Annotated in this window: 47 protein-coding genes and 2 pseudogenes; 32 read left to right on the top strand and 17 right to left on the bottom strand. The window is 66.4% G+C overall.

Translation table 11 applies throughout. From position 1 onward, the window contains the following. Positions 1–27 precede the first annotated feature (27 nt). From AC3IFE_RS11085 to AC3IFE_RS11070, 4 genes are all read right to left on the bottom strand, one after another. Positions 28–1056: a MerR family transcriptional regulator gene (locus AC3IFE_RS11085; RefSeq protein WP_489190541.1), complete on the bottom strand. Its 1029-nt coding sequence runs from the start codon at positions 1054–1056 to the stop codon at positions 28–30. A 123-nt stretch (positions 1057–1179) separates the two neighbouring features. Further along, positions 1180–2748 carry an efflux transporter outer membrane subunit gene (locus AC3IFE_RS11080; RefSeq protein ID WP_489190540.1) on the bottom strand — a complete coding sequence of 523 codons (1569 nt, stop codon included), beginning with the start codon at positions 2746–2748 and terminating at the stop codon, positions 1180–1182. Positions 2749–2750: 2 nt separating this feature from the next. Beyond that, positions 2751–5897, bottom strand: coding sequence for an efflux RND transporter permease subunit (locus AC3IFE_RS11075; RefSeq protein WP_489190539.1), 3147 nt, complete (start codon positions 5895–5897; stop codon positions 2751–2753). Continuing rightward, the gene (locus AC3IFE_RS11070; RefSeq protein WP_489190538.1) at positions 5894–7003 is read right to left on the bottom strand and encodes an efflux RND transporter periplasmic adaptor subunit; all 1110 of its coding nucleotides are present in this window, start codon (positions 7001–7003) and stop codon (positions 5894–5896) included. The genes AC3IFE_RS11075 and AC3IFE_RS11070 overlap by 4 nt, the downstream gene beginning before the upstream one ends. Before the next feature lie 188 nt (positions 7004–7191). On the opposite strand from AC3IFE_RS11070, the gene AC3IFE_RS11065 reads away from it, so the two are divergent. Next, the gene (locus AC3IFE_RS11065; RefSeq protein ID WP_489190536.1) at positions 7192–7812 is read left to right on the top strand and encodes a TetR/AcrR family transcriptional regulator; all 621 of its coding nucleotides are present in this window, start codon (positions 7192–7194) and stop codon (positions 7810–7812) included. A gap of 28 nt (positions 7813–7840) precedes the next feature. Here AC3IFE_RS11065 and AC3IFE_RS11060 read toward each other — a convergent pair whose 3' ends face one another. Together AC3IFE_RS11060 and AC3IFE_RS11055 are read right to left on the bottom strand one after the other, a co-directional pair. Continuing rightward, positions 7841–9574: a ClcB-like voltage-gated chloride channel protein gene (locus tag AC3IFE_RS11060; protein ID WP_489190571.1), complete on the bottom strand. Its 1734-nt coding sequence runs from the start codon at positions 9572–9574 to the stop codon at positions 7841–7843. Positions 9575–9689: 115 nt separating this feature from the next. Then, positions 9690–10766 carry a YeiH family protein gene (locus tag AC3IFE_RS11055; protein ID WP_489190535.1) on the bottom strand — a complete coding sequence of 359 codons (1077 nt, stop codon included), beginning with the start codon at positions 10764–10766 and terminating at the stop codon, positions 9690–9692. Positions 10767–10878: 112 nt separating this feature from the next. Here AC3IFE_RS11055 and AC3IFE_RS11050 point away from each other — a divergent pair, with 112 nt between their 5' ends. The 8 genes from AC3IFE_RS11050 to AC3IFE_RS11015 all read left to right on the top strand — a co-directional run bounded on the left by AC3IFE_RS11050 (position 10879) and on the right by AC3IFE_RS11015 (position 18679). Next, the gene (locus AC3IFE_RS11050) at positions 10879–11772 is read left to right on the top strand and encodes a LysR family transcriptional regulator (RefSeq protein ID WP_489190534.1); all 894 of its coding nucleotides are present in this window, start codon (positions 10879–10881) and stop codon (positions 11770–11772) included. Between the two features lie 162 nt (positions 11773–11934). After that, a complete protein-coding gene (locus tag AC3IFE_RS11045; protein WP_489190533.1) occupies positions 11935–12699 on the top strand; it encodes a sugar phosphate isomerase/epimerase in 765 nt (254 codons plus the stop codon). A gap of 28 nt (positions 12700–12727) precedes the next feature. After that, positions 12728–13720, top strand: coding sequence for a sugar kinase (locus AC3IFE_RS11040; RefSeq protein WP_489190532.1), 993 nt, complete (start codon positions 12728–12730; stop codon positions 13718–13720). Positions 13721–13832: 112 nt separating this feature from the next. Next, the gene (locus tag AC3IFE_RS11035; protein ID WP_011549755.1) at positions 13833–15113 is read left to right on the top strand and encodes an MFS transporter; all 1281 of its coding nucleotides are present in this window, start codon (positions 13833–13835) and stop codon (positions 15111–15113) included. 4 nt (positions 15114–15117) lie between these two features. Next, positions 15118–16083, top strand: coding sequence for an NAD(P)-dependent oxidoreductase (locus AC3IFE_RS11030; protein ID WP_489190531.1), 966 nt, complete (start codon positions 15118–15120; stop codon positions 16081–16083). A 332-nt stretch (positions 16084–16415) separates the two neighbouring features. Further along, positions 16416–17459 carry a LacI family DNA-binding transcriptional regulator gene (locus tag AC3IFE_RS11025; RefSeq protein WP_489190530.1) on the top strand — a complete coding sequence of 348 codons (1044 nt, stop codon included), beginning with the start codon at positions 16416–16418 and terminating at the stop codon, positions 17457–17459. A 55-nt stretch (positions 17460–17514) separates the two neighbouring features. Continuing rightward, a complete protein-coding gene (locus AC3IFE_RS11020) occupies positions 17515–18303 on the top strand; it encodes a YhfC family intramembrane metalloprotease (protein WP_489190529.1) in 789 nt (262 codons plus the stop codon). 13 nt (positions 18304–18316) lie between these two features. After that, complete coding sequence (locus AC3IFE_RS11015) at positions 18317–18679, top strand: DUF3022 domain-containing protein (protein WP_089467512.1); 363 nt, start codon at positions 18317–18319, stop codon at positions 18677–18679. A 33-nt stretch (positions 18680–18712) separates the two neighbouring features. Here AC3IFE_RS11015 and AC3IFE_RS11010 read toward each other — a convergent pair whose 3' ends face one another. Together AC3IFE_RS11010 and AC3IFE_RS11005 are read right to left on the bottom strand one after the other, a co-directional pair. After that, entirely contained in the window at positions 18713–19144 is a 432-nt protein-coding gene (locus tag AC3IFE_RS11010) for a PGDYG domain-containing protein (protein ID WP_489190528.1), read from the bottom strand. A 130-nt stretch (positions 19145–19274) separates the two neighbouring features. Then, on the bottom strand, positions 19275–19826 hold the full coding sequence (locus AC3IFE_RS11005; RefSeq protein ID WP_489190527.1) for a Spy/CpxP family protein refolding chaperone: 552 nt from the start codon (positions 19824–19826) through the stop codon (positions 19275–19277). 247 nt (positions 19827–20073) lie between these two features. Between AC3IFE_RS11005 and AC3IFE_RS11000 the strand changes: the two genes are divergently transcribed. After that, on the top strand, positions 20074–20538 hold the full coding sequence (locus tag AC3IFE_RS11000) for an Lrp/AsnC family transcriptional regulator (RefSeq protein WP_006481526.1): 465 nt from the start codon (positions 20074–20076) through the stop codon (positions 20536–20538). A 501-nt stretch (positions 20539–21039) separates the two neighbouring features. After that, positions 21040–22140 (top strand): saccharopine dehydrogenase family protein, encoded by a 1101-nt coding sequence (locus AC3IFE_RS10995; RefSeq protein ID WP_089467509.1) that lies wholly within the window; start codon positions 21040–21042, stop codon positions 22138–22140. A 123-nt stretch (positions 22141–22263) separates the two neighbouring features. On the opposite strand, the gene AC3IFE_RS10990 is transcribed toward AC3IFE_RS10995, so the two are convergent. Together AC3IFE_RS10990 and cydX are read right to left on the bottom strand one after the other, a co-directional pair. Then, positions 22264–22881 (bottom strand): P-loop nucleotide/nucleoside kinase family protein, encoded by a 618-nt coding sequence (locus tag AC3IFE_RS10990; protein ID WP_089467508.1) that lies wholly within the window; start codon positions 22879–22881, stop codon positions 22264–22266. Next, positions 22878–23024: a cytochrome bd-I oxidase subunit CydX gene (gene cydX, locus AC3IFE_RS10985; RefSeq protein WP_089467507.1), complete on the bottom strand. Its 147-nt coding sequence runs from the start codon at positions 23022–23024 to the stop codon at positions 22878–22880. Before cydX ends, AC3IFE_RS10990 begins: the two co-directional genes overlap by 4 nt. A 200-nt stretch (positions 23025–23224) precedes the next feature. On the opposite strand from cydX, the gene corA reads away from it, so the two are divergent. Continuing rightward, complete coding sequence (corA, locus tag AC3IFE_RS10980; protein ID WP_089467506.1) at positions 23225–24202, top strand: magnesium/cobalt transporter CorA; 978 nt, start codon at positions 23225–23227, stop codon at positions 24200–24202. A gap of 7 nt (positions 24203–24209) precedes the next feature. Here the strand turns inward: corA and AC3IFE_RS10975 are convergent, their stop codons facing one another. Further along, positions 24210–24503, bottom strand: coding sequence for a YciI-like protein (locus AC3IFE_RS10975; protein WP_489190526.1), 294 nt, complete (start codon positions 24501–24503; stop codon positions 24210–24212). Positions 24504–24968: 465 nt separating this feature from the next. On the opposite strand from AC3IFE_RS10975, the gene AC3IFE_RS10970 reads away from it, so the two are divergent. Continuing rightward, positions 24969–25457 (top strand): aminoacyl-tRNA deacylase, encoded by a 489-nt coding sequence (locus AC3IFE_RS10970; RefSeq protein WP_027784485.1) that lies wholly within the window; start codon positions 24969–24971, stop codon positions 25455–25457. 248 nt (positions 25458–25705) lie between these two features. Next, positions 25706–25981 (top strand): annotated as a pseudogene (locus AC3IFE_RS10965) (transposase); the annotation flags it as partial. Between the two features lie 694 nt (positions 25982–26675). On the opposite strand, the gene AC3IFE_RS10960 reads toward AC3IFE_RS10965, so the two are convergent. After that, the gene (locus AC3IFE_RS10960) at positions 26676–27311 is read right to left on the bottom strand and encodes a glutathione S-transferase family protein (RefSeq protein ID WP_089467504.1); all 636 of its coding nucleotides are present in this window, start codon (positions 27309–27311) and stop codon (positions 26676–26678) included. Positions 27312–27480: 169 nt separating this feature from the next. Between AC3IFE_RS10960 and AC3IFE_RS10955 the strand changes: the two genes are divergently transcribed. The 11 genes from AC3IFE_RS10955 (at position 27481) to AC3IFE_RS10905 (ending at position 40353) form a co-directional block, all read left to right on the top strand. Further along, positions 27481–27786: an acyl carrier protein gene (locus tag AC3IFE_RS10955; RefSeq protein ID WP_089467503.1), complete on the top strand. Its 306-nt coding sequence runs from the start codon at positions 27481–27483 to the stop codon at positions 27784–27786. Continuing rightward, positions 27786–28301, top strand: a complete 516-nt coding sequence (locus AC3IFE_RS10950) for a gamma-glutamylcyclotransferase family protein (protein ID WP_489190570.1) — start codon at positions 27786–27788, stop codon at positions 28299–28301. The genes AC3IFE_RS10955 and AC3IFE_RS10950 overlap by 1 nt, the downstream gene beginning before the upstream one ends. 467 nt (positions 28302–28768) lie before the next feature. Beyond that, entirely contained in the window at positions 28769–30073 is a 1305-nt protein-coding gene (locus AC3IFE_RS10945) for an MFS transporter (RefSeq protein WP_489190525.1), read from the top strand. Positions 30074–30110: 37 nt separating this feature from the next. Next, positions 30111–30635 (top strand): flavin reductase, encoded by a 525-nt coding sequence (locus tag AC3IFE_RS10940; RefSeq protein ID WP_089467500.1) that lies wholly within the window; start codon positions 30111–30113, stop codon positions 30633–30635. A gap of 26 nt (positions 30636–30661) precedes the next feature. After that, on the top strand, positions 30662–31732 hold the full coding sequence (locus AC3IFE_RS10935; protein ID WP_226144601.1) for a DUF6421 family protein: 1071 nt from the start codon (positions 30662–30664) through the stop codon (positions 31730–31732). Positions 31733–31783: 51 nt separating this feature from the next. Then, positions 31784–33625 (top strand): dihydroxy-acid dehydratase, encoded by a 1842-nt coding sequence (ilvD, locus tag AC3IFE_RS10930; protein WP_089467499.1) that lies wholly within the window; start codon positions 31784–31786, stop codon positions 33623–33625. A 2-nt stretch (positions 33626–33627) separates the two neighbouring features. Beyond that, positions 33628–34818 carry a cystathionine beta-lyase gene (gene metC, locus AC3IFE_RS10925; protein WP_489190524.1) on the top strand — a complete coding sequence of 397 codons (1191 nt, stop codon included), beginning with the start codon at positions 33628–33630 and terminating at the stop codon, positions 34816–34818. 68 nt (positions 34819–34886) lie between these two features. Continuing rightward, complete coding sequence (locus tag AC3IFE_RS10920) at positions 34887–36203, top strand: LLM class flavin-dependent oxidoreductase (protein ID WP_021156686.1); 1317 nt, start codon at positions 34887–34889, stop codon at positions 36201–36203. Between the two features lie 66 nt (positions 36204–36269). Further along, complete coding sequence (gene gshA, locus AC3IFE_RS10915; protein WP_179233415.1) at positions 36270–37901, top strand: glutamate--cysteine ligase; 1632 nt, start codon at positions 36270–36272, stop codon at positions 37899–37901. 40 nt (positions 37902–37941) lie between these two features. Beyond that, a complete protein-coding gene (locus tag AC3IFE_RS10910) occupies positions 37942–39132 on the top strand; it encodes a benzoate/H(+) symporter BenE family transporter (RefSeq protein ID WP_124702771.1) in 1191 nt (396 codons plus the stop codon). A 60-nt stretch (positions 39133–39192) separates the two neighbouring features. Next, the gene (locus tag AC3IFE_RS10905) at positions 39193–40353 is read left to right on the top strand and encodes a mandelate racemase/muconate lactonizing enzyme family protein (protein ID WP_489190523.1); all 1161 of its coding nucleotides are present in this window, start codon (positions 39193–39195) and stop codon (positions 40351–40353) included. Between the two features lie 165 nt (positions 40354–40518). Here AC3IFE_RS10905 and AC3IFE_RS10900 read toward each other — a convergent pair whose 3' ends face one another. Beyond that, on the bottom strand, positions 40519–41430 hold the full coding sequence (locus tag AC3IFE_RS10900) for a LysR family transcriptional regulator (protein ID WP_489190569.1): 912 nt from the start codon (positions 41428–41430) through the stop codon (positions 40519–40521). A gap of 284 nt (positions 41431–41714) precedes the next feature. Next, positions 41715–42503 (bottom strand): AraC family transcriptional regulator, encoded by a 789-nt coding sequence (locus AC3IFE_RS10895; protein ID WP_089467494.1) that lies wholly within the window; start codon positions 42501–42503, stop codon positions 41715–41717. Between the two features lie 221 nt (positions 42504–42724). Between AC3IFE_RS10895 and AC3IFE_RS10890 the strand changes: the two genes are divergently transcribed. The 5 genes from AC3IFE_RS10890 (at position 42725) to AC3IFE_RS10870 (ending at position 50399) form a co-directional block, all read left to right on the top strand. Beyond that, positions 42725–44869, top strand: a complete 2145-nt coding sequence (locus AC3IFE_RS10890; protein ID WP_489190522.1) for a TonB-dependent siderophore receptor — start codon at positions 42725–42727, stop codon at positions 44867–44869. A 182-nt stretch (positions 44870–45051) separates the two neighbouring features. Beyond that, positions 45052–45834 (top strand): ABC transporter substrate-binding protein, encoded by a 783-nt coding sequence (locus AC3IFE_RS10885; protein ID WP_489190521.1) that lies wholly within the window; start codon positions 45052–45054, stop codon positions 45832–45834. Beyond that, positions 45831–47819 carry a Fe(3+)-hydroxamate ABC transporter permease FhuB gene (gene fhuB, locus AC3IFE_RS10880; RefSeq protein WP_489190520.1) on the top strand — a complete coding sequence of 663 codons (1989 nt, stop codon included), beginning with the start codon at positions 45831–45833 and terminating at the stop codon, positions 47817–47819. Before AC3IFE_RS10885 ends, fhuB begins: the two co-directional genes overlap by 4 nt. Positions 47820–47913: 94 nt before the next feature. Further along, entirely contained in the window at positions 47914–49545 is a 1632-nt protein-coding gene (locus AC3IFE_RS10875) for a cyclic peptide export ABC transporter (RefSeq protein ID WP_489190519.1), read from the top strand. Then, the gene (locus AC3IFE_RS10870) at positions 49542–50399 is read left to right on the top strand and encodes an ATP-binding cassette domain-containing protein (RefSeq protein WP_489190518.1); all 858 of its coding nucleotides are present in this window, start codon (positions 49542–49544) and stop codon (positions 50397–50399) included. The genes AC3IFE_RS10875 and AC3IFE_RS10870 overlap by 4 nt, the downstream gene beginning before the upstream one ends. Before the next feature lie 280 nt (positions 50400–50679). Here the strand turns inward: AC3IFE_RS10870 and AC3IFE_RS10865 are convergent, their stop codons facing one another. Then, a complete protein-coding gene (locus AC3IFE_RS10865; RefSeq protein WP_489190517.1) occupies positions 50680–52815 on the bottom strand; it encodes a putative bifunctional diguanylate cyclase/phosphodiesterase in 2136 nt (711 codons plus the stop codon). A gap of 321 nt (positions 52816–53136) precedes the next feature. After that, a complete protein-coding gene (locus tag AC3IFE_RS10860; RefSeq protein WP_489190567.1) occupies positions 53137–54834 on the bottom strand; it encodes a methyl-accepting chemotaxis protein in 1698 nt (565 codons plus the stop codon). A gap of 540 nt (positions 54835–55374) precedes the next feature. Between AC3IFE_RS10860 and AC3IFE_RS10855 the strand changes: the two genes are divergently transcribed. Then, complete coding sequence (locus AC3IFE_RS10855) at positions 55375–56499, top strand: excisionase family DNA-binding protein (RefSeq protein WP_489190516.1); 1125 nt, start codon at positions 55375–55377, stop codon at positions 56497–56499. 325 nt (positions 56500–56824) lie between these two features. On the opposite strand, the pseudogene AC3IFE_RS10850 reads toward AC3IFE_RS10855, so the two are convergent. Beyond that, positions 56825–57232: pseudogene (locus AC3IFE_RS10850) on the bottom strand (LysR substrate-binding domain-containing protein); the annotation flags it as partial. An 88-nt stretch (positions 57233–57320) separates the two neighbouring features. On the opposite strand from AC3IFE_RS10850, the gene AC3IFE_RS10845 reads away from it, so the two are divergent. Then, on the top strand, positions 57321–57629 hold the full coding sequence (locus AC3IFE_RS10845) for a transposase (RefSeq protein WP_489190515.1): 309 nt from the start codon (positions 57321–57323) through the stop codon (positions 57627–57629). Positions 57630–57671: the final 42 nt, after the last annotated feature.

The following is a 57671-nucleotide window of genomic DNA, read 5'->3' as shown; positions in this document are numbered from 1 at the left end:
CCCGCGTGCCGCCCGGGAATCATGCGGTCAGCGCGCCGGCGCCAGCTGCGCCATCGCCTCGCGCATGAAACCGAGCAGCGTCTCGTCGGTCCACGAATCCTTCGTCAGCGCCGGCTCGTTCATCAGCGCTTGGCGGAATTTCGCGTGCGTGGCCGGATCGTGGCCCGCGTAGCTGCGGAACAGCTCGAGCCAGCGTTGCGCGAGCGCGCGGCCTTGCGGCGAATCGGGCTGCGCGCCCGCATCGATCGCGTCGCGCACGTCGGCCATCAGTTGCGGCCATTCCATCGCCCGTTCACGGTAATGCGCGCGCATGAACCGGCTCTCGTCTGGTGTGAGGTACTTCTCGAAGAGCCGCATCTTCGTTTCCGACGAAGCGCGCAGTACGTAGTCGCGCAACGCGGTTGAAATACCGATCTTCGACTGCATCGACGGCTCTTGCGCGTGCATCAGGTTCAGCTTCGCGAGCAGCCGCGGATCGTTGTTCGTGTCGCGCACCAGCAGCGCCATCCAGCGCGCGGCGAGCGCCCGCACGCGTTCGTCCTCGGCGGGCACGCCCGCCTCGTGCAGCGTACGGACCTCGTCGACGAGCGCGATCCATTCCGCGTCGCCGGCCTGGCTCTTCCGGTACATCGGCAGGCGCGCGAGTTCTTCCTCGGAGAAATATTTGTCGTACACGGTCATCAACTCCAGTGTGGTGAGCCAATCGGCCAGTTCCGGCTCGGTGCCTGCCGCGAGCTGCGCATGCAGGCTCGCGAGCCGCTCGCGCAGCTGCGCGGTTTGCGCGAGCTGGCGATCGAGCGACGCGATCTGCTTCGCGACGAGATCGACGAGCGGGGTGCCGGGCCGGTTCAGGTAGTCGCCGATTTCGGCGAGCGACAGTCCGAAGCGACGCAGGGCCTGGATCTGGTGGAGCCGGGCGATGTCGTCGCGGTCGTACAGCCGGTAGCCGTTGTCGGCGCGCGCCGAAGGCGTCAGCAGACCGATTGCGTGATAGTGATGAAGCGTGCGGACGGTCAGCCCGCTGCGTTTCGCCAGGTCTCCCACTTTCAGCCGCATTCGTTCCTCCGTTCGGTGCGCACACTGGAGTCTCGAACGTTACGCTACGTGAGGGTCAAGCGGAAGATCGGCGATCGGACGCGCGTGGCGGGAGTTCGCACGCGCGTCCGATCGGAGGGGCGGTTACTGCGGTGATTGCGCCGAAGGGGCGGGCGCGGCGGCGCGGGCCTGCGTGCTGCCCGTGCCGTCGCCGGTGGCTTGGGCGTTTTTACCGGACGTGTCGCCGTTGCCGGCCGGCGGCGTGCCCATCGCCTGGTAAAGCCGCGCGGTATCCGCGAACCGTGCGCCGGTCGCGCGAATCTCGTCGAGCCGTGCATTGCGGTACTGCAACTCGCTCGCGCGCGCGGCCGACGGCGGCAGCGCACCGAGCCGCACGCGGGCGGCCGCGTCGTCGTATGCGCCACGGGCGGACAGCGCGGCGCGCGACGACGCATCGAGCGCCTCCGCGTCGTGCTCGAGCGCCGCGAGCGAATCGGCGACGTTCTGGAACGCGCCGAGCACCGCCTGCTTGTACTGGTCGACCGCGGCCTCGTAGGTCGCCTTCGCGGCGCGGCGCTGCGCGAGCAGCGCGCCGCCGTGGAAGATCGGCTGGCTCAACGACGCGCCGACGTTCCAGATCGCGCCCGCCCCCGACAGCATCGCCGGCCAGCTGAAGCCGCCTTTGCCCATCGCCGCCGACAGCGACAGTTGCGGAAACATCTGCGCGGTCGCGAGGCCGACCTCGGCGGCGGCGGCCTTCAGCCCCGCGTCGGCGGCCTGGATGTCCGGACGGCTTTGCAGCAGATCGGACGGCACGACGACGGGCACCTGCTCGGGCAGGTGCAGATCGGCGAGCGCGAGATCGGCCGGCGGCCGGTCGGGCGTGCGGCCGACCAGCACCGCGAGCGCGTGGCGCGCCGAGTCGCGCTGCTGGCGCAGTGCGGGCAAGCCAGCCGCGAACGTGTCGGCGCTTTGCCGGGCATTCAGCGCGTCGCTGCGCGAGGCCGAACCGAGCGCATGGCGGCGCTCGGCGTCGTGCGCCTGGTCGTTCGCGAGCGCGACGAGCCGCTCGGTCGTGTCGATCTGCGCATTGAGCACCGACACAGTGATCGACGCGGTCACGATGTTCGCGGCCAGCGCGCGCCGCGCGGATTCGAGCTGGAACGCGCTGACGTCGACGCGTTTCGCGAGCGCGCGGTTCGCGAAGCGCGACACGCCGAACAGGTCGACCGTATAGCTCGCCTGCAGTTGCCCGACGAACGTGTCGTACAGCAGCGTCGGCGCGCCGAGCGCGGGAATCGGCACGCCGAGCGCGCGCTGGCGCGTGGCCTGGCCGACCGCGTCGATCGACGGCAGCATCGAGCTGCCGATCTGCCCGCGCAACTGTTCGCGCGCGGCATCCAGCGAATGCGACGCCGCGCTCAGCGTCGGGCTGTTGCGCAGCCCTTCGTCGACGAGCGCGTTCAGCGCGTCGGAGCGGTACTGTTTCCACCAGTCCGGCACCGGCTGCGCGCCGACTTCGAACTGCTGCGCGACGCCTTGCGCGGATACGGTCTGCTGGACTTGCGGCGCGGCGCCGTAGTGCGCGGGCGACGGCATCGCGGGCGGCTCGCCGCTCGGCGCGAACCATGCGCAACCCGCGAGCGGGCCGGCGACGCTCGCCGCGGCGAGCGCCCGCACGGCTTTCTTTTTCAGGGTCATCGATCGATCCATGGTCAGACTCCCGACGGCGCGGCAGGCGTGGCGCCTGGCGGCGGCCCGTCCTGCGGGTCGCGTTCGTCGCGCTTCACGCGGAACCACGTCGCGTACAGCGCGGGCAGGTAGAACAGCGTCAGCACGGTCGCGCTCGTGATGCCGCCCATCAGCGCGGTCGCCATCGGCCCGAAGAAGTTCGAGCGCAAGAGCGGGATCAGCGCGAGCACGGCGGCCGCGGCCGTCAGCGTGATCGGGCGGAAGCGCCGCACGGTCGCGCCGATGATCGCGTCGACGCGGCCGTGGCCGGCCGCGATGTCCTGCTCGATCTGGTCGACCAGGATCACCGAGTTGCGCATGATGATCCCGAACATCGCGATCACGCCGAGCATCGCGACGAAGCCGAACGGCTGGCCGAACAGCAGCAGCGTCGCGACCACGCCGATCAGCCCGAGCGGCGCGGTCAGCACGACCATCAGCACGCGCGAGAAGCTCTGCAGCTGGATCATCAGCAGCGTGAACACGGCGATCGCCATCAGCGGCATCTGCGCGTTGATCGACGTCTGCGCCTTCGCGCTTTCCTCGACCGAGCCGCCGATGTTGATCTGATAGCCGACCGGCAGCTGCGCGCGCAGCGCGTTCAGCTTCGCGTCGACCGCATGCGTGACGTCGATGCCCTGGGCGCCGGCGCGCACGTCCGACTGCACGGTGATGGTCGGCTGGCGGTCGCGCTCCCACACGACGCCGTATTCGAGCGTCGGCGTGAAGCGGCCGAGCGAGCCGAGCGGCACGGGGCCGTTCGGCGTCGGCAGCGCGAGGCCCGCGAGCTTCGCCGGGTCGACGCGGTCGGCGCGCGGCGCGCGCAGGTCGACCGCGATCAGCTTGTCGCGCTCGCGATACTGCGTGACGGTCGTGCCCGACAGCGTCATCGCGAGGAAGCTCGACACGTCCTGCGACGTGACGTTCAGCTCGCGCGCCTTCTTCTGGTCGAGTTCGAAGCGCACCGAGCGCTCGGCCGGCTCGTCCCAGTCGAACTGCACGTTGACCGTGCGCGCATCGCCGCGCATCGTCGCCGCGACCTTCTCGGCGATCGAGCGGACCGTCGCGATGCTGTCGCCGCTCACGCGGAACTGCACCGGATAGCCGACCGGCGGCCCGTTCTCGAGCCGCGACAGGCGCCAGCGCACGGCCGGAAATCTGTCGCGCAGCGTGGTTTCGAGCCAGGTCGCGAGCTTCTCGCGATCCTCGACCGATTTCGCGGTGATCACGAACTGCGCGAAGTTCGGCAGTTGCAACTGCTGGTCGAGCGGCAGGTAGAAGCGCGGCGCGCCGCTGCCGACGAAGTTCACCGCGTGGTCGATCTCGGGACGCTTGTCGATCGCTTTCTCGAGCCGCTCGGTCTCGCGCAGCGTCGCCGCGAACGACGCGCCTTCGGGCAGCCGCAGATCGACCAGCAGCTCGGGCCGGTCGGAGCTCGGGAAGAACTGCTGCGGCACCAGCGAGAAGCCCATCATCGCGACGACGAACAGCGCGCCCGTGATCAGCAGCACGACGAAGCGCCGCTCGATGCACCAGTCGATCCAGCCGCGCAGCCGCCGGTAGAAGCGGGTGTCGTAGATGTCGTGCTCGTGATCGTCCGGCAGGTGCGCCTCGTGCGCGTGCCGCTTGCGCTCGGGCAGCATGTGATAGCCCAGCAGCGGGATCAGCACGACGGCCGCGAACCACGACGCGATCAGCGCGATCGCCGATACCTCGAAGATCGAGCGCGTGTATTCGCCGGTGCTCGATTTCGCGAGCGCGATCGGCAGGAAGCCCGACACCGTGACGAGCGTGCCCGTCAGCATCGGAAACGCGGTGCTGGTGTACGCGAACGCGGCGGCGCGCGCGCGGCTGTAGCCCTGCTCGAGCTTCACGGCCATCATCTCGACCGCGATGATCGCGTCGTCGACGAGCAGCCCGAGCGCGAGCACGAGCGTGCCGAGCGACACCTTGTGCAGCCCGATGTCGAACAGGTACATGAACAGCGCGGTGACCGCGAGCACGACCGGGATCGAGATCACGACGACCATCCCGGTGCGCAGCCCGAGCGACACGAGGCTCACGACCAGCACGATCGCGACCGCTTCGGCGACGGCTTCGAGGAAGTCGTCGACCGAATGCGACACCGCGTGCGGCATGCTCGACACCTCGGTCAGCTTCAGGCCGGCCGGCAATTGCGCCTGCAGCTCCTTCGATTCGGCGTCGAGCGCCTTGCCGAGCCGGATCACGTCGCCGCCCGGCTGCATCGTCACGCCGATGCCGAGCACGGCTTTGCCGTTCATGCGCATCTGCGTGACTTGAGGATCGTCGTAGCCGCGCTTCACGGTCGCGAGATCGCCGAGCCGGAACGTGCGGCCGTTGATGCGGATCAGCGTATTCGCGATCGCGTCGACGTTGTCGAACTGGCCGCTCGGCCGCACGAACACGCGATCGTCGGCGGTCGTCAGCACGCCGGCCGACGAGATGTCGTTCTGCGCGTTGATCGCCTGGCCGAGCTGCTGCGGCGAGATGCCGAGGCGCGTGAGCTGCGCGTTGTCGACCTCGATGAAGATCCGCTGGTCGGGGTCGCCGAAATAGTCGACCTTGCCGACGCCCGGCACGCGCAGCAGCACGGTGCGCAACTGGTCCGCGTAGTCGTGCAGTTGCGCGGGCGTGAAGCCGTCGCCCTCGAGCGTCCAGATGTTGGTATAGACGTCGCCGAATTCGTCGTTGAAGAACGGGCCCTGCACGCCGGGCGGCAGCGTATAGCCGATGTCGCCCACCTTCTTGCGGATCTGGTACCAGGTCTCGGGCACGTCCTTCACGGGCGCCGAATCCTTCATCGTGAAGAAGATCAGCGATTCGCCGGGGCGCGAATAGCTGCGCAGGAAGTCGATGGCCGGCGTTTCCTGCAGCTTGCGGCCGATCCGGTCGGTCACCTGTTCCTGCACCTGCCGCGCGCTCGCGCCGGGCCAGAAGGTGCGGATCACCATCACGCGGAACGTGAACGGCGGGTCTTCGGATTGGGCGAGCCGCGTGTAAGCGAGGATGCCCGCGAGCGTCGCGAGCGCGATCAGGTAGACGACCAGCGCCTGATGGCGCAGCGCCCATGCGGACAGGTTGAAGCGGCCTTCTTCGTGGGAGACGCTCACGATGCGAAGTCCTCCGGATGCAGCGGCGCGATCGCCCGCACCTTCTCGCCCGCACTGACCGTGTGCACGCCCTGCAGCACGACGCGCTCGCCCGGCTGCAGTCCATGCGACACGGTGACGGTGCGCTCGTTGAAGCGCGCGACGTCGACGCGGCGCAGCTCGAGCGTGTCGTCCTTCGTGCGTACGACCCACACGGCCGGTTGCGCGCCGTCGTGGAACAGCGCGGTCGCGGGCAGCGTGATCGGCTGCGTATTGCCGGCGGCCGGCGCGCCGTCGAACGCGACGTCCGCGGTCATCCCGAGCCGGATCGCCGGATCGGGCGCGCCGAGCGTGAGCTTCACGCGGTAGGTGCGGCTTTGCGGATCGGCGGCCGGCGCGATTTCGCGCACCTTCGCGGCGAACTGGCGGCCCGGCAGTGCCGGCAGCGTGATGGTGGCCGCATGACCGGGCGCGAGCGACGCGAGCGCCGCCTCGGGCACGTCGCTGACGACGTCGACGTCGCCCGACCACGCGAGCTGGTAGACCGGCTGGCCGGCCGACACGTTCTGGCCGGTATCGGCCTGTTCGGCGGTGATGGTGCCCGCATGGTCGGCGACGAGCGTCGCGTAGCGGAGCTGGTTCTTCGCGAGCGCGAGCTGCTGCTGCGCCTGGTCGCGCTGCGCGAGCGCCGACGTGTAGCTGTTCTGCGTCTGTTCGAGCTGCGCGGTGGCGATCAGGTTTTCGCGGGCCTGCGCGCGATCGCGGTCGAGCTGCTGCTTCGCGAACGCGAGGCTGTGCGACGCGGCATCGAATTGCGCCTGCGCGCTCGCGGCGTTCTTTTCGACGTCGGACGGATCGAGCAGCGCGACGACCTGGCCGACCTTCACCGTATCGCCGAGCCGCACCCGGCGCTCGATGATCTTGCCGGCGATGCGGAACGACAGCGGGGTGGCATAGCGCGGCTGGATGTCGCCGGGCAACGTGCGCGCGGCGGCGGCGGTGTCGGCCCGCGCGGGCAGCGCGACGACGGGGCGCGGGGCGGGCGGCGCGGATTCTTTCGGATGACAGGCGGCAAGGACGAGCGCGGCGCCGATCAGCAGCGCGGCGCGGGAACCGGAGCGATTCACGAAACCCCCAGGTGAAGTGGAGCGGAACGAGGCCGGCAAGCGCGGCGGGCGCTTGCCCCAAGTGGCGCCGGCAGCGGCGCACACGGACAGACGAACGACATCTTCGGAAACTGTGGCGGATTCTAATACACGCCTGTATTTGAATGCAAAGATGAATCCGAAAGGGAAGGGATGCTAGACTGCGCGGCATGAAACCACAGCGCTTAACCCGCGAGCAGAGCAGGGACCAGACGCGCGAACGTCTGCTGAAAGCCGCGCATCGCATTTTTCTGAAGAAAGGCTATGTGGCCGCGAGCGTCGAGGACATCGCGGCGGCGGCCGGCTATACGCGCGGCGCGTTCTACTCGAATTTCCGCAGCAAGTCCGATCTGTTGCTGGAATTGCTGGAGCGCAACCACGACGAGGTGCGGGCCGACTTCGAGGCGATTTTCGAAGGGGGCGGCACGCGCGAGCAGATGGAATCGATGGCGCTCGCGTATTACCGGACGCTGTTTCGCGACGACGAATACTCGCTGCTGTGGGGCGAGGCGAAGCTGCAGGCCGCGCGCGACGCGAAGTTCCGCGTGCGCTTCAACCAGTTCCTGCACGGCAAGCGCGTGCAGATGGCCGAATTCATCGAGCGCTTCGCCGAACGGGCGGGCACGCCGCTGCTGCTGCCGGCCGACACGCTCGCGTTCGGGCTGATGTGCCTGTGCGACGGCGTGCAGTCGTATTACACGGCCGATCCGCAGCACGTGTCGGCCGACGTGGCCGAAGCGGTGCTCGCGGGGTTCTTCGCGCGGGTCGTGCTGGGGCGCGCACCGGACTGAACACGGCAGGCGGCGCGGGCGATGCGCGTCAGCGCTCGCCGGTCATCCGCCGGTACGCGTCGAGCAACGACGTCTTGTAGACGACGCCCGCGAGCGTCGGCTCGGCTTCGCTTTCGATCACCGGCAGCCGTTCGCCCTGGAACGCCATGAAGCGCTCGAGCGCGGTCGCGAGCGGCATGTCGGGCGTGAGCAGCGGAAACGGCGTGTGCGCGTAGTGCGCGGCCGTCTTGTCGGTCGTGTCGCGCTTGTCGAGCAAATCGGACGTGATGTCCTTCAACGCGACCGCGCCGCGAAAGCGCCCGGCGTCGTCGGTCACGTACAGGTATTTCACCGGATATTCGAGAAACACGCGCGTCATGTCGGCGACGCTCGCGGTGAGCGGCACGACCGTCTGCGCGGGCTGGATCAGCTCGCGCATCTGCGTGGTGCGCAGCCGCTGCCGCTCCTGCGCGTCCTGGTGGTGGTGCTGCGTGATGTCGTACATCGACGTCGTGCCCGTCGCGCGCGCGACGAAATACGCGAACACGCACGACACCAGCAGCGGCAGCACGACCTGATAGCTCAGCGTCATCTCGAAGATCATCAGGATCGCCATCAGCGGCGCCTGCGTGGCGCCCGCCATGAACGCGCCCATCCCGACGATCGCGTACGCGAAATACGCGGACGTATGGCCCGGCCACAGCGCGCCCATCGCGAGCCCGAACAGCGAGCCGAACACCGCGCCGACGAACAGCGTCGGCGTGAACACGCCGCCGATCGCGCCCGAGCCGGCCGTCGCGGCGGTCGCGATCACCTTGAACACGAGCACCGCGACGAGCGCCTGCCAGGTCCACGGCGAATGGAGGATGTGGTTCACGACGCTGTAGCCGTTGCCCCACACGTCCGGAATCCACACCGAGATCACGCCGACGACGAGGCCGCCGAGCGCGAGCCGCACGGGCAACGGCACGGGCAGCCGCTTGAACTGCGTCTTCGACGCGTCGAGCAGGTGCAGGAACTGCGGCGCGAGCACGCCGCACAGCGCGCCGAGCACGACGAACGGCAGCACCTCGGCGCCCGTCACGGCCGGAAACACCGGCATCTCGTACGGCGGCCGGTAGCCGCCGAATTCGCGCATCACGATGTTCGCGACGACCGACGCGACGACCATCGGCCCGAAGCTCTCCATCGCGATCGTACCGAGCACGATCTCCGACACGAAGAATGCGCCGGCGATCGGCGCGTTGTACGCGGACGTGATGCCGGCGGCCGCCCCGCACGCGACCAGCAGGCGCAGGCGCGGCGGGTCGAAGTGCGCGAAGCGGCCGACGAGCGACGCGGCGAGCGCCGCGAGCTGCACCATCGGGCCTTCGCGGCCGATCGAGCCGCCGCTGCCGATCGTCAGCAGCGACGACACGCTGCGCCACAGGCTCTGCCGGACCGGCACGACGCCGTTGCCGAGCGCGACCGATTCCATGTAGTCGGTCGTGGCGGCCGCTTTGTCGCCGCGCGTCGCCAGCAGCAGCACGCACCCGGCGAGGAAGCCGCCCGCGGCGGGCATCCAGAATCGCAGGTACCACGGCAGGCTCTTCGCCATCTGCACGAAGCTGCCGCTGTGCCCCGAGATCAGGCGCTGCATCAGGTCGATGCCCTCGCGGAACGCCATCGTGGCAAAGGCGCCGCCGACGCCGACGATGGCCGACCAGATCAGCATCGTATGGGCGTCCGACAGGCGGAGCAGCGTTCGGGCGCGAGTGCGCAGCTTCAGCAGGAACGAGAGCACGGCTGAAAGGGGGCGATGGAAAACGACGCGAAGCATAGCACTGCGCCGCGCCCGCGGGGCTTCCCCGTCGGGCTTCCCGTAGGGCGCGGCGCGCGAACCGTCGCGGACGTGCGGCTCAGCCAAGCCAGTGCTGCACGGCCCAGGTGATCGCGTAGCCGCCGGCGATCAGCCACACGTACAGGATCAGGCCGGTCATCAGCGCGCGGGGGCCGGCCGCGCGGATCTGCGCGACGCGCGTCTCGATGCCGAGTGCGGTCATGGCCATCGTCAGCGCGAAGGTGTCGAGCACGTTCAGCGTATGCGTGACGTCCGCGGGCAGCACGTTTAGCGAATTGACGATCACGAAGCCGAGGAAGCCGAGCGCGAACCACGGCACCGCCACCTTGCGCTGGCGTTGCGTGCCGCCGGCCGCGTCGTGCGCCGAGCGTGCCGAACGGGCGAGCCACCAGCCGAGCGCGAGCAGCACCGGCACCAGCAGCATCACGCGCGTCATCTTCACGATCGTCGCGACGTGCACGACCTGCGGGCTGATGTCGCTCGCCGCGCCGACCACCTGCGCGACCTCGTGGATCGTGCCGCCGAAGAACAGGCCGAGGCCGGCCGGATCGAGGTTCAGCAGCCCGGCGTGATAGGCGAGCGGATACAGGAACATCGACAGCGTGCCGAACAGCACGACGCTGCCCACCGCCATCGCGCTCTGGTGCGGCTTCGACTGCAGCGTCGATTCGAACGCGAGCACGGCGGCCGCGCCGCAGATCGCGCTGCCGGCGGCGGTCAGCAGCGCGGCGTCGCGGTCGAGCTTCATCAGCTTCATGCCGACCCAGGTGCCGATCGCGAGCGTGCTGACGACGACCAGCACCGATACCGCGAGGCCCGGCAGCCCGACCTGCGCGATTTCCTGCAGGCTCACGCGCAAGCCGAAGAACGCGACCGCGATGCGCAGCAGCTTGCGGGCGGAGAAATTGACGCCGGCCGCCCAGCTGGCCGGCATGCCGTCGCGCAGCGCGTTGCCGTACAGCGCGCCGGCGACGATGCCGACGATCAGCGGCGACAGGCCGAGCCCCGCGATCGCGGGAAGCTCGGACAGGCTCGTGACGGCGGCGGCGAACAGCGCGACGAACAGCACGCCGTTCAACTGGCCGCGCATCGACGGCGCGGCGTGGCTGATAGGGGAAGTCGGAGCAGTAGACATGGAAGCACCGTGATGGACCGTGTGGCGATGGTGTAATCCTAATTTCGTTATATCGATATGAAAAATTGTGATTTGTGACGTAAAGTATCGGGAGCGCCGATAATTCCTGCCCATGACCCCGGATCAACTGATAACGTTCGCCGCCGTCGCCGAGCATCTGAACATCAGCCGCGCCGCCGTCGCGCTGCATCTGTCGCAGCCGGCCGTATCGGGCCAGTTGCGGCTGCTGCAGGACGAGTTCGGCGAGCCGCTGTACCAGCGCGACGGCCGCGGCATTCGCCTGACGCCGGTCGGCGAACAGCTCGCGCAGTACGCGAAGGCGCAGCGCGATACGTTCGCGCAGGCGCGTGCGTTTCGCGATGCGGTGCGCGGGCTGGAAGCCGGCACGCTGCGCATCGGCGCGAGCACGACGCCCGCGAGCTATCTGCTGCCGTACCTGATCGCGGCGTTCCAGCCGCGCGCGCCGCGCGTGGCGATCCAGACGATGAGCGGCAATACGGCCGACGTGGTCGCGGCGCTGCCGTCGCTCGACATCGCGCTGATCGAAGGGCCGCCCGGCGAGGCGCTGCCGCCCGGCACCGCCGTGCATGCGTGGCACGAGGACGAGATCGTCGCGATCGTGCCGGCTGGCCATCCGCTCGCGGCGCAGGGCTACGACACGGGCGTGACGCTCGCCGCGCTGGCCATGCATCCGCTCGTGCTGCGCGAGGCGGGCTCCGCCGTGCGGCAGCTCGTCGAGCGCGCGTTCGCGCATGGCGGCGCGCCGATGCGTGTCGCGTTCGAGATCGCCGGCGTCGAAGCCGTCAAGGAGGCCGTGCGCGCGGGGATGGGCGTGGGGTTCGTGTCCGCGATGTCGCTGCGGCACGAGGATGCGGCGCTCGTGCCGCGCTCGCTGGCGCCCGCGCCGCTCACGCGGCACTTTTCCATTCTCGTGCCGCATGGCGGCGCGCCGTCGCGGGTCGCCGTGCAATTCCTCGAAATGAGTCTTGCGCAGGATCTCGCGTAGGCGCTCGAAGCCGCGCCGGGAACATGCATTGCATACGGGCGGGGCGCGTATTCGCGTCACGACAGAGCCTTAGGGATTTCCTCTATGGCGTGTGTCCGAAGCGAAGCGCACCATCCGTCTCAAGCAAATGGAACCGGTTCCATTCCGGTGAAAAAGGGCAATATGGCAGACATCGTGATCGTGGCGAGCGCATTCGGAATGGACCGGGTGCGCCAGGAGGGCCACAGTGCATTCATCGCGACCGTGGCGGCATCCGGCGCGGCCGGTTTCGAAGTGCGGCGCGAACTGTTCGCGTCGGACGACGACACGGCGCCCGGCGCGCTGGCCGCGCTCGGCGCGCAGATCGCCGGCCACGGGCTGTGGTCGGTCTATTCGACGCCGGATTCGCTGTATACGGAAACGGGGGCGCTCGATGCCGACGCACTGCGCGACGCGCTCGCGCAAGCCGACGCGCTCGGCGCGCGCTTCGTGAAATTCCAGCTCGGCGGCTTCGCCGGCGATGCGCACGCGGCGGAGATCGACGCGCTGTCGCGCGGCGCGCGAGCCCGTGTGGTGGTCGAGAACGGCCAGCTCGAGGTCGGCGGCGCGTTCGCGCAGTTCCGCGGACTGTTCGACGCGCTCGCCGATGCCGGCCTGCCCGACGCGCTCGGCATGACGTTCGACATCGGCAACTGGCAGTGGCGCGGCGAAGCGCCGCTCGACTGCGCGCAGGTGCTCGCACCGCATGTGGAATACATTCATTGCAAGGCCACCGAAGGCGAGGGCGCGCGTCGTTTCGCCGCCGCGCCGGCGCCGAACGACCCGCTCGTGACCGGCGTGCTCGCGGCACTGCCGCAGCATGCGCCGCGCGGCATCGAGTTCCCGTTCGACGCGGCGGACCTGGCCGGCGATGCGTGCCGGCGCGTCGCGTGGCTCGCGACCGCGTAACGGCGGCAGGATCCTGAGGAGTTCAGTCATGAAAGCAGCACTCGATGTCGTGACCTACGGCGAAGCGATGGCGATGTTCGTCGCGACGGAGCCGGGCCATCTCGCGCACGCCGGGCAATTCGCGAAGCGGATCGCCGGCGCCGATCTCAACGTCGCGATCGGCCTGTCGCGGCTCGGCTTCCGGGTCGGCTGGATGAGCCGGGTCGGCCGCGATTCGTTCGGTCGCTACGTGCTCGACACGCTGGCGCGCGAGGGCATCGACGCGTCGTGCGTGACCGTCGACCCGCGCTACCCGACCGGTTTCCAGCTGAAGTCGCGCAACGACGACGGCAGCGACCCGACCGTCGAATATTTCCGCAAGGGCTCGGCGGCGAGCCACCTGTCGTGCGACGACTACGTGGCCGACTACGTGCTCGGCGCGCGTCACCTGCACCTGACGGGCGTCGCGCCGGCGATCTCGGCGACGTCGTGCGAACTCGCGTTCCGGCTCGCGCGCGAGATGCGTGCGGCCGGCAAGACGATCTCGTTCGACCCGAACCTGCGCCCGACGCTGTGGCCGTCCGCCGACGTGATGGCGAAGACGCTGAATGCGCTCGCGACGCTCGCCGACTGGGTGCTGCCGGGTCTGGCCGAAGGGCGGCAGCTCACCGGGCACGACACGCCGGCCGACATCGCGGGCTTCTATCTCGCGCAGGGCGCGCGCGGCGTCGTGATCAAGCTCGGCGAGCAAGGCGCGTATTTCCGCACGGCCGACGGCCGCGAAGGCACGATCGCAGGCGAGCGCGTCGACAAGGTCGTCGATACGGTCGGCGCCGGCGACGGCTTCGCGGTCGGCGTGGTCAGCGCGCTGCTCGAAGGGCGCAGCGTCGAGCAGGCGGTCGCGCGCGGCAACCGGATCGGTGCGCTCGCGATCCAGGTGATCGGCGATTCGGAAGGATTGCCGACGCGCGACGCGCTCGACCGGCTCGAAAAGGTCGGCAATCGCGCCGATCGCCTAGAGGAAACCGTCACCGCGCAATGAGAGGCCGGACACGGCACGATCCGCGGATCCATTTCGTGCTTCATGCACGGTTTTGCATGAGACCGGACGACGCAACGATGCGCCGATGCCGGTCTACTCAGGAGACACTCTGATGGCAGCCAATCTCGCAGCTCGACGCTGGTGGACGATCATGCCGATCGTCTTCATCACGTACAGTCTTGCCTACCTCGATCGCGCGAACTACGGGTTCGCGGCGGCGGCCGGCATCAACCAGGATCTCGGCATCAGCAAGGGCCTGTCGTCGCTGATCGGCGCGCTGTTCTTCCTCGGCTACTTTTTCTTCCAGATCCCTGGCGCGATCTATGCGGAACGCCGCAGCGTGAAGAAGCTCGTGTTCGTCAGCCTCGTGCTGTGGGGCGGTTGCGCGGCGCTGACCGGCGTGGTCAGCAACATCCCGTCGCTGATGGCGATCCGCTTCGTGCTCGGCATCGTCGAGGCGGCCGTGATGCCGGCGATGCTGATCTACATCAGCAACTGGTTCACGAAGAACGAGCGCTCGCGCGCGAACACGTTCCTGATTCTCGGCAACCCGGTCACCGTGCTGTGGATGTCGATCGTGTCCGGTTATCTCGTGCATGAATTCGGCTGGCGCCACATGTTCATCGCCGAAGGCGTGCCGGCCGTCATCTGGGCCGTGTGCTGGTGGGTCCTCGTGCAGGACAAGCCGGCCGATTCGCCGTGGCTCAGCGCGCAGGAAAAGCGCGATCTCGACGCCGCGCTCGCGGCCGAGCAGGCGGCGATCAAGCCGGTGCGCAACTATGGCGAGGCATTCCGCTCGCCGGCCGTGATCAAGCTGTGCGCGCAGTATTTCTGCTGGAGCATCGGCGTGTACGGCTTCGTGCTGTGGCTGCCGTCGATCGTGAAGAACGGCTCCGACCTCGGGATGGTCGCGACCGGCTGGCTGTCCGCGCTGCCGTACCTCGCGGCGACGATCGCGATGCTCGCGGCGTCGTGGGCGTCCGACAAGGTCGGTTCGCGTCGCGGTTTCGTGTGGCCGTTCCTGCTGGTCGGCGCGGCCGCGTTCGCCGCGTCGTACGCGCTCGGCTCGTCGCATTTCTGGATCTCGTATGCGTTGCTGGTCGTCGCGGGCGCCGCGATGTATGCGCCGTACGGCCCGTTCTTCGCGATCGTGCCGGAACTGCTGCCGAAGAACGTCGCCGGCGGCGCGATGGCGCTGATCAACAGCATGGGCGCGCTCGGCTCGTTCGTCGGCTCGTATTTCGTCGGCTATTTGAACGGCGCGACCGGGTCGCCCGTCGCGTCGTACGCGTTCATGAGCGCCGCGCTCGTCGCCGCGGTGATCCTCACGCTGTCCGTCAAACCCCAGGCGCGCGATGCGCATCCGCTCGCCGCGCCGCTGCAAGGAAAATGAAACGATGAAGCCCCGTATCGTCGCGTACAAGCCGCTGCCCGATGACGTTCTCGCGTACCTGCGCGAGCATGCGGACGTCGTGCAGGCCGACGGCGCCGACGCGCTCGCCGCCGCGCTCGGCGACGCCGACGGCGCGATCGGCGCGAGCCTGAAGGTCACGCCGCAGATGCTCGATCGCGCGCCGCGGTTGAAGGCGTGGTCGACGATCTCGGTCGGCTACGACAACTTCGACGTCGCCGATCTCACGCGGCGCGGCATCGTGCTCGCGCATACGCCGGACGTGCTGACCGAGTCGACGGCCGATACGGTGTTTTCGCTGATCCTGGCCTCCGCGCGGCGCGTGGTCGAACTGGCCGAGTGGGTGAAGGCCGGCCACTGGCATCGCAGCATCGGCCCGGACCTGTACGGCACCGACGTGCAGGGCAAGACGCTCGGCATCGTCGGGCTCGGGCGGATCGGCGGCGCGGTCGCGCGCCGCGCGGCGCTCGGCTTCCGGATGCAGGTGCTGTACGCGAACCGGTCCACGCATGCCGAGGCCGAGACGCAGTACGGCGCGCGGCGCGTGACGTTCGACGCGCTGCTCGCGCAATCGGATTTCGTGTGCCTGCAGGTGCCGCTGTCGCCCGACACGCGCCATCTGATCGGCGCGCCCGAATTCGCGAAGATGAAGCGCGGCGCGATCCTGATCAACGCATCGCGCGGGCCCGTCGTCGACGAAGCCGCGCTGGTCGATGCGCTGCGCGCGGGGACGATCCGCGGCGCGGGGCTCGACGTGTTCGAAAAGGAGCCGCTGCCGGCCGATTCGCCGCTGCTGCGGATGAAGAACGTCGTCGCACTGCCGCATATCGGCTCGGCGACGCATGAGACGCGCCATGCGATGGCGCGCTGCGCCGCGGAAAACCTGGTCGGCGCGCTGGCCGGCACGCTGCGCACGAATCTCGTCAATCCGGATGCGCTGGCGCACGCCTGAGTCGTCGCCGCAACCGGCGCGACGCGGCGCAGGCGCCGTTAGAATCGATGATCTTGGTGCCGGAGGGCTGGCTGCGTTATGATCGCCCGCGCTCGTCGTATCGACGGCCGGCCACGCGGCCGGCGGCGTCGCGCGACGGGCATCCGCGCCAGGTCCGGTGCGGCCGGCTGCCGTAGCGCGCGGCTGACGGGCGCGGCTCGACGGCGCAGCGCCGGGCCGGTACAGGCGCCCACGCGCCAGGACAGGGGAGGCCGCTGGTTGGCTTACGTTTCCAACAACAAAGGTCCGTCTGCTCGAGAAGCGGCGCGGATCGTACGTCGCGAGGCACGACAGTGACCGATTCGCAACCTTCCACGACGCGTCCGGCGACGATCAGCGACGTCGCGCGCGAGGCCGGCACGGGCAAGACCAGCGTTTCGCGCTATCTGAACGGCGAGACGCATGTGCTGTCCGTCGATCTGCGCCAGCGGATCGAGGCGGCCATCGCGCGGCTCAACTACCGGCCGAACCAGATGGCGCGCGGGCTCAAGCGCGGCCGCAACCGGCTGCTCGGCATGCTCGCGGCCGACCTGACCAATCCTTACACCGTCGAAGTGCTGCAGGGCGTCGAGGCCGCGTGCCATGCGCTCGGCTACATGCCGCTCATCTGTCACGCCGCGAACGAAGTCGAGATGGAGCGCCGCTTCCTGCAACTGCTCACGACCTACCGCGTCGAAGGGCTGATCGTCAACGCGCTCGGCGCCGAGGAAGACGTGCTGCGTCCGCTGCGCGGCGCCGGCATTCCGGCCGTGCTCGTCGACCGCACGGTCGAGGGCTTCGAGGCCGACCTGATCGGCCTCGACAACGCCGATGCGATCGAGACGGCGCTCGCGCACCTGATCGAACACGGTTTCGACGCGATCCATTTCGTCGTGCAGCCGTTCGAGCACGTCAGTTCGCGACGCGTGCGCGAGACCGCGTTCCGCGCGGCGCTGGCGGCGCGCGGGCTGCCGGCGCCGCCGACGGTCGTGCTCGATCTGAACGAAGCGGACGCGGCCGCGGCGGCGCTCGCCGACGTCGATGCCCGCATCGACGATGCGGCCCGGCGCGGCGTGCGCGCCGCGCTGTTCGCCGCGAATGCGCCGGTCGCGCTGGCGATCGCGCGCCATCTGCGCGCGCGCTTCGGCGCCGCATGGCAGCAGCAGGCGGCGCTGCTGTCGATCGACGATCCGGAATGGGCCGAGCTGATCGGCATCACCACGATCCGTCAGCCGACCTATGAAATCGGCTACAAGGCCGTCGAATTCGTGCACGAGCGGATCGACGGCGCGGCGGGCGACGTGCGCGTCGCGATGCTGCCCGGCGAGTTGATCGCGCGCGCATCGACCGCAAGCTGAGTATCATTCGGGGCACGCGGCGCGTCAGGTGCGCTGCCTCGAACCAAGGAAATACATGACTGTCGCTCCCGTCACGCTGGCGGCGCTGATCGCCGCCACGCTGATCATCGCGCTGCTGCCGCTCGTCCTCTACCGCTTCCTGCGCAAGCCGCTTGCGCTCAACCGCCGCGACACGATCGTCGGCGTCGCCGTCTTCACGCTGTTCGCGATGATTCTCGAGCGCGCATTCCACGGGCTCGTGCTGAGCCACACGCCCGAGGACGGCTGGCTGACGCAGCCGCTCGCGTTCGTCGCGTACGGCGCGCTCGCGTCCGCCGTATTCGAGGAAGTCGGCCGCTATCTCGGGATGCGTTTTCTGAACCGCCGGTACGGCGCATCGGCCGGCGACGGTCGCGGGATCGGCTACGGAATCGGCCACGGCGGCGCCGAAGCGTGGTTCGTCGGCGTGCTCGTGTGGGGCCAGTGGTCGTATCTCGCGTGGCTCGCGAGCCGCGGCCAGCTCGAGACGCAACTGGCCGACCTGCCGGTCGACACCGTGGTGCGGCTGCACATGATGCTCGCGACGCTGTCGGCCCAGTCGATCCTGCTGTTGCTGCTCGAACGCTGCGCGGCGTTCGCGGTGCAACTCGCGCTGTCGGTGCTGGTGTGGCGCGGCGTGCAGGCCGGCCGAATCGCCGTGTTGCCGCTCGCGATCGTGCTGCATGCGCTCGCGGCGACGCCGACGCTGCTGTACCAGGTGCGCGTGCTGCCGGCCGCGTGGGTCGAGGCCGTGTATTTCGTGCTGGCCGCGGTCCTGGTGGTCGTGCTGGTGAAGACGTGCCGGCCGTCGCGTGCGGCGGCCTGACGGGAGAGACGGAATGGACGACTATCTGATCGAATGCCAGAGCGCGGAATTCGACGCGCTCGCACGCGTGATCTGCGATCTCTTTCCGGAGCAGACGCGCTTCGCCGAAAGCAGCGACGCGCGCGGGCGCTTCCTGTCCGTGCACTGGCTCGCGATGCGGTTCGGTGCGGTGCCTAAGCGGATGACGCTCGACATCCGGATCGTGCCGGCCGCGCTCGCGCGCTACCTGGCGCTCAAGCCGATGCAGCGCGCGCGCAGCCATGCGGTGCTGCATGCGTATACGGAAGCGATGCTCGGGTCGCTCGAAGAACGGCACGCGGCCGGCGAGGCCGTCGAGCGCGACGCGGAACTCGAACTCGACGAAGATTTTGCGTGAGCGGCGGCGCCGGCATCGGGCCGGCGCGGTGCGTTACGCGTCGCGGTAAACCTGCGCGAAGCGCTGCGCCTGCACGACGCCGTAGTCGCCGGGCGCATACTGCATCACCCAGTCCCCGGCCACGCCGCGCAGCGTGTCGCCGTTTTCCGAGCGGGCAATCGTAAACGGTTCGTCCATCCGGCGCGCGAGCACGACGGCCGGCCGGTTGCGATAGGCGCCCGGCGTGCCGTGCGCGAGCGCCGGATCGGCGGGCAGGTATTTGGCGTCGAAGCGCGCGCGCGACACGACCCAGCGGTCGCCCGTCGAGCCGGTGATCAGCGCGTCGCCCGCGACATAACGGTTCGGGCCTTCGAGGCTCATCAGTTCGCCGTCGGCATCCGCGAACGACACGGCGACGGTTTCGTCCTTGACGACGCGACGGGCCTGCGGATCGGTACGCAGATCGAGTTGCTTGAGTTCGAACATGGCGGGGAAGGGCGGGAAAACGGGAAAAGCCGGGAGCTTATCCCGAATTCGGCGCGCCGTGTGACGCGCCGTCGCCGATCGCGGCGCCGTTCGGCCCGGGCGGGCCCGCACGGCGCCGGCAGGGAGGCCGTCAGGGCTGCGCGGGCGCGCTCGCGGCCGGCGCGGCGGCCGCCTTGCCTTCCTTGCCCTTCGTCTTGCCCTTGCCGCGGTGTTCGCCGCCGTGGTGCAGCCAGCTGCGGAAGGTCGTGTCGGCCAGCGCCTTCTGCTCGGCCGGGAAGCTCTCGTAGAGCGGCGCGAATGCGTCGGCGAGCTTCTTCGCGCCGTCGGCGTTCGCCTGCGACAGTTCCGCATACTGCTTGATGTCGTCGAGCGCGGACACGTCGCGCTTGGCCATCCGTTCGCTATAGAGGCGGCCCATCGTGGCGCCGTTGTCGCGCATCGTATCGGCGAACGTCTTCCATTGCGGCTCCTGCGCCGACGTGATCTTCAACTGGTCGTGCAGGTACTTGATGCGCTCCTCGATGCGCGCTTCGTGGCGTGCCGCGCGCTGCTCGGCGCTCGGTGCCGACGCCGCGGCCGTCGTGGCCGGCGCCTGGGCAGGTGCTTGCGGCTGCGCCGGGGTTTGCGCGAATGCGCTGGCGGCAACGACGAGCGTAGCGAGGGTGAGCGAGATTTTCTTCATGGTTGGCTCCCGGGGTGGTGTCTTGCGAGCGGGCGCGGCGGCCATCGCCGCCGGCGCGGATCTCGCGTCGCCCATTATTAGTAGCACGTTGCCTGCAGGGCGGCAGTGAATGCGACACTTGCTTACATCCGATACGAATCGAAATCGAAGCGTCGAAGCCGGGCCATGCCGGTTGGGCGTGCACGCGTTCGGCGCTATCATCGCGTCACTTTCCACTCCGTCGGCACGTGCGTGCCGGCCCAGCGTCATGCGTCCACCCCGCCTCGACCAACTCGACGATCTCGACCGGCAGCTCGTCGCACTGCTGCAAGCCGACGCGCGCGCGAGCGTCGCGGATCTCGCGCGCCAGCTCGACGTGGCGCGCACGACGGTCGTCGCGCGCATCGCGCGACTCGAACGCACCAACGTGATCGCCGGGTACAGCGTGCGGCTCGGGCAGGACGTGCTCGACGCGAGCATCTATGCGTACGTCGGCATCATCCTCACGCCGAAGTTCGGCAAGGACGTATTGCGCAAGCTCGACCGGATGCCGGAAGTCCAGTTGCTGTGCGCGGTGAGCGGCGAGTACGACTACGTCGCATGGCTGCGCGCCGATTCGCCCGAACGGCTCAACGATCTGCTCGACCAGATCGGCACGCTCGAAGGCGTCGAGCGCACGACGACGTCGATCATCCTGTCGCGCAAGATCGATCGCGGGACGATTGGCGGCTGAGTTGTTGTACGTCGCGCCGCGCATGACGAACGGCGCGAGCGCATGCGCGGCGCAGGCTTCGTTGCGTCACGGGCGCCGGGATCAACGTCGCGTAGGTGCCCGCACGTATTCGCATCGGCCTTCGCTGGACATCATGATCGACACGGGCGCCCGTCGCCATTCTTTCGCGTACTTCACGCGTCTCTCCCGAATCGCCTTCCGTATTCCGCTTCTACCGGCGTGTCGCACCTGACGCATGAGCAGTTCGTGCGTTCGGAACCACGCCGTACGTCGTCTTCGCGCATGCAACGCACAACCGTCCGCCAACGGGTGGTTTGCGACAGCCTTGCTACGCGATTTCTAGATGGATTGGTCGTTTCGACGAAATATATCGTCATAACGTCGAAACTATAGGTCGTTTCGCATCATTCTTCGTCTTGGAACTGATTTTGAGCGTCCCTACACTGTGTTCATGGCTCGACGCCGTACACCAACACCAACCCATCATCAGGAGATAAGCGCATGAAAATCGCCATCGTCGGCGCAGGTCTGATCGGCCACACCATTGCTCATATGCTGCGCGAAACGGGCGACTACGAAGTCGTCGCGTTCGATCGCGATGCGGATGCGCTCGCGAAGCTGTCGCGCGAAGGCATCGCGACGCAACGGGTCGACTCCGCCGACGCGAATGCGATTCGCGAAGCGGTGAAGGGCTTCGATGCGCTCGTCAACGCGCTGCCTTACTACCTCGCGGTCAACGTGGCCGCCGCCGCGAAGGCCGCGGGCGTTCATTACTTCGACCTGACCGAAGACGTGCGCGCCACCCATGCGATCCGCGAACTGGCCGACGGCTCCGACCGCGCGTTCATGCCGCAGTGCGGCCTCGCGCCGGGCTTCATCGGCATCGCCGCGCACGAGCTCGTGAACGGCTTCAGCGAAGTGCGCGACGTGAAGATGCGCGTCGGCGCGCTGCCCGAATATCCGACCAACGCGCTGAAGTACAACCTGACGTGGAGCGTCGACGGCCTGATCAACGAATACTGCCAGCCGTGCGAGGCGATCCGCGACGGCCGCAAGCAGTGGGTGCAGCCGCTCGAAGGCCTCGAGCACTTCTCGCTCGACGGCACCGAATACGAAGCGTTCAACACGTCGGGCGGCCTCGGCACGCTGTGCGAGACGCTGTCGGGCAAGGTCGAGACGCTCGACTACAAGTCGGTGCGCTACCCGGGCCACCGCGAGCTCGTCCAGTTCCTGCTGGAAGACCTGCGCCTGTCGACCGATCGCGACACGCTGAAGTCGATCATGCGCCGCGCGGTGCCGTCGACGAAGCAGGACGTCGTGCTCGTATTCGTCACGGTGACGGGCGTGAAGGACGGCCAACTGGTGCAGGACGTGTTCACGCGCAAGATCTTCGCGAAGGACGTGTGCGGGATGCACATGAGCGCGATCCAGATCACGACGGCCGGCGCGATGTGCGCGGTGCTCGATCTGTTCCGCGAAAAGAAGCTGCCGCAGAGCGGTTTCATCCCGCAGGAAAAGGTGTCGCTGAAGGCGTTCCTGGCGAACCGTTTCGGCAAGCTGTACGAAGGCGGCACGATGGAGCGCATGCACGCGGTTGCCTGACCGTCGTCGTTACCAGACGATTCGCCAGCCAGTCTCCGGCACGAGGGCCGTACGACGCCGGGAGCGCAGCAGCGCTTCCGGCGTCGTTTTTTGCGGGAAGGGAAAGCGCGCCGGGCGGCGCGATCAGGCCGGCAGCGGCGGGACGATCGTCGCCGGTTGCGGCGGCGGCACGATGCGGTACAGCAGCGCGTCGATGTCCGCGTCGGACGGCGCGGTGTTGTCGAACATCACGATACCGTCGCATTCGCGGCCGGTCGGCACGAAGCGGCGCTGCCGGTATTCGTCCCAGTGCGCGAGCTTGTACGCATCGTTCGGATTGGCGCGCGCGACGATCCGCCGATGCGCGACGTCTTCCGACGTGTGGACCCAGACGACCGTCAGCGTGACGTCGGGCGCGATGCCGAGCCATGCGCGATCGAGGATGCGCCGGTCGCGCACTTCACGCGACAGCGGGCCGACGACGAGCGCGCCGATGCCGAGCGAAAGATTTTCACGGGCCGTGTCGAGCAGGCCCTGGTATTCGGGATCGCGAAGATGTTTCAGGTAGAGCGGGCTGTCGCGGTCGTTCGGATCGTCCGTGAGCGCGGCCATCGCGGCCGCGCTGTAGCGGCCGTACAGCGTGTCCTTGTCGAGCAGGCAGAACGCCTCGCCGGTCGCGCGCATCAGCGGCCCGATGAGCCGCTTCGCGAGTGTGGTCTTGCCGGTGCCGGCGTGACCGCAGAAGAACACGAGATGCGTCACGAATACCGGCTCCCCGCGTCCCGGCGCGACGTGTCGCCGCGCTTGTCGTCGCGCGAGAACACTTCCGCTTCCAGCCACATCGCGTTGATGATGCCGAAGCCGAGCGCCACGCCGATGCCGAGTATCCACGAGAAATACCACATAGGTCTGTCTCCTTGACGGTGGGGCCGCACGGCCGTTGTGCATTGCGCAACGCAGGCCCGGCGGGCCTGTCGGCGTGCGCCGACGCGCGTGCCGCGGCGCACGCAGCACGATCATGACCAATATCGGCGGGCCGCGCAAGCCGGGCCGTTCGTGCGGCAACCCGGTAAACTGATGCGCAAACCGCAACATCGTGGACAACATGCTGATCAACTGCGCTGCTTACCAGGATGGCCGCAAGCTGGCCGATATCGACATCGACGCCATCAGCGATTACGTGTCGAAGCCCGAATGCTTCGTATGGGTCGCGCTGAAGGATCCGACGCCCGAGGAAATCGATCTGATGGGCGAGGAGTTCGGGTTGCACGAGCTTGCGCTCGAGGATGCCCGCAAGGGCCATCAGCGGCCGAAGATCGAGGAATACGGCGATTCGCTGTTCGCGGTGCTGCATACCGTCGAACTCGACGACGACGGGGAATTCAAGGTCGGCGAACTGAACGTGTTCGTCGGCCCGAATTACGTGCTGTCGATTCGCAACCATACGGAGCACGATTTCCGCGACGTGCGCAAGCGCTGCGAGCGGGAGCCGCATCTGCTGCGGGAGGGCTCGGCGTTCGTGTTCTACGCATTGATGGACCAGGTCGTCGACCGGTATTTCCCGATCCTCGAAACGCTCGGGGCCGAACTCGAGGAGCTTGAGGATCGCATCTTCGCGAAGGCGACGCCCGCGTCGTCGCGCGCGATCATCGAGGATCTCTATTCGCTGAAGCGCCGGCTCGTGCTGCTGTACCAGCACACGGCGCCGCTGATGGAGCCGCTCGCGAAGCTCACCGGCGGGCGCGTGCCGCAGGTCTGCAGCGGGATGGCGGCTTACTTCCGCGATGTGTACGACCATCTGCAGCGGATCGTGAAGACGATCGAAGGGCGCCGCGAGATGGTCGTCACCGCGATCCAGGTCAACCTCGGGATGATTTCGCTCGCGGAAAACGAGGTGACCAAGCGGCTCGGCTCGTTCGCCGCGCTGTTCGCGATACCGACGATGATCGCCGGCATCTACGGAATGAACTTCGCGAACATGCCCGAACTGCACCTGAAATACGGGTTCTACGGCTGCATCGCGGTGATGGCCATCGCCGACCTCGCGCTGTGGTGGCGCTTCAAGCGGGCAGGGTGGCTGTAGGGCCTGTTTACGCCAGCCGCGGCGCGTGCTTGCCGACCACGACGCGCCACGGCCGCACGCGCCACGATTTCACGAGGCCGTTCTGCACGTACGGATCGGCGCGCGCGAACGATTCGGCCGCTTCCGGCGAATCGCCTTCGAACACGAGCACGGCCTGATCGGCCGGCTCCGCCAGCGCGCCGGCGAGCACGAGTTCGCCGCGCTCGGTCGCGGCCTGCGCGAGCGCGAGATGCTCCGCACGGAATGCGTCGCGCCGCGACAGGTAATCGTCGACGAGTTCGTAGATCAACTGGTAATGCATGATCGCTCCGGGAGTCGGTTTCCGCCGCGGGACAGTGGGCGGCCGGCTCAGTATAGGGCACCGGGAAAGCCGTGGGCCACGGCGTTTGCCGGCGTGCCGGCGTGCATTCGCGGGCGCGCTTTTGAACGACGCATCCGGGCGGTATCTTGTTGTTTCCCTGGATAAATGCAACTAACGGTCGAACTTCTCGTCATCGGCCAATTGTCGAGCTCATCCGCCTTTACACAGGCACCGCCTAAATTCGTCTACAAAAATGAGGGGCTGCCCAAGCCTGTTCCGAGGCGGAATTTCGCCTGCCGGCGAGGGCGGCGAGCGATGAAAAGGGGCCGGTGGCCGGCTGTGGGCCATCTGCACGGGGCGCCGCGCAAGGGCGTTTCCATTGGGCCGAAATGCGACCTATGCTGAACGAATCCGGAGCGAACGCCGTTCGCCCGATTGGCCCGATTTGCCCAGACGAGGTGCGCCATGCCGGTCTCAGCCACCCTGCAGGATTGCCTGCGCCAGAAGTCATCGCGGTACGAAGTCGTGTACCACCCCTATAGCCATACGAGCATGGAGACGGCTGCCGCCGCGCACATTCCCGGCGATCGCCTCGCGAAAACCGTGCTCCTCGAGGACGCCGAGGGTTACGTCGCCGCCGTACTGCCGACGACGCACGCCGTGCGCCTGTCGGACCTCTGGGTGAAGACGGGACGCCATCTCGTGCTCGCCCGGGAGGTCGAATTACGCGAGCTGTTCAAGGATTGCGACATGGGCGCGCTGCCGCCGGTCTGCATGGCGTACGGGATGAAGACGTTCCTCGAGGAACGCCTCGCGCAGCAGCCGGAAGTCTATTTCGAGGCCGGCGATCATGAGGCGCTGATTCACATGACGCAGGACGAATTCCTGATGCTGATGGAGACGGCCGAGCGCGCGCATTTCTCGCACAGGATGCAGGGGATGATGCTGTCCTGAGCGATGTCGGTGGGGCGTCGAGAAAGCCTGCGCGCGGGCATTTTTCGCCGGGTTCGGTGAGGGGGATGCCGGTGCGCGCAGAGGGCGGGCAATGCATTCGTGCTGGTGCAGCGAGATCCTGCTTCGGATAATAGATTTGTTATACGAATTATTTGGGTGAATTGGGGCGATCGGAGCGGTCTGACCTGCCCTGAATTTTCGGACCAGTTGAAACTTGAGAGAATGGCTTCCAACGGAGAAAGGAAGTCGTGAAGAAGAGCCGGTTTGCCGAGGAACAGATGGTCACCATCCTGCGCGAGGCGGACAAGGCGCCGGTGGCTGAGGTCGCGAAGACGCACGGGATCAGCGAGCAGACGATCTACGACGGGCGCCAGCATTTCGGCGGGCTGGACGCTACCGACGTGAAGCGGCTCAAGCCGCTCGACCAAGAGAATGCCCGGCTGAAGAAGATGCTTGCCGAGCGCGATCTCGAGTTGGACGTAATGAAAGAGATCAGCGCAAAAAATGTATGGTCCGCCCCGGCTTTGCAAGCGGGCGTTCTCCGACGAGACAGTTTGCGTCAATGTATCCGGCCTCTCGCGAGTCAGCCGCTTTTGGCGGCAGGGCCATGATGGGATATGCGCGCTCGGTTCCCAATAAGTGGACTGACCTCGAAGGCCGTTTTTTTCCCGGGCTTACCGAACGCCGGTGCGCTGTTTCGTCATCAATTGCACGTCTGCAAACCTTGACGGGTGATCGGTAGCCTACTGTGCTTGCGGCTGCCGAAGATAAAACGTTCCTCGTCGCGTGAGAATGGTCCACGCGATACGCGCGAGCTTGTTGGCCAGTGCGACGATGACCTTGTTGCGGTGTATGCCCTTCGCCCCTATCTGCGACGATGAATAATATGCGTGACGACTTAGTGGAAGACGAAAAATATATTGGACGTCACGAAATGGATGTTGCATTGTTCACGCATTCGATGTGATCGCAGAAAGTGTGCTGAGCGGTGCAGCAACGCGAACGCAGAGAGCGCCATACATGATTGCGGTCATGGCTCCTGTTCCCGGAGCCGGGGCCCGGACGATCCGCGGCGTGCGCGACGCATGTGCGCGCGCGTGTAGCAGGATCAGCGCAACAGGCAAAGAAAAGCGGCAAAAAGGACCTGAGAAGATGAAGGAGACGCGACGGACGCGGGCGGCATTCCGGATCGGGCGCAAACCCGACCCGGCTTCGCCGCTACGCCCAGATCGAGATCTGTTCGACCGACAACGCGGTCGCGACGGCAGGGCGGCGGAGCATGCGCTCCGTATGCGCGGCCCAATGTTCGAACCCGCGCATGTCGAGCTTCAGCATGTTCCCCCATTTGAAAAATATCAGCAGCATCGGATCGACGATCGAGTAGTGCTCGCCGAGCGCCCAGTCGCGCGCCGCGAGCCGTTCGTCAATCTGCGCATACGCAGCAAGGATGCCCGCGCGGCCTTTCGCGCGAATGCCGTCGTGCGCAGCCGGGTCTTCGCTGAAACGCGACGGATGGAAGTTGAGCGCGACCGTTCCGGGCAACACTGACGCCAGCCAGTTCATCCACTCGATGGCGCGTGCGAGGCCCATCGCGGTATCGGGCACGAGCCGCGCCTGCGGAAAGCGCAACGCGAGATAGAGCAGGATCGCCGACGACTCCGTCAGCACTTCGTCGCCGGTATGCAGTACGGGCACCTTGCCTTTCGGGTTGAGCTGCCGGAATTCGGCGCTCTGCGTCGCACCGTCCTTGATCGAGACGAGTGCGAGTTCGAATGGTTCGCCCAGCTCGCGCAAGATGACGTGCGGTGCAAACGAAAGATGGCCGGGGCAGTAGAACAGCGTATGAGTTGTCATATTGATTAAGTCTCCTATTTATCTCTGGTGGAGATGCTGACCGGGTTTGTCGTGTCGACGCGTCGCATGGTGCATGACGCCCGGTCGAAAGTCAAAAGCGAAGGACGATGTGAAGGATCTTGCGGTTCGGTGAAGGCGAAGCCGGCCGGTGCGATGCGCGCGGGCCGGGATGAACGTGCGTTTCTGGAGCGTGATCGTGATGCGGATGATGAGCCTCGACGAATTGATCGACAGCGTGAAGACGTTTCTGGCCGGGATCGACCCGGGCGCGCCGGCGCGCGTGACCGCGCAGACGAACCTGCTCGACGCCAACCTGCTCGATTCGCTGTCGCTTGTGCACTTCGTGCTGTTCATCGAGCAGACGCTCGGCATCGACATCCCGATCGGCGACTTCGTGCTCGACTCGATCGCGTCGGTCGCGGCGATCTACGACCACTACGTGCTCGGCACGCCGCATGCCGCGAGCGCGTCGTGATGACGCCGGACGACCTGCTTCGTGACGAGCCGTTCGCGTATTTCGCATACGGCTCGTGCATGAACCTTGCGAGCCTGTCGGCGTCGCTCGGCTGCGACGCGGCGACGTACTTCGCGGGCGCGGCGCGGCTCGACGGCCATCGCCTCGCGTTCAATTACGCGTCGCTCAACGAGCCGGTCTGCTGCGCGAACATCGAGCCGGCTGCCGGTGCGATCGTCGAGGGCGCGCTGTACCGGTTGCCGATGCGCATGCTCGACGCGCTCGAGCGTCGCGAAGGCGTGCATCTCGGCCGCTACGTCCGCTACGCGGTCGAGGTGCTGGAGCCCGGCGGGCGGCGCGTACATGCGCTGACGTATCGCGGTGCGGTCACGCTCGATTGCGACGCCGCGCCGAGCGCGCGCTACCGCGACCTGCTGATTCGCGGGCTGGCCGACGCGGGCGTGTCGGCCGCCTATCGCGACCGCACGGTCGCCTACATGGCGGGGCTGCGCGATCGGCCGCCGCGTGCGGCATGACGGAATCAAGGCATCGAGCGCTCCACAAGAGCGCCCGATCCAGCGGTGCGTTCGCGACTTCGAACGTCGACGAGCGTTTTAAAGGCGCCCTAAGCGGGCATGTGAGCAAAAGGTTGAACATGAACAAGGCTTTCGACCATCCGCGCGTCATGCGCATCTTGCGCGTTGCCTGCGACGCTGCGCCCGGGCACAACGACGTACAACGAGCCCCCGGATCTGCGGCAACGCCACGAACGGACCTCGCGAGGCCGACGCGCACCTGATCCGCGCCCTCGAGCCGGATCGACACCCGCCCGGCGTGCCGCACACATGCGTGCGGCACGCGGCACCCCGCATGCGAGAACGAGCCGACCGGAGGAGGACGGCTCGCCGCCTCGTGCGCCGGATCGCGGGTGCCGCCGTCGGGCGACGCGTGCAAGACGCCGTGCGCAACGAATGACAATCGATCGCAAACAAGGAAAAAAATCATGGAGACGCTCGTATCGACCGTATTGCCCGCAGAGCGGGTGTCGGAAGACGCCGCCTATCGCAAGGTCGCGTGGCGGCTGATGCCGTTGCTGCTGTTCTGTTACCTGGTGTCGTATCTCGACCGCGTGAACGTGGGCTTCGCGAAGCTGCAGATGGCAGGCGATCTCGGGCTGTCCGACGCGGCCTACGGGCTCGGCGCCGGCATCTTCTTCTTCGGTTATTTCATCTTCGAGGTGCCGAGCAACCTGATTCTCCACCGCATCGGCGCACGCGTCTGGATCGCGCGAATCATGGTGACGTGGGGCGCGGTGTCCGCGCTGACGATGTTCGTCACGACGCCGACGGCGTTCTACGCGATGCGATTCCTGCTCGGCGCCGCCGAGGCCGGCTTCTTCCCGGGCGTGATCCTGTACCTGACCTACTGGTATCCGGCCCATCGGCGGGGGCGGATCACGACGATGTTCATGACGGCCGTCGCGCTGTCGGGCGTCGTCGGCGGCCCGATTTCCGGCTACATCCTGAAGGCGTTCAACGGCATCAACGGGTGGCACGGCTGGCAGTGGCTGTATCTGCTCGAAGGGCTGCCGTCGATCGTCGCGGGTTTGCTCGTCTACGCGCTGCTCGACGACCGGATCGCGCAGGCGAAGTGGCTGAACGACGAAGAGCGCGCGCTGCTCGAACGCAACGTGAATGCCGAGGACGCGGTCAAGTCTCACCTGTCGCTCGGTGCGGTGCTCGCGAATCCGCGTGTATGGCTGATGTGCGCAATCTACTTCTCGTTCGTGATCGGCCTGTACGGCGTCGGCTTCTGGCTGCCGACGCTCATCCATGCGACGGGCGTGGCCGATCCGCTGACGATCGGGCTGCTGTCGACGGTGCCGTATGCGCTTGCGGTGGTCGCGATGATCGCGATCGCACACAGTTCGGATCGCCTTCGCGAGCGCCGCTGGCATCTCGCGGTGCCCGGTGCGATGGGCACGGTGGGGCTCGTGCTCGCGGTCGGCTGGGCGCATCAGACGGGGCTTGCGATCGCGGCGCTGACGCTCGCGACGATGGGCATCCTCACCGCGATTCCGCTGTTCTGGAGCCTGCCGACCGCGTTCCTCGGCGGCACCGCGGCCGCCGCCGGGATCGCGATGATCAATTCCGTCGGCAATCTCGCAGGCTTCCTCGGCCCTTATCTGATGGGGCTGCTCAAGCAACTGACCGCATCAAACGACGCGGGCCTCTACATGATGGCCGGCTGCATGGCGCTGGGCGGACTGCTCGCGCTGTCGCTGCCGAAAGCGCTGGTGAACCGGTAGCGATGCGCGGCTTTTCCCCCATGCACGGAGACAGGACATGATCCACAACGAACCCGCACTGTTCCCCGACCAGTCGATGGGCGCCTCGCCGCAGCGCTTTCGCGACGCGATGTGCCGCGTGGCGTCGGCCGTTCACGTACTCACGAGCGACGGGCCTGCCGGGCGCTGCGGCATGACGGCGACCGCCGTGCTGTCGGTGTCCGATGCGCCGCCGACGGTGCTCGTGTCGGTCAATCGCGGCAGCGTATCGGCGCAGCGGCTGATCGCGAACGAGGTGTTCTGCGTGAACACGCTCGGCGCCGCCGACCGGTTTCTCGCCGACGTGTTCGCGGGCAGGACCGCGCACGAGCGCGACGCGCGCTTCACGGTGGGCGAGTGGGGCGAGCTTGCGACGCGCGCGCCGGTGCTGGCGAGCGCGCGCATCGCGCTCGACTGCCGGCTCGTCGCGTCGATGAGCGCGGCGACGCATGAGCTGCTGGTCGGCGAAGTGGTGGCGCTGCACTGTGCGGTGCCCGACGACGACACGCTTGTCTATCTGCAGCGGGAGTTCCGCGTCGTGTGACGACGCGTGCCGACAGGATGACCGACATGAAACGCGAAATCGTACTAGCCACCAACCGCTGCCGCGGCGAGATCCTCGCCGGCGGTTTTCGCACCGACGTCGCGCGCATCGCGCAGTGCGCACGCACGCATCTCGGCGACTACGCCGACAACCCGCATGTGCGTGCGCTGCTCGTGGCGCTGGAGAACCGCTGCCTCGCATCGGGACGCCTGCTCGATCTCACGTACTCGGTGGACCCGAGTTTCATCCTCGGGTTCTTCGACGTGCCCTACAACGCCGACGCGTTCCTCGAGGCGGCCGCGATCGCGCCCGTGCCGATTCCGCCGAGCGTACTCGCGATCGCGCCGGACGGCAACGCGCTGCCGGTGCAGATCCGCATGTGCACGGACGGCTTTCTCAATCCGCTCGCGGTCGCGGTATTCGGCGAGAACTTCATCGACGCCGACCTGCGCGCGTATCACAAGGCGTACTACTTCATCGACAAGTTCGTCGAGCGCTTCAAGCGCCATACGCGCCCGGCAATCGAAGCGAACTGGTCGCCCACCGCGTTCCCGGATCTGCTCGCGGCGGACGACGAGCTGCTGACGCAGGCGAGCGCGATCTGGGTCCATCTGCACGAGTACCACCATCGCACGGGCTTCCTGCCGATCCCGGAGTACCTCGATGCGAAGAGCACGCGCAACGGTGCGGGCGCGGAGGAGTTGCGGGTCGACATCCTGTCGATCCTAGCGCTGTTCCGGCTGCGCTCGGACGACCGCGTGCTGCGCGCTTCGATCCAGTACATCCTGGCCGAGCGCCTGATCCGCTACCCGCTGCAGGCACCGCCGCTCGACAACTACGACGCGCGCTCGTCGGTCGCGCTGTTTCATTACCTGTCCCGTCACGGCGTGATCGCGCAGCGTGGCGGCTCGCTCTATTTCGAAGGGGGCTACGAACGCCTGACCCAGGCGCTTAGGTCCATCGTGATCAAGCTGACGGCGCTCGAATACAAGCTCAGCGTGTCGTCCGATCTCGACCGGAGAAAGATCCTGTCGTTCGTGCTGCCGACGCTCGCGAAGAACGACAACAACTGGGGCGCGGCCGGCAGGCCGCATTGACGGCAGCCCGCCAACCGTCCCCATTTCGCAACGAATCAACCGAGGATCACGATGCCCACCTATCGTTCACGCACTTCCACGCACGGCCGCAACATGGCAGGCGCGCGCAGCCTGTGGCGCGCCACCGGGATGACCGACGCCGATTTCGACAAACCGATCATCGCGGTCGTCAATTCGTTCACGCAGTTCGTGCCCGGTCACGTGCACCTGAAGGATCTCGGCCAGCTGGTCGCGCGCGAGATCGAAGCCGCCGGCGCGGTCGCGAAGGAGTTCAACACGATCGCGATCGACGACGGCATCGCGATGGGCCACGACGGCATGCTGTACAGCCTGCCGTCGCGCGAGCTGATCGCCGACAGCGTCGAGTACATGGTGAACGCGCACTGCGCGGATGCGATGGTCTGCATCTCGAACTGCGACAAGATCACGCCGGGGATGCTGATGGCCGCGATGCGCCTGAACATCCCGGTGATCTTCGTGTCGGGCGGCCCGATGGAATCCGGCAAGCTGACGTTCCGCGGCAAGCGCCGCGCGTTCGACCTGATCGACGCAATGGTGGTGGCGGCCGACTCCCAGGTGACGGACGACGAGGTGCGTGCGGTCGAGAACGTCGCGTGCCCGACCTGCGGCTCGTGTTCCGGGATGTTTACCGCGAACTCGATGAACTGCCTCGCCGAGGCGCTCGGGCTCGCGCTGCCCGGCAACGGCTCGGTGCTTGCGACGCATGCCGAGCGCAAGCGCCTGTTCATCGAGGCCGGGCGCACGATCGTCGATCTCGCGCGCCGCTACTACGAGCAGGACGACGCGAGCGTGCTACCGCGCTCGATCGCGACGCGCGATGCGTTCGAGAATGCGATGACGCTCGACATCGCGATGGGCGGCTCGACCAATACGGTATTGCACCTGCTCGCCGCCGCGCACGAAGGCGAGGTGCACTTCACGATGGCCGACATCGACCGGCTGTCGCGCCGCGTGCCGGTGCTGTGCAAGGTCGCGCCGTCGGTGCAGGACGTCCACATGGAGGACGTGCACCGGGCCGGCGGCGTGATCGGAATCATGGGTGAACTCGATCGCGCGGGGCTGCTGAACACGACGCTGCCGACCGTCCATGCGCCGAGCGTCGCGCACGTGCTCGCGCGCTGGGACGTGATGCGCAACCGCGTCGATTCGGTGTCGCGCTTCTATCGCGCGGCGCCGGGCGGCGTGCGCACGCATGTCGCGTTCAGCCAGGACAACCGCTACGACGAACTCGATCTCGACCGCGCGAACGGCTGCATCCGCGATGCCGAGCACGCGTTCTCGCGCGACGGCGGGCTCGCGGTGCTGTTCGGCAACATCGCGCGCGACGGCTGCATCGTGAAGACCGCGGGCGTCGACGGCGGGATGCTGAAGTTCACCGGCACCGCGCGCGTGTTTGAAGGGCAGGAGGAGGCGGTCGAAGGCATCCTCGGCGGTGAGGTCGGTCCGGGCGACATCGTGATCGTCCGCTACGAGGGGCCGCGGGGCGGTCCGGGCATGCAGGAGATGCTCTATCCGACCAGCTACCTGAAATCGAAGGGGCTCGCGAAGCAGTGCGCGCTGATCACCGACGGTCGCTTCTCCGGCGGCTCCTCGGGGCTGTCGATCGGGCACGTATCGCCCGAGGCGGCGGAGGGCGGCGAGATCGGGCTGCTCGAGAACGGCGACGCGATCGAGATCGACATCCCGAACCGCTCGATCAACGTCCTCGTGTCCGACGACGAACTGCGGCGCCGCCGCGCGGCGATGGAGGAGCGCGGCGCGCGTGCGTGGCAGCCCGAGAAGCGGCAGCGCCGCGTGTCGGGCGCGTTGCGCGCATACGCAGCGATGACGACGAGCGCGGCGCGCGGCGCCGTGCGGATCGTGAAGGGCTGACCGTGCGGCCCGCCCCGAACCATCCGGCGGCCGATGCGCAGGTCGACACCGTGCTCGTCACGGGCGGCCGCGCGCCGGCCGCGCATCACGGCTTCGTCAACCCGCCGGTGTATCGCGGCTCGACGGTGCTCGCGCCGAGCGTGGCCGACCTGCTCGGCTACACGCAGCCATACGTGTACGGCCGGCGCGGCACGCCGACCACGGCCGCGCTGCAGGAAGCGGTGCGCGCGCTCGATCACGGCGCGGGTGTCGTGCTGTGCCCGTCGGGGCTTGCCGCAATCACGACCGCGCTGTCGTCGTGCCTGTCGGCCGGCGACCATCTGCTGATGACGGATGCGGTGTACAAGCCCGTGCGCCAGCTGTGCGACGGCGTGCTGCGGCGTGCGGGCATCGAGACGACCTACTTCGATCCGTTCGCGTCGGTTGACGCACTCGCCGCGCTGATCCGGCCGAACACACGTGCGCTGTATCTCGAAGCGCCCGCGTCGCAGAGCATGGAGCTGTGCGACGTGCCGGCGTTCGCCGCGCTCGCGCGCGACCGCGGGCTCGCGGTGCTGTTCGACAACACGTGGGCGACGCCGCTGTTCTTCGACGCGTTCGCGCACGGCGCCGATCTCGTGATCCAGGCCGGCACCAAGTACCTCGCCGGTCATGCGGACGTGATGATCGGCATGGTGTCGGCGTCCGCGCGCGCGCTGCCGGCGCTCGAACAGTATCAGCGCGACACGGGGCAGTGCGTCGGCTCGGACGACGCGTTTCTCACGCTGCGCGGCATCCGGACACTCGGCGTGCGGCTTCGCCAGCACCAGGCGAACGCGCTGCGCGTCGCGCGCTGGCTCGCCGCGCGTCCGGAAGTGCGGCGCGTGTGCTATCCGGCGCTCGAGGACGATCCCGGTCATGCGCTGTGGGTGCGCGACTTCGGCGGCGCGACGGGGCTGTTCTCCGTCGTGCTGCGCCCGGCGCCCGCGCAGGCCGTCGCCGCGCTGCTCGAGGGGCTCGCGTATTTCGGGCTCGGTTATTCATGGGGCGGCTATGAAAGCCTCGCGATGCCGTTCGACTGCAGTGCGTACCGCACCGCGTCGCACTGGGACCCGGGCGGCCCGTGCGTGCGCTTTCACATCGGGCTCGAAAACGCCGACGACCTGATCGGCGACCTCGAGGCCGGCTTCGCCCGCTTCAACGCCGCGCGCTGACGCCGACACGAGCAGCACGCGCGCGGCCCGCACGTTTCGCGCCGCATTCCAATGACGAGGAGCCCCGTATGACGAAGCAACTCTGCCTGGGTGGATTCATGCGCCCCATCTGCCTGCACACAGCGTGGTGGCGGCACCCGAGCGCGCCGACGCTCGCGAACTTCAACTGGCCGGTGATCCGGTCGCTCGCGCAGAAGCTCGAGCACGCGTGCTTCGACGCGGTCTTCACGGCCGACCACCTCGCGGTGATGCCGATGCCGCCGAATGCGCTCAAGCGCAGCGGCACGATCACGTCGTACGACCCGCTCGTGATGCTGTCGGCGATCGCCGCATGCACCGACCGCATCGGCCTGATCGCGACCGGCACGACGAGCTACGAGGATCCGTACCTGCTTGCGCGCCGCTTCGCGTCGCTCGACCACCTGAGCGGCGGCCGCGCGGGCTGGAATATCGTCACGACGGTGAACCCGGAGGCTGCGCTCAACTTCGGTCTCGAGACCGCGCTGCGCCATGCCGAACGCTACGAGCGCGCCGAGGAATTCTTCGACGTCGTGACGGGGCTGTGGGACGGCTGGTCCGATCACGCGCTCGTGATGGACAAGGAGGCGGGGGTGTTCTCCGATCTCGACAAGATCCGGCCGCTCAACCACAAGGGCAAGTTCTTCTCGGTCAAGGGGCCGCTGAACATCGCGCGGCCCGTGCAGGGCTGGCCGGTGATCGCGCTTGCCGGTGCGTCGGAGGAAGCGCGCGACATGGCCGCGCGTTCGGCCGATCTGGTGTTCGGCAACGCGCGCAGCATCGAGACGGGCCGGGCGTTCTACCGCGACGTGAAGTCGCGCGCGGTCGCGGCCGGGCGCAACCCCGATCACGTGAAGATCCTGCCCGCCAACCAGGTGTATGTCGGCCGCACGCGCGCGGAGGCGCTGGCGAAGAAGCGCTACATGGACGATCTCGTCCACGTGGACAGCAACATCCCGAACCTGTCGATCCGGCTCGGCGTCGACTGCTCGAAGTTCGATCCCGACAAGCCGTTGCCCGAGCTGCCGCACACGGAACAGGGGCAGGGCAACCAGCGCGAATGGGCGGCGCTCGCGCGCCGCGAGGGATTGACGGTGCGCGAGCTGGCGAAGCGAGCGGCCGAATCCGGCACCGGCGAGATGGTCGGCACCGCATCCGAGATCGCCGACCAAATGGAGGAGTGGCTGATGACGGAGGCGTGCGACGGCTTCATCGTCGTGTTCTATACGGTGCCCGACGGCTACGACGACTTCGTGACGATGGTGGTGCCGGAGCTGCAGCGGCGCGGGCTGTTTCGCACCCGCTACGAAGGCACGACGCTGCGCGAACACATCGGCCTGCCGCGGCCGAAGAGCCCGCTCGACTGAGCGGTGCGTCGCCAGATTTCGTTCCGGGAGACCGCAATGACCCACGATTCACCCCGATCCACATGGATGACGACGCCGTACCGCCGCCGGCTCGGCGTGCTGAGCGACGCCGCACACCTGCCGCTGCTGGGTGACGGGCTATGCGGCGTCGAGCGCGAGACGCTGCGCGTCGATGCCGCCGGCCGGCTCGCGCTGACGCAACACCCGCACGCGCTCGGCGCGGCGCTCACGCACCCGTCGATCACGACCGACTACGCGGAGCCGCTGCTCGAGTTCGTCACGCCGCCGCAGCACGATGCGGCCGACGTGATCGAGCGGCTCGACGAGCTGCACCGCTTCGCATGCGGCGCGATCGGCGACGAGCTGCTGTGGAGTCAGTCGATGCCGTGCCCGCTCGACGACGACCGCCGCATTCCGATCGCGTGGTACGGCACGTCGAACATCGGCATCCTGAAGCACGTGTACCGGCGCGGGCTGGCGTTCCGCTACGGCAAGGCGATGCAGTGCATCGCCGGGATCCACTACAACTATTCGCTCGCCGATGCCGTGTGGCCGCTGCTGCGCGACGTGCACGACGGATGCGAGCCTGCCGGCCGCGATGCGCGCGACATGCGCTCGGCAGGCTATCTCGCCCTGATCCGCAATTTCCATCGCTACGGCTGGCTGCTGCTGTATCTGTTCGGCGCGTCGCCGGCGCTGTGCGCGGGTTTCGTCGCCGGCGACCGGCACGGGCTCGACGCGTTCGATGCGCAGACGCTGTACCTGCCGTACGCGACGAGCTTGCGGATGAGCGACCTCGGCTACCAGAACCGGGTGCAGGGCGCGTTCGCGCCGTGCCTCGACAACCTGCCCGCGTACCTGGACGGCCTCGCGCGAGCCGTCGCGCAGCCGTGCCCCGAGTACCAGGCGATCGGCGCGAAGCGCGACGGAGAATGGCTGCAGCTCAGCACGCACTTGCTGCAGATGGAGAACGAGTTCTACTCGTCGATCCGCCCGAAGCGCACGGTGCGCAGCGGTGAGCGGCCGATCGATGCACTGCGCAGCCGCGGCGTCGAATACGTCGAGGTGCGCTGCCTTGACATCGATCCGTTCGCGCCGCACGGCGTCGCCGAGACGACGCTGCGCGTTGTCGATGCGTTCCTGCTGTTCTGCGCGCTCGACGACAGCCCGTGCCTCGCGGGTGCCGAGCAGGACGCGTGCCGGCGCAACTTCGCGGCGGTCGCGCGGGAGGGGCGGCGCCCGGGGCTCGAGTTGCAGCGTGGCGGTGAGCGCGTCGCGCTGCGCATGTGGGCGCACGAATTGCTTGCGCGAATCAACGAGGCGGCCGGCGTGCTGGATCTGCAGCGCGGCGACACGCGCACGACCGCCGCGCTCGACGCGCAATACGCGAAGCTCGACGATCCGCAGGCGACGCCGTCGGCGCGCGTACTCGATGCACTGCACGCGCTGCGCGACGAGCCGGGCGGCGCGTGCTTCGCGTTCGGGATGCGGCAGACGCTCGCGCATACCGGGGCGTTCCGCGCGCGTCCGCTGCCGGCCGACGTCCAGGCGCGTTTCGACGCGACCGCGGCCGAATCGCTGAGCCGGCAGGCCGACCTGGAGCGCACGCAGATCGGCAACTTCGACGCGTTTCTCGCCGCGTATCACGCGGGAACGCTGAACCAGGAGTGCGGCGAGCCGACACATGGTGCGCACTGATACGGTCGCCACCGTATCGAATCCATCTCACGGAGGACAGATGAGCAGTATCGCGGAAATGAAGGCCGATCGCGGGTTCTCGGCGCGGGCGGCCGGCGCGGGCGCGTTGGCGTCGTTCGTCGGATTTGCATCGACGTTCACGCTGATCGTGAATGCGCTGACGAACGTCGGTGCAACGCGCGCGCAGGCCGCGTCCGGCCTGATGGCCGTCTCGATCGTAATGGGGCTGGCCGGCATCGTGCTCAGCTACCGGACCCGGATGCCCGTCAGCGCTGCGTGGTCGACGCCCGGCGCGGCGCTGCTGCTCGGCCTGGGCGCCGTGAAGGGCGGCTATCCGGCCGCGGTCGGCGCGCTCGTGCTGACCGGCGTGCTGCTCACGCTGGCCGGGCTGTGGAAGCCGCTCGGCCGCGCGATCTCGCGGATTCCGCTGCCGATCGCCAACGCGATGCTCGCGGGGATCATCCTGAACCTCTGTGTCGCTCCGATACACGCACTCGAGCAGTATCCGCTGTACGTCGCGCCGATCCTGCTCGTCTGGGTCGTGATCATGCGGGTTCGCAAGATTCTCGCCGTGCCTTGCGCTGCGGTCGCGACGCTGATCGTGATCGCGTTCATCGCGAAGACGGGTGGCGTCGGCGCGACCGGGATGTTGCCGCACCTTGCACTCGTCGGGCCCGCGTTCTCGGCATCGACGATGGTGAGCGTCGCGGTGCCGCTCTTCATCGTGACGATGGCGTCGCAGAACATCCCGGGCGTCGCGGTGCTCAACGTCAACGGCTACCGGCCCGAGGCGTCGCGGCTGTTCACGGCCACGGGGCTGTGCAGTCTGCTCGCCGCGCCTTTCGGCGGGCCGCCGATCGGGCTGGCCGCGGTCACCGCCGCACTGTGCGCCGGCGAGGAGGCCGGCCCCGACGAATCGCGGCGCTACTGGGCCGGAATCGTCTGCGGCGCCGCGTACATCGTGTACGGGTTCGCGGCGAGCGCCGCGACGCTGTTCATCGCGGTCGCGCCGCCGATCATCATCGAAGCGGTTGCCGGCCTCGCGCTGATGAACGCCCTCGGCGGCGCGCTGCTCAACGCATTCACCGAGAAGGACGCGCGCGAGGCCGCGATCCTGACCTTCCTCGTGACGATGGCGAGCCATGCGTTTCTCGGCATCGGCGGCGCGTTCTGGGGCCTGCTGACCGGCATCGGGCTGACGTTCGTGCTGCGTCGCGAGAAGGGGCGGTGATGCCGCGCGACGACGCGGCCCCCGCAGTTCTGCCATTCCCTTAAAAAAAACGGAGAAGACATGCAGCACGACATCGTGAAAGTGACCGCGACGCCGGTGTTCGCGCGTGGCGACGCGGAGATCGCCGGCGTGCGGTTGTCCGGCAAACTGTCGGGCGTCGTCGTCGAAATCGAGACGTCGCACGGCGTGGTCGGCCACGGCTTCACGGCGATCACCGACGAAGCGGTCGTGGCCGCGGCGATCGATCACGTCGCCGCACCCAACCTGGTCGGGATGAACGTCGTCGAGCGCGAGCGGATTCTCGACAAGCTGTACTGGCTGCTATGCCCGCGCGGGCAGACCGGCTATGCGGGGCACGTGATTTCCGCGATCGACATCGCGGTCTGGGATGCGATCGGCAAGATCGCGGGGCTGCCGGTATGGAAAATGCTCGGCGGCGCGCGTCCGGTCGTGCCGCTGTATACGACGTTCGGCTTCGCGTCACTCGAGCGCCCGGAGCTGATACATGCCGCGCGTGCGCTCATCGGCGCCGGACATTGCCGCATCAAGATGATCGTCGGCTATCACGCGCTTGCGCGCCGCGACGAAGGGCGGTCGCTCGACCAGGTCGTCGCGGACGACGTTGCGCGCGTGCGCGCGGTGCGCGATGCGGTGGGCGACGCCGCCGAGATTTACATCGACGCGAATTGCGGGCTCGACCACTATCACGCGCTGCGGCTTGCCGAGCGCGTGGCCGATTGCGACATCGGTTTCTTCGAGGAGCCGATCGCCGGGAACGACCCCGCGAAGCTCGCCGACCTGAGAAAGCGCGGCGGCATTCCGGTCGCCACCGGGCAAAGCGAGGGGCAGTTGTTCCGGTTCAGGGATTTCCTCGTGAATGACGCCGTCGATATCCTCCAGCCAAACGTGTGCGTGTGCGGCGGGTTCTCCGTCGCGGCGCGTGCGGCCGCGCTCGCGCAGGCGTTCGGTGTGCCGATCGACAACGGCGGCACGTTCCCGTTCCACAACATGCATCTGCACGGCGGACTCGCGAACGGCGGCTCGGTCGAGTGGCACGTCGTCGCGGTCGATATCTGCCGAAACCTGTTTACCGGCCTGCCGACCGAGCAGAACGGGACGTTGGCACTGCCCGACACGCCGGGCCTCGGTTTCGGCATCAATCGCGATGGGGTCCGCGAATTCTCGTCGGGCCCGGGATCGCAGGGGCACGGTAAAGCCTGACCGGTGTCGCGCCCGTTCGCGTCGATCGGGCGTGCGATGAACTACTAGCGATCGACCGTTTCGTCCACGGCGCGGCGTGGCTGCGATCCGTGTGTTGATCGTCGTACGGTAGAAGGCAGGAGAATCCGTCCCGGCATGCCGGGATTTACGCGGTTCTCGTTTGAATCATGTGGGGGGCAGTGTCCGCACGATGTTGATGAAGCTTGCAAGCACACGGCTGATATCCCCCGTCCGCCACGCGAGGCCGGTTTCAACGATGAACGGGTCGTGTGCGAGCGGCCGATAGATGACGCCTGTACGTCGCAGGTTACGCAATGATTGCGGCACCAGCGCAACGCCAATGCCTGCGGAAACGAGGCTGATGATCGTCTGCATCTGGATTGCTTCCTGGCCGATTCGCGGGACAACGCCTGCAGCGCTGTAGCACCCCATAATGCCATCGTAAAACTCCGGCGCGAGACGACGCGGAAAAATCACGAGTGGAAGCGTTGCGACTTCCTTCAGGTGGATGGGCGCATCCTCCGGAGCGTTCGACACGGCAGTTGGCATCGCAAGCACGAGCGGCTCGCTCAGAAGCGGCAAGTACGATATCTCGGCCACGTAACGTGGTGGCACCGGGGCGATAATCAGGCCTGCGTCGATGTGGCCCGCGGCCAACTCGTCGATTTGCACGTCAGTCGTCGATTCGGTAAGTTGCAACCGCACCAGCGGATAGCGCGTTCCGAACTCGCGTAGCAATGAAGGGAGAAGCCCGTAATCGGCAATCGATACGAACGCGAGTGACAACCTCCCGGTCTCGCCTAGCGCGAGGCTTTGCGCCAGAGGGGGAAGCGCCTCTGCAGCCGCGAGGAGTTTGAGCACTTCCGGAAGCAGTGCTTCGCCGACCGCGGTTAGCGCAACACTGCGCTTCGTGCGCGCAAATAACTCTACGCCGAGTTCCCCCTCCAGGGCGCGAATAGCCTGTGACAGCGGAGGCTGGGTCATTGATAGTCGCGCGGCCGCTCGACCGAAATGCCGCTCTTCTGCAACGGCCACGAAGTAATACCATTGACGTAAATCGGGGGGGAAGTTTGGCATTTGTTCAATCTGAAGTGCGGCTGAACGGTGATGAATAATATATTGGACAAGCGGGTCGTGGTGTAACGAGGCAGCACTGGACATCGATGCTGTCGAGACGATTTCTACCTCTGAACCCGTGGAAAACGGGAGGATTACCGAGTCCGCTCCAGAGCGAAGTTCCTTCGTATAGACCACTCTCGGAATTCGATTCATCCATGCCTCCGCTTCTCGATTTTACGAAACGTTGGCTTCCATTTTTCCGACCGCCCTCAGTTCGAGAGTGGCGCGTCTGGTGGAATTGGTCAGCTTCCGGTCGACAGGTATTGCTGGGGCGCCTGCCCGAACAGCCGCCGGAACATCACGATAAAGGCGCTCGGCGTGCTGTACCCGAGATCGAGCGCGACGGACGCGACGCTCGCGCCCTGCGCGAGCCGCGTCATCGCCTCGTTCGCGCGCATGTGCTGCCGCCAGTGGCCGAAGCTCATTCCCGTTTCGTCGCGGAAATGCCGCGCGAGCGTGCGGCTGCTCGTGCCGATCTCGTCGGCCCAGCGGTCCAGCGTGTAGTCGTTCGCCGGGTCCGTCATCATGTGCTCGCAGATCGCCAGCAGCCGCCGGTCGCGTGGCAGCGGCAAGCCGCCTTCGCCGAGCGGCGGCGCTTCCTCCAGCAGCTTCAGCAGCAGCGGTACCGACAGCGCGGTGCGGCCGTCGGGCGGGTAGTCGTAGCCGTCGGGCAGCATGTTCGCGACAAGTTCGCGAATCAGCGAGTCGATCGCGATCACGCGGGCGGTCGACCAGCGCCACGGCGTGGCGTCCGACTCGACGCTGATCGTGCACAGAGTCAGGCTCCCGACCGCGTGCAGTTCGTGGTCGATGTTCGGCGGTAGCCATACGCCGCGCGACGGCGGCAGCGTCCAGGTGCGGTTCGGCGTCAGCACGCGCACGACACCCTTCAGCGCGACGATCACGTGACCGAATTCGTGCTGGTGCCATGGCTCATGCTGGCCGTTCTGGTACGCGATCGCCCGCACTATGACCGGGCGCGGCAGGCGCCGCCGTTCGTGCGGATAGCGATTGAGCAGGAATTCCTTCATCCAGGGTCCGGGTCGAGTGATTCGAGATGTTCAGCGTCGGACAGAATTTGGCTGAAACTGAATATTTTTTGTCTACCTGCGAAATAAGGTAGTCGTTATTCTTGCTGGGTGTCAAATAAACGAAAACGATAGTGCGACTAAAAATGGTAATGAGTCGCATTAGCAATGTCGAGAATCGGCGAAAGCCATACGCAGGGGCGACTGGAATGAGGTTCGGGGAAATGGGAAGGCCATTGAAGCTGGGCATCGCGGCGACGCTGCTGGGCGGCACGGTGCTGCGGGCGAACGCCGCGGACGACGCAACGGCGCCCGCGCCCGCATCGGGCGGCACGCTGCCGGCGCTGGAAGTGCGGGCGCGGTCGATGCAAGACCCGACGGGGCCGGGCGTGGGCTATGTCGCGACGCGTTCGACGACTGCCACGAAGACGGATTCGGACCGACTCACGCAGCCGCAGAGCGTGTCGATCGTCACGCGCGGCCAGATGGACGATCTCGGCGTGCAGACGGTCGACCAGGCGCTGCGTTATACGCCGGGCGTCTATTCGCAGGACGGCACCGATATCCGCTTCGACCAGTTGGCGGGGCGCGGCTTCCCGCTCGATTCCTATTTCGACGGCCTGCATCTGTACCAGTCGCCGCGTTTCGCGACGCCGCGCATCGATCCGTACTTCGTCGAACGGATGGAAGTCCTGCACGGACCGGCGTCGGTCCTGTACGGCCAGGGCAGCCCGGGCGGCCTCGTCAATTACGTGAGCAAGCTGCCGACGGCGGAGCCGTATCACGAAGTCATGCTGCAGGTCGGCAACCACGACAACTACCAGCTCGGCTTCGACTTCAGCGGCCCGGTGGACAAGGCGGGCACGGTGTCGTACCGCGTGGTGGGCCTCGGCCGGACGGCCGACACGCAGGTCAGCCAGATCAAGGACCGGCGGATCGCGATCGCGCCGTCGGTCACGCTGCGCCCGGATCGCGACACGACTTTCACGCTGCAGGGCGGTTTCCAGCGCGATCCGAACGGCGGCCTGTTCAATCCGGTGCCCGCGAGCGGCACGCTGTTCGCGAACCCGAACGGCCGGCTCGGCCCGGACCGCTATTTCGGCGATCCCGACCGGGACGGCATGCAGCGCACGCAGTACTGGTTCGGTTATCAGTTCGAGCATGCGTTCGACGACCGCATCAGCGTGTCGCAGACGCTGCGCTACCTGCACATCGACCAGCACTACTACCAGACGTCGGTCACGAGCCCGTTCTCGGCCGATGGCAAGACGGTCTCGATGTGGGGCAACGTCGACAACGAGCACTACACGCAGTTCGAGGTCGACACGCATGCGCAGGCGCGCGTCTCGACCGGGCCGATCGAGCATACGGTGCTGTTCGGCATCGACTATCAGCGCTCGATGCTCGGTGACAACGAAGGCAACGCCGTGGTCGGCACGGTCAACCTGTTCCAGCCGAACTATGCGGCGCTGGCGACCCAGCCCGTCAACACGCGGCTCGACTATGCACTCAGCACGTTCGGGGTCTACGCGCAGGACGAGGCGCGCTACCGGAACTGGGTGCTCACGCTCGGCGTGCGTCAGGACTGGACCGGCGGCAACCAGCAGACGACGTCGATCGCGACCGGCGCGGGCACGCTCTATCACTCGAACGATCACGCGTTCACGTGGCGCGCGGGCCTCGCATACCGCTTCGACAACGGGATCGCACCTTACGTCAGTTTCGCCCGTTCGTTCCAGCCGCTGCTCGGCGCGGCATTTGGCGGCCAGCCGTACTCGCCGACCAAGGGCAAGCAGCTCGAGGCCGGCGTGCGTTACCAGCCGAAGGGGTTCGACGGGTTCTTCTCGGTCGCGGCGTTTACGCTCACGCAGGACAACGTGCAAGTGACCGATCCGGCCCATCCGCAGTTCGCGATCCAGACCGGGCAGGTGCGCTCGCGCGGCATCGAGGCGGAGGCGCATGCGAACGTCACGCCGAACCTGAAGCTGATCGCGTCGTATTCGTACCTGAACCAGTCGGTGACCGAGAGCACGACGGCGAACCTCGGCAAGCGGCCGACGGTCGCGCCGCGCCACACGGCGGCCGCCTGGGCCGACTACACGTTCCTGTCGGGGCCGCTGCGTCACTTCGGGATCGGGTCGGGCGTGCGTTACACGAGCCGTTCGGCGGGCGACAGCACGAATACGTTCGACGTGCCGGCGCGTGTGCTGGTCGATCTGGGCGTGCACTACGACCTGAAGAACTGGCGACTCGCGCTGAACGTGAACAATCTGTTCGACCGCGAATACATCTCGTACTGCTCGTCGGCGTCGGTGTGCTATTGGGGCGCGACGCGCACGGTGCTCGGCACGGCGCGCTATCAATGGTGAGCCCGGTGCGGAAGAACATCGGCGGTTTCGATGCGCAACAGGTAGACCCGACACGCCGCCGCGCGCTTGCGTGGTGTGCGGCGGCGCTCGGCGGCATGAGCGCCGCGGCGCGTGCGGTCGTTGCGGCGCCGCCATCGTTGTCCATGAAGCCGGCTTTCGCACCGAACGCACCGAGAATCGTCGTGCTGGACTGGCCGCTGACCGAGATCGTGCTGTCGCTGGGCGTCGTGCCGGTGGGCGTGTCGCGTCCGCCGTGGTACATGCGTGTCGACGGCGTTCCGCCGTTACCGCGCGACGTGACCGATACGGGGCTGCTGTTCCAGCCGAACTTCGAGGTACTCGATGCGCTGAAGCCTGATCTGATCGTGATCACGCCGTTCCACGCGCCGCTGCGCGCGATGCTCGAACGGATTGCGCCGATCTTGACCGTCGGTCTGTTCGGGCAAGGCCTCGATGTGTATGCGGCCGTTCGCGATGTGACTCGGCAGCTCGCGCAGGTCTTCGACCGCCCGGCGACAGCCGACGTGCTGCTGGCGCGGGCCGATGCGCAGCTTGGCAACGTCACGCGGCAGCTGGCTGGTTTTCGTGCGACGAAGCGGCCGGTGTACCTGCTGTATCCGATCGACGATCGGCACATGTCGGTGCTCGGTGAAAACAGTCTGTACGGCGGGGTGCTGTCGCGCGTCGGGATCGCGAATGCATGGCGTGGCGATGCCGATCCGCAAGGTGCGACGCAAACCGAACTCGCCGCGCTCGCGCGGCAGCCCGACGCGCAGGCGCTGGTGCTCGACATGCCGCCCGGTGTCGGTGCGCAGCTGGCGCGTGGCCCACTGTGGAATGCGCTCCCGTTCGTGAAGGCAGGCCGCGTGCGCACGCTCGGCGCGCTGCCATCGCTCGGGGGCGTCGTTGCGTCGATGCGCTTCGCGCATGGCCTGGCACTCGCATTGCAGGAGGGCGCGCGATGAGGGCTAGGACGATGACGGCCGATGCCGGCTCGCGCGCGTGGATGCTGCCGGCGCTGCTGGCGCTGGCAACGGTGTGGGCCGTCTTTCACACGCTGGCCTCGCAGCTTCCCGTCGCGCAATGGCCGGGCATGCTGACGGGCGGCGCGGACGTGTCGATGGCGCAACTCGTCGCGCGCTATGCGTGGCTGCCGCGCGTCGTCGTGTCGATGACGACGGGCGCCGCGCTCGCACTGGCCGGGGTCGTGTTTCAGCAGGTGCTGCGCAATCCGCTCGCGGAGCCGTTGACGCTTGGCGTATCGTCGGGCGCGTCGCTCGCGCTGTCGGCCACGTCGATCGTCGCACCGGCGCTGGTGGCGGGCGAGCGCTTCGCGGTTGCGCTCGGCGGTGCGGCGATCGCGATCGCGGCGACGCTCGCGCTGACCTGGCGCAAGGGTTTCGCGCCCGTGCCGGTGACGCTCGCCGGCATGGTCGTGAGCCTGTACGGCGGCGCGCTCGCCGTGCTGCTGGCGATCGTGAACGAGCGTTCGCTGGTTGCGGTGTTCATCTGGGGCGCGGGCTCGCTCGTGCAGAACGGCTGGGAGGTCGCGGCCTGGCTCGTGCCGCGCGTGGCCGGCTGCATGGTCGCGGCGTGGCTGCTCGCGCGGCCGCTGGCGCTGTTCGCGTTGGACGATCGCGGCGCGCGCCAGCTCGGGTTGTCGGTCACGGCGGTGCGGTTGGTCGCGCTCGCGATCGCCGTGTGCCTGAGCGCGCTCGCGACGAGCGCGGTCGGCGTGATCGGTTTCATCGGGCTCGGCGGCCCCGCGCTCGCGCGGCTCGCGGGGGCGCGCCGGCTGCGCGACCAGCTCGCGTGGGCGCCGTGCATCGGCGCGCTGCTGCTGACGCTCGCGGATCAGCTCGTGCAGTGCCTGCCCGGCGTACTGGGCGGCCGGTTGCCGACCGGCGCGGCGCTGGCGCTGCTCGCCGGTCCGCTGCTGCTGGCGATGCTGCGGGGCGTCCGTACCGGCGGCGTGCGGTCTGCGATCGATACGTACGACACGCGGCGCCGTTCCGTCGTCCGGTTCGTGTTGCCGGGCGGCGTTGCGCTCGTGCTGGCCGTATGGGTGTCGCTGCATTTCGCGGTGACGATCGACGGCTGGCAATGGACGCATGCCGCGCAATGGCCGGCTGTCGCGTTCTGGCGCGTGCCGCGCGTCGCTGCATCGCTCGGCGCGGGCGTGATGGTTGGGCTGGCCGGCACGGTGCTGCAGCGCCTGACCGGCAACCCGATGGCGAGCCCGGATCTGCTCGGCGTGAGCGGCGGCGCGATGCTCGGGCTGCTGGCGGTCGCGCTCGGCGTGGGCGTGCCGTCCGCGCCCGCGTTGCTCGGCGGTGCGTCGGCGGGCGCGCTCGCGTGCCTGGCGGCGATCATCGCGTTCGGGCGTCGCACCGGCTTCGCGCCGGACCGGATGCTGCTCGCCGGCATCGCGATCAGCGCGTTCTCTCAGGCCGCGATCGTGCTCGCGACCGCGCGCGGCGGCGTGCAGGCCGAACTGCTACGCGCGCTGCTGTTGGGCTCGACTTATGTGGTCCTGCCGCAGACTGCGGTTGCGGTGTGGATCTGCACGGTCGCGGGGGGCGCGCTCGCGTGGCTGGCGCTGCGCTGGCTCGACATCCTGCCGCTCGGTGCCGACGTCGCGACCGCGCTCGGCGTGCGTGCGAGCCACGCACGGGCGGCACTGTTCGTGGTGGCCGCGCTCCTGACGGCGGGCGCGACGATCGTGATCGGACCGATGTCGTTCGTCGGCCTGATGGCGCCTCACTTCGCGCGGCTGCTCGGCTTCGCGCGCGCGCGTTCGCAACTGCTCATCGCGGCGCTCATCGGCGGGCTGCTGATGGTGGCCGCCGACTGGCTCGGCCGCAACCTGCTGTTTCCGCAACAACTGCCGGCGGGCATTCTCGCGACGCTGATCGGCGGTCCGTATTTGTTCTGGCTGCTGCGACGATGATGCCGGCGGCACGTTCAATCCCCACTACAACCGATGGCGGCGCGCCGCCCGTCGCGCGAGCGGCGCGGCCGCGTCGCATGCGCAAGGACACTCCATGTCGCTGTTTCGTTTCCTGACCGGCAGTTTTCGCTGGACCCTGCCGTTCGCGTTATTGACGAGCCTCGCGAGCGGGATCGGCAATGCGACGCTGATCGCGCTGATCAACCAGGCGCTCGGCGCACCGCCCGAACGTCTCGCCGCGCTCGGCTGGCGTTTCGCGGCTGTCGTCGTCGCGGTGCTCGCCGCGCGCGCCGTGTCGCAGATGCTGTTCATGTCGCTCGGGCAGCGTGCGAAGGCGATGCTGCGCATGCGCACGATCCGCCGCATCGGCGACGCGTCGTACCCCGATCTCGAACGGCTCGGCAGCGCGAAATCGCTGTCGGTGCTCACGCAGGATCTCGACACGATCGTCGTGTTTTTCGTGAATTTGCCGACGATTGCGATGCAGGGCGCGGTCATTGCCGGCTGTCTCGCGTATCTCGGCTATCTGTCATGGCAGATCCTGCTGTTCGCCGCCGTCACGATCGGGATTGCGATGCTCGGCTTCCGCGCGGTCCAGGGGCGCGCGATGGCCGACCTGCGCGATTCGCGCAGGCGCGAGGACGATCTCGTGCGCCACTTCCGCGCGCTGTTCGATGGGGCGAAGGAACTGAAGCTTCATCGGGCGCGGCGTGACGCGTTCGTCGGTGAAATGCTGGAGCCGGGCGTCGAAGCCGTGCGCGTGCAGCGCACGCGCGGCTACATGCTGTACGCGGCCGCGGCGAGCTGGGGCAACCTGGTGTTGTTCGCGTTCATCGGCCTCACGCTGTTCGTGCTCGCGCGCTGGTTCGAGATCGATGCACGCGTCGCGTCGGGCTACGCGATGGTGTTCCTGTACATGATCATGCCGATCGAAGGGCTGCTCGCCGCGATTCCGTCGCTCAGCCTCGCGCGCGTCGCGTTCGAGCGCATCGAGCAGCTCGACGCGGAACTGCCGCGCGAGCCGGCCGACGGCGAACGGCCCGGGCACGCGTTCGCGCGGATCACGCTCGACGGCGTCACGCATCGCTACGTGCGCGACGGCGAAGCGTTCACGCTGGGGCCGATCGACCTGTCGTTCGTACCGGGCGAAACGGTGTTCCTGATCGGCGGCAACGGCAGCGGCAAGACGACGCTCGCGAAATTGATCACGGGCCTTTACGCACCGGAAGGAGGGCGGATCCTGCTCGACGGCGAACCGGTCGACGCGGCATCGCGCGAGCGCTACCGCCACCTGTTCTCGGCGGTGTTCAGCGATTTCTTCCTGTTCGAGCGGCTGTTCGGAATCGACGCGGCGTCGCGCCAGCGGGCGCACGCGTTGCTGGACGCGCTGCAGTTGTCGCACAAGGTCGCGGTCGAGGGCGCCGCGTTCTCGACGCTCGACCTGTCGCAGGGGCAACGCAAGCGGCTCGCGCTGCTGGTCGCATACCTGGAGGACCGGCCGTTCTACGTGTTCGACGAATGGGCGGCCGACCAGGACCCGCTGTTCAGGGACGTGTTCTACCGGCAGCTGTTGCCGGAACTCAAGGCGCGCGGCAAGACGGTGCTGGTTATTTCGCACGACGACCGCTATTTCTCGCTGGGCGATCGCAGCGTGAAGCTCGACTACGGGCGGATCGTCGCGCAGTCCGGTGCCGTGACGTCGCATTCGACGGTATCTCCGACATGAATCCGATTGCTTCCATACCGGCGCAGGCTTGCGCGCCGCAGTCGTCCGTGGCCGCGGCAGCGCGGGTGGCCGAATTGCAGGCGCCGTTCTTCGCGCTCGAACGCGTGTCGTTCGAAGCGGCCGGGCGTGTGCTGCTGCATCCGGTCGATCTTGCGTTTGCGCGCGGCAGCGTGGTCGGCCTGCTCGGTCACAACGGCTCGGGCAAGTCGACGCTCTTGAAGCTGCTCGCGCGGCAGCAGCGACCGCATGGCGGCACGATTCGGCTGCAGGGCCGGCCGCTCGACGCATGGGCGAACCGGGCGCTCGCACGTGCGATCGCGTATCTTCCGCAGCATCTGCCCGGTACCGACGGCCTGACCGTGCGCGAACTCGTCGCGCTGGGGCGCTACCCGTGGCATGGCGCGCTGGGCCGGTTCGGCGACGATGATCGCGCGATGGTCGACGAGGCGCTGCGTGCGACGGACACCGCGGCCTTCGCGGACCGGGCCGCGGACAGTCTGTCGGGCGGCGAACGGCAGCGCGCGTGGCTCGCGATGCTCGTCGCGCAGCGCAGCGAGTGCCTGCTGCTCGACGAGCCGATTTCCGCGCTCGACATACGGCATCAGATCGAGGTGCTGGCGCTCGTGCGCGCGCTGGCGCTCGAGCGCGGCCTGTGCGTGGTGGTGGTGCTGCACGACGTGAATCTCGCCGCGCGCTACTGCGACCGACTCGTCGCGTTGCGGCAGGGGCGCGTCGTGGTCGACGGCACGCCGGCCGAGTTCATGTGCGACGCCGTGCTGACCGACGTCTACGACGTCCGGATGGGGACGGTCGCGCATCCGACGGGCGACGGGCGCATCGGGTTCCCGTATTAGGTGGCGTTTGCGTAGCAAACCGATACCACTTTGGCTTGTCTTGAAAAGCAGATGGCGTTGTCGCGCGCCATCTACCAAAAATCAGTCAGGATTGCATTTGACATAATCAACATTATCGACATTTTTGTTGTAAGAGCAAAGTTGTAATGTCGTATCTGGGCAAAGTTGAAATGTCGTAGTTCGAGGGTTTCGGCGCATGCTGGCGGCGGTTTGAACTGCCGGAGCGCATCGTGGGCCGACCGGGACTGATCACCATGAGCACGCGGGAGAACGATCGTCGTCACGAAAGAACGGGCTCGTCTTCTCTGCTGGACATACGCGCCCGCAATAGTTCGAAAGCCTCGTTGCTTGTAACTGCTTTCCCGAACAGATAGCCTTGCCCATAAGTACAACCTCGCTCTCTAAGTGCATCCTCAAGCTCGATGGTCTCAATCCCTTCAGCTAAGGTTGACAACCCGAGCCCGCTGACAAGGTTGAGCATCGCGTCGACGATCTTTTCGCTTTCCCTATCAACAAGCATCGATTGAATGAAAGATTTGTCGATCTTGACCTTATCGAAATGCAATTCCCGAAGATGATGCAGACTGGCGTATCCCGTACCAAAATCATCCAGAGACACCCGTATCCCCCATCGCTGTAAATTCTCGATTGTTGATTTTGTCGCCTCAATATCTCCTACCAAGGCTGACTCAGTCATTTCAATTTCCAAACGTTCTGGCGGAAAATCCTCCTCATTAAGAATCGAAAGGATTTGGGCTGGAAAATGTGCGTCGGCGAGCTGTTGAGGAGACACATTCACCGCCAGCGATGGAGTGCCTGGCCACTGCCGGGCATCCCGGCAAGCCTGCCTTAATATCGCGAGCGTAAACGAGGCCGCCAATCCGAGCCGTTCAATGACTGGGACAAACACCTCCGGGGTGACGGGCCCGCGCGTAGGATGAGTCCAACGCGCAAGCACTTCAAAGCCATGAATCTCTCTTGTGGAGAGGTCGACGAGCGGCTGATAATACGGACAGATTACGTGAGCCGTAACCGCCGTCCGTATGTCAATCTCGAGTTCAGCTTCTTTCCGAAGTTCCTCTCGCATGCTTTCCTCGAAAAACTGGTATTCGCAGATCGACTTTCCTTTGGCACGATACATGGCGGCATCCGCAGATCGTACGAGCGAGTCTGCATCAGATCCGTCACGGGCGTACATTGCCACGCCGATACTTCCACCCATCTCGAGATGAATTCGCTCAATATCAAACGGTGCCCGCAGTGCCTCGATTACACGGATTGCGAGTGCCTCCGCGCTTTGCTGCGCTGCGTGCTCGTCGAAACTAACAAGGAGGGCGAACTCGTCGCCGCCGTGACGGGCGACGATGTCGGTTGTACCTACAAGCGCGCGCAGCCGGTTCGCGATAGTACACAGAACAGTATCACCCGCAGCATGACCATAGAGGTCATTGATTGGCTTGAACCGAACAAGATCAATTACGTACAAAAAGTGCTTCCGGTCGGACGTGTCGTCTTTGAGGTGGTCAATGCGCGAGCGGAGATGCCTTCGGTTGAACAGCCCGGTCAGAGGATCGTGATGTGCAAGGCGTGTGGCGGTTTCCTCGGCGAGCTTTGTCGCAACGTAGGTTTCACGGAGCACTTCCGTGTTGAGCCGGAAGCGCTGGAACGCGCAAATGAGGCCGCCAATTTCATCTCTACGATCGGTCACCGGAAACTGAGTGTCCTCTTGACCTGAAGAAAGGCGGCTAAGTGCGTCGGTGATTCTTTCCAAGGGATGAAATATGAGCAATTCAAGCCGACGCGTCGTCCAAAACTGCACGGCGCATGCCAGGATGCCGACTCCGATAACCAGGAAAAATAATGCCTGTGACGTGCGGACGATTCGAAATGTGTCTATATATGCAGCCGCCGCGTTGGCTTCAATGAGTGTGTCGATTGCCCCGTCAGCCGCTTCGTACAGATTTTTGGTTTCACCTTCAAACGCGGCTTCTGGTGAGCTGCTATTTTCCCAGTCACTCTCAGAGACAATATACGCGTTCATCCTTTCTAGTGCATGACTGAGGTCGCCCGGCGAGTATGCCGCGTTACTCGCGGCCAGCACGGCCTTTGACTCAGTAAGTGCACGTCGGTGCTCCGCTGCGCGGCTTTTTGCTGTCTGCAGATCTTCTGCCTTCCTGGCCAATAGAATTTGAGCTTGAGCCAGTCGAAGTTCAGTGACTCGGTCGCCCATCTCACCCAATAATTTCGTGTTTGCAATCCATACGCTATTTAACCAATAGGCTTCATTCCGAGTACTGCTGAGCTGTATGCAGACGGCAGCGAATGAGCAGCAGAACAAAGTCGCGATCACAGCGCCGAACACTCTGAATCGTAATCTCGTTGACGCGTTGAGTCTGTCAAAAAAGCTCGTCTGCATCCGGTCTCCGTAATTTTTGTACGTGAACTGACGTCTGTTTAGAGGATGATCTCACCAGTCTGTACAGGCATTTCTGCTGCGGTTCTCATGCACGACTCTGAAAGTTGCCGCTTCCATATACGGTGCGTCCACGGCGCGCCGACAATTTGCGAGTTCAATCAATACAGAGCGAGATCGAAACAAACGCCGACCGCAGGATTGGTTGGCAGAATCAGGAGACTGGACGCTTGGGCATAACGCCGGTAGGGAGTCGGTCTCGCTGCCGGCGAAGACTTGGCGGCCGATCAGCGAGCTGCCGTGTCAAAGTGCACAGGCCGCCACTTAGAACGACTGCCAACCAGCACTGCTTTCATTGGAAGGCAGTGCGGCTTCGGGCCGACGTTGAGCAATGCTCCTCGCCTTAGGCATTGGCCGCCGCGCAAGCTCGGGAAGATGCCGCGGCACACTGGGAGCGCCACTGGTCGAGTCAGGCAGGCGGAAAATCGAGACGAGGTCGCGAAGGGTGCTTGACTGAGATGCCATCGACTGGGCCGCTGCCGAAGCTTCCTCCACGAGCGCCGCATTCTGTTGCGTAACTTCGTCCATTTGCATGACAGCCTGATTGACCTGCTCGATACCGGTATGCTGCTCAATCGATGCAGACGCAATTTCCCCCATGAGGTCAGTGACCCGCTTTACGGATTCAACCACGTCCTTCATGGTGGCGCCCGCGTTGTCCACAAGCGATGTACCCGCTTCAACCTTGGCCACCGACTGGACGATTAACTCCTTGATTTCCTTGGCAGCCGAGGCACTTCGCTGCGCAAGTCCCCGCACCTCGCTCGCCACTACCGCAAAGCCCCGGCCCTCCTCACCCGCACGTGCGGCTTCAACGGCCGCATTCAGCGCGAGTATGTTCGTCTGGAAAGCGATGCCTTCGATGACCGCAATGATCTCGGCGACCTTTGCCGAGCTTTTGGAAATGTCGTGCATGGTGTCAACGACTTCCGCGACCACCCGCCCTCCTCTGGCAGCGATCTCCGATGCGTTGCTGGCGAGTGTGTTTCCCTGCCTCGCGTTGTCCGTGTTCTGTTTGACCGTCGCTGTCAACTGCTCCATGCTAGCCGCGGTCTCCTCAAGAGATGCTGCCTGCTCCTCAGTCCGTTGGCTAAGGTCAGTGTTACCTGCGGCGATCTGCGCGGAGCCTGTGGCGATGCTCTCGCTACTCGAGCGGACGCGGCTCACCACATCCAGCAACCGTGCGTTCATATTGCGTAGCGCGAGCAGAAGCTGGCTCGTTTCATCGCTACCGGATACTTCAATGTCGGATGTCAGGTCGCCGCGCGCCACAGTCTCGGCAATGCCGACCGCTCGTCCCAGCGGAGTGACTATGGAACGGGTAATCAACCATGCTACAGCGACGGACAGCAGCAGCGCTGCGCCGCAAAGCACACCGGTCAGCACGATCGTCGCGTGATAGTTATTCGCCGCTTCGCTCGTGGCAGCATCTGCTCCAGCGCGATTGAGCTTCACGTCCTGCTCGACCAACTGCACTGCTTGCGCGAACAGCGCTGCAGATTCGCCTGTCGCGAGCGATCTGGCGGCGGAAAAGCCGACATCGCCCGATTCCGAGAGATCAAGAAGTTTCGTGTCGGATATTTCGTATGCAGCCCACGCCCTGTTCAGATCGCCGAAAGCCTGTCGCTCCTCGGGCGATGAAAGGAGCTTTTCGTAGCTTGCCATAGCAGCTTTGAGGGATGACAACGCAGCGTCGTGCTGTGCGCGCTGGTTTCGCTTCGCTGTCGCCTCGCTCTCCATGACGGAGCGCAAGCTCGCTCGCCGGACGCCGTTAGCAAGCGCCCTGATTTCGCCTAGTTTCTGAACACTGGAGAGCCAGTTGTCAGCGATGTCCTGAGTACCCGCATAGATTCTCGACGCCTGCAGCATCGCCAGGCCCCCCGTCATCATTAGAAGCAGCAACGTGATGCCGAACCCGACCCGCAGGCGAGTACCAATCCGTAGGTTTCCTAAATATCTCATTAGCTTTCCCCAGTTCAATATCCGTTTTTAGTGGTGTTGCTCTGCAACTGCCTCCGTTCCGCAACTTCAGCTCATAGGCGCCCCGTTCCTGTCCTGTCGAAAACGGGCTGGCGCGCCATGAATGTTGGAGTATGTTTGGTCGTTCGTTTGGCCCCGTGGGGCTCGTCAGTTTCCCCCTTTGTTTTTGCGGGTCTTGATGCACGCGTACAGCGCCAAGTTATATCGACTATAACGGCAGCTATTTGAAAGGCTTTAGGATATTTTGCCGATTTTTCCGTTTTAAGTGTTTACTGCTTACGGAATCCCCGAGGGCGTTGCGCCGACCGAAGCGATCCTTCGCGGCCTTGAATTTCAACTTCCTTGGCAAAAAAATCACATAGGCCGGTCCCCGCTCCCTTCCCACAGGGGCGGGGGAAGCGAATCAAGGATCGATGCGCACGCGACATCGTAGGTTAAATTGCCGAATTTGCCATATTTGATTTCCCGGGTGCGGTATACCCTTGCATCAGGTATTCTGCGAGCAATGTAGACAGGAACCTCATGGAAGACCCCATCATTACCACCCGGGAAGCAGCGGAGATCCTCGGCGTGTCGGTGCGTACGGCCCAGACATGGATCGAAGAGAACGCGCTCGACTCCTGGAAGACACCCGGCGGACACCGACGCATCCGGCGCAGCGCTGTCACGGACCTCAAGGCTAGGCTTGCTGAGGAAAAGATCGATGTGCCCGCGCTGTTGCTCGTGCATGCGCCACAGCATAAGACCCAGCGTCTTGTGGAAATGCTCGGCGTTCTGCCCGAGTGCGCGGTGCACGCGAGCTCGGACGCCGTTCAGACCTCGCTATGTGCCGGTCATCTTCTGCCCTCAGTGATCGTCGTTGACGACGACAGCGCCGACTGCTTGACCCTTGTGGAGCACATTCTGGAACATCCTGCGCTCGGCCACACTCACGTTGTCATGGTTGGCCATCCCAAAGGCACAGAGAACCCCGCATTCCAAGGCGTCGGACGGCGTTTACACCTGCTAGACGTCGGCAGGTCCGCGAGCGTCATTCAGACCACGGTCCGCCGGTTGCTTGCCGACGACGGAGCACTAAATGAGCTTGCAGCCGGTCCGCTGAAGGGCAGACCGGCTGGCAACGAAGTGCAAAGGCTGAGGGCAGTGACTGCTTCTGGCCTGGTAGATACCCCGACCGAAGAAGCCTTTGATGAAATTACGCGTCTCGCCGCGGCCATTCTTGAGGCCCCCATTGCGCTACTGACTCTTCTCACGCCCGACAGGCAATGGTTCAAGTCACGTTGGGGGCTTGAAACGACGGAAACGCCGCGCTCATGGGCGTTCTGTAACTTCACGATCCTACAGGATGACGTGTTTGTCGTTGAGGACGCGACCATCGACGTGCGCTTTGCCGATAACCCCCTCGTGACGGGCTCGCCGCACATCCGTTTTTATGCCGGGGTCAACATTCGTGACAGTCAGGGGTATCCACTGGGCTCGCTATGCGTGATCGACCGCATGCCGCGCAGACTTCCGAAATCGCAGCGCGACGCACTGAACACGCTTGGGCATCTGGCGTCTGACCGCATTAATCTGCGCATCATGGAACGTAAGCTCCGCTGGGCCACAGGGCAACGGGCCAGCCATACCGCCATATCGGGGCGCTGATCGCCGCCGCTTCCCGAGTTCCACGATCGCGCCGATGTGATCTGGCCAAGTCGCGAGCAGTCATTCAGCTTGCACGCACGGCACCACGTGGACGCAACTGCTGATGCACTTCATGACCGAGAGATCGCTGTTGATGTCATAGCCAGACTTGTCGTCGAGGCTGTCTAACCCGAGAAAGCGTATGGAAACCATACCGTACCGCAACTAGTGGGTCCGGTTTTGGCCTGTAGTTTGATCGCCTGCCCCCTTGGGAGCGCCGGCGACGAACGCGACTGGGACGATCACGATGACGATGCGTGAAGTGGATCGACTCGAGGTAATGCCTTCAGGCAGCCAACGCCGGCGATGATTCCTCCGTGACATCCGGGTTGAAACGGGTCATGCAGTTCAGGTCAAGTGCGCGTATCTGCTCGGTCATGAAGTCGACGAAGATACGAATGCGTGTCGGCAGATGTTGCCGACTGAGATAGCAGATATAGTGACCGCGATCTTCCGGCAAATACTTCGCCAGCGCGACTACGAGCTCGTTCGATGCAAGGTGGTCGCGAATCTGATAGCCCGCCATCTGCGCGATACCCGCTCCGCGTAGTACCGCCTGCAACACCAGATCCGCGTCGTTGAACGTGAGGCGGGACGTCGGCAAGTACTTTTGTACTCGGCCGTCGACGTTGAATTCCCATTCGAAAATGCGGCCGTTCGCGAATCGGAAGTTGATGCACTCGTGCCGGTCGAGAGTAAGCCGTCAATAAACGACGCCCTACCAATGGTAGGCAGAAGGTCAGATGCTAAGTGTCCGCGTGGACACATGCACTCAGACCGTGATGACAGAGAAACAGGACCTTCGAAGCAGACTGGTGGTTGGCCGCAGACGGGATGGCCGGCGGGAATTTGATGAAGATGCCGTGCGGGAGCTGGTCGAGTTTTGCCTGAGGCCGGGGGTATCGATCGCCCGGGCGGCCATGGACCATGACGTCAATCCGAACCAGTTGCGTCGCTGGATCTCGCGCCATCAGCAGCATACGCTGCAAACCCCGACGAGGCCGGACCCGCTGGTGATCGACGGCGTATCGATCGACATCCCGGGTTCAGCACGTCGTGTTCCGGTGGGTGAAGCGTATGCGGTCTTTTAACGACGCCCATCAGAGGTTGGGAGTGGCAGGCATGCTCCATGG

This window comes from Burkholderia sp. APQ4-4ca (genome assembly GCF_057837105.1).
Note: the sequence above shows the minus strand (reverse complement) of the source record. Positions and strands in the feature narration are given on the sequence as shown.

Coding starts and splice junctions, on each gene's coding strand:
- AC3IFE_RS11085 (WP_489190541.1), bottom strand. CDS start 1,056: ATGCGGCTGAAAGTGGGAGACCTGGCGAAACGCAGCGGGCTGACCGTC.
- AC3IFE_RS11080 (WP_489190540.1), bottom strand. CDS start 2,748: ATGGATCGATCGATGACCCTGAAAAAGAAAGCCGTGCGGGCGCTCGCC.
- AC3IFE_RS11065 (WP_489190536.1), top strand. CDS start 7,192: ATGAAACCACAGCGCTTAACCCGCGAGCAGAGCAGGGACCAGACGCGC.
- AC3IFE_RS11055 (WP_489190535.1), bottom strand. CDS start 10,766: ATGTCTACTGCTCCGACTTCCCCTATCAGCCACGCCGCGCCGTCGATG.
- AC3IFE_RS11050 (WP_489190534.1), top strand. CDS start 10,879: ATGACCCCGGATCAACTGATAACGTTCGCCGCCGTCGCCGAGCATCTG.
- AC3IFE_RS11045 (WP_489190533.1), top strand. CDS start 11,935: ATGGCAGACATCGTGATCGTGGCGAGCGCATTCGGAATGGACCGGGTG.
- AC3IFE_RS11040 (WP_489190532.1), top strand. CDS start 12,728: ATGAAAGCAGCACTCGATGTCGTGACCTACGGCGAAGCGATGGCGATG.
- AC3IFE_RS11035 (WP_011549755.1), top strand. CDS start 13,833: ATGGCAGCCAATCTCGCAGCTCGACGCTGGTGGACGATCATGCCGATC.
- AC3IFE_RS11030 (WP_489190531.1), top strand. CDS start 15,118: ATGAAGCCCCGTATCGTCGCGTACAAGCCGCTGCCCGATGACGTTCTC.
- AC3IFE_RS11020 (WP_489190529.1), top strand. CDS start 17,515: ATGACTGTCGCTCCCGTCACGCTGGCGGCGCTGATCGCCGCCACGCTG.
- AC3IFE_RS11015 (WP_089467512.1), top strand. CDS start 18,317: ATGGACGACTATCTGATCGAATGCCAGAGCGCGGAATTCGACGCGCTC.
- AC3IFE_RS11010 (WP_489190528.1), bottom strand. CDS start 19,144: ATGTTCGAACTCAAGCAACTCGATCTGCGTACCGATCCGCAGGCCCGT.
- AC3IFE_RS11005 (WP_489190527.1), bottom strand. CDS start 19,826: ATGAAGAAAATCTCGCTCACCCTCGCTACGCTCGTCGTTGCCGCCAGC.
- AC3IFE_RS11000 (WP_006481526.1), top strand. CDS start 20,074: ATGCGTCCACCCCGCCTCGACCAACTCGACGATCTCGACCGGCAGCTC.
- AC3IFE_RS10995 (WP_089467509.1), top strand. CDS start 21,040: ATGAAAATCGCCATCGTCGGCGCAGGTCTGATCGGCCACACCATTGCT.
- cydX (WP_089467507.1), bottom strand. CDS start 23,024: ATGTGGTATTTCTCGTGGATACTCGGCATCGGCGTGGCGCTCGGCTTC.
- corA (WP_089467506.1), top strand. CDS start 23,225: ATGCTGATCAACTGCGCTGCTTACCAGGATGGCCGCAAGCTGGCCGAT.
- AC3IFE_RS10975 (WP_489190526.1), bottom strand. CDS start 24,503: ATGCATTACCAGTTGATCTACGAACTCGTCGACGATTACCTGTCGCGG.
- AC3IFE_RS10970 (WP_027784485.1), top strand. CDS start 24,969: ATGCCGGTCTCAGCCACCCTGCAGGATTGCCTGCGCCAGAAGTCATCG.
- AC3IFE_RS10960 (WP_089467504.1), bottom strand. CDS start 27,311: ATGACAACTCATACGCTGTTCTACTGCCCCGGCCATCTTTCGTTTGCA.
- AC3IFE_RS10955 (WP_089467503.1), top strand. CDS start 27,481: ATGAACGTGCGTTTCTGGAGCGTGATCGTGATGCGGATGATGAGCCTC.
- AC3IFE_RS10950 (WP_489190570.1), top strand. CDS start 27,786: ATGACGCCGGACGACCTGCTTCGTGACGAGCCGTTCGCGTATTTCGCA.
- AC3IFE_RS10945 (WP_489190525.1), top strand. CDS start 28,769: ATGGAGACGCTCGTATCGACCGTATTGCCCGCAGAGCGGGTGTCGGAA.
- AC3IFE_RS10940 (WP_089467500.1), top strand. CDS start 30,111: ATGATCCACAACGAACCCGCACTGTTCCCCGACCAGTCGATGGGCGCC.
- AC3IFE_RS10935 (WP_226144601.1), top strand. CDS start 30,662: ATGAAACGCGAAATCGTACTAGCCACCAACCGCTGCCGCGGCGAGATC.
- ilvD (WP_089467499.1), top strand. CDS start 31,784: ATGCCCACCTATCGTTCACGCACTTCCACGCACGGCCGCAACATGGCA.
- AC3IFE_RS10920 (WP_021156686.1), top strand. CDS start 34,887: ATGACGAAGCAACTCTGCCTGGGTGGATTCATGCGCCCCATCTGCCTG.
- gshA (WP_179233415.1), top strand. CDS start 36,270: ATGACGACGCCGTACCGCCGCCGGCTCGGCGTGCTGAGCGACGCCGCA.
- AC3IFE_RS10910 (WP_124702771.1), top strand. CDS start 37,942: ATGAGCAGTATCGCGGAAATGAAGGCCGATCGCGGGTTCTCGGCGCGG.
- AC3IFE_RS10905 (WP_489190523.1), top strand. CDS start 39,193: ATGCAGCACGACATCGTGAAAGTGACCGCGACGCCGGTGTTCGCGCGT.
- AC3IFE_RS10900 (WP_489190569.1), bottom strand. CDS start 41,430: ATGCCAAACTTCCCCCCCGATTTACGTCAATGGTATTACTTCGTGGCC.
- AC3IFE_RS10895 (WP_089467494.1), bottom strand. CDS start 42,503: ATGAAGGAATTCCTGCTCAATCGCTATCCGCACGAACGGCGGCGCCTG.
- AC3IFE_RS10890 (WP_489190522.1), top strand. CDS start 42,725: ATGGGAAGGCCATTGAAGCTGGGCATCGCGGCGACGCTGCTGGGCGGC.
- fhuB (WP_489190520.1), top strand. CDS start 45,831: ATGAGGGCTAGGACGATGACGGCCGATGCCGGCTCGCGCGCGTGGATG.
- AC3IFE_RS10875 (WP_489190519.1), top strand. CDS start 47,914: ATGTCGCTGTTTCGTTTCCTGACCGGCAGTTTTCGCTGGACCCTGCCG.
- AC3IFE_RS10870 (WP_489190518.1), top strand. CDS start 49,542: ATGAATCCGATTGCTTCCATACCGGCGCAGGCTTGCGCGCCGCAGTCG.
- AC3IFE_RS10865 (WP_489190517.1), bottom strand. CDS start 52,815: ATGCAGACGAGCTTTTTTGACAGACTCAACGCGTCAACGAGATTACGA.
- AC3IFE_RS10860 (WP_489190567.1), bottom strand. CDS start 54,834: ATGAGATATTTAGGAAACCTACGGATTGGTACTCGCCTGCGGGTCGGG.
- AC3IFE_RS10855 (WP_489190516.1), top strand. CDS start 55,375: ATGGAAGACCCCATCATTACCACCCGGGAAGCAGCGGAGATCCTCGGC.
- AC3IFE_RS10845 (WP_489190515.1), top strand. CDS start 57,321: ATGACAGAGAAACAGGACCTTCGAAGCAGACTGGTGGTTGGCCGCAGA.